Raw genomic sequence first — 57,671 nt, 5'->3', positions numbered from 1 at the left:
GGAAATTAAAGGATAAACAGATCGGTGAATCTTGGTGTGGATATAGTCGCCATAGATCGTCTCGCAGGCGCTCTTACCAACAGCGGTGATGCATTTATTTCTCGCGTACTCACGACACAGGAAAGAATATATCTGGAACCAGTACGGGATAATACTGAGCGATTTGCCGGTTTTTGGGCAGCGAAAGAAGCGGCCGTTAAAGCACTGGGGCTAGGATTTCGCAATGGCATCTCCTTTCACGATATAGAAATCGTTCATGATGAACACGGATGTCCCCGCTATCAATTCAGTGGGGAATTTTTGAGGCTGGCGAGTGAAAAAAAAATTCAGTCGGCAACCTTAAGTATTTCGCACTGTTCCACCTATGCGGTGGCTGTAGCTGCACTAAGCTAAGCGCTGGAGAATATTAATGATTTGTTATCCCGATCTTGCTGATAAAAATGTTGTCGTTACCGGCGCCAGTGGCGACATCGGCATCGCTATTTGCCGACATTTTCTACGTCAGGAGTGTAATGTCTACGCCGTTTATAAAAATAACCCGGAGCTGCTGCAGGATCTCAAAAATACCCATCCGCAGGCTGCGCGTCTGGAACTCTGCCGCTGTGATATTACCCAACGCGACGAAGTCGGGCAGCTTGCTAACGCTATCGGCGAAAAGATCGAAGCGCTGCATATTCTGGTGAATAACGCAGGCCTGTGCAGGGATACGCTCTTTTCAGAAATGAACTGGCAAATGTTCGACGACGTTATGCAGACAAATCTCTACGGCACTTTCAATATCTGTAAGGCGATGATTCGGTTACTGAGTCTGGCTGACGCGGCCACCATCGTTAATATCGCCTCCGTAGCCGGTATTACCGCCAGCTTTGGACAGACCAACTACAGCGCGGCAAAAGCGGGCGTGATTGGCTTTACGCGCACGCTGGCCGCTGAGTTTGCCACCCGTGGGATCCGGGTGAACGCCATTGCCCCTGGCGTGATTGATTCCCGTATGGTGAAAAAAGTCCCTCGTCAGATCATGCGCTCAATAATGACGGCTATCCCCCTTCGCCGTCAGGGGAGCGTTGATGAGATCGCCAGCGTTACGACGTTTTTAAGCTCCTCCGAGGCCAGCTACATCGTCGGTCAGACGCTGATCGTCGACGGCGGTCTGATTATGCGATAGCGAATAAAGGATTACACGAGTGAAAAACAGTAAAAGCCTTGTCTCACCGCAGCTGCTTCTGAAGATGGGCGCGTGGCGCTCACCGATATTTATGGTAGATCGCATCACTGATTTCAGGCCTGGAGAAAATGGCACGATCACCGTAATGAAACATGTCTCTTTTAACGATCCCTATATCAATGGGCATTTCCCGGATAACCCGGTAATGCCCGGCGTGATGATTGCAGAGATATTTGGTCAGGCAAGTGAGTATCTCAGCCTGCTAAATGATTACTGTCTGGCGCATTATAAGGTTTGCGGCAGCGAACTAAAAAAATTCGATGATATTTCCCAGTCGCTCCATACGCAGGAAGGGAAAGAACGGGTACTGGCTGAGAGACACCGTATTGTCGGCTTTCTGGCCGCACAGGATCTTAAATTCAAACATGTCGTTGTACCTGGTGACACCATTGAAGTGACCAGCCAGCTCAGTATGTCAGACAGCCACGGATTTTATCATTATAACGTTAATGCACGGGTAGGCAGGCATATCGCCAGCCAGGGAAAAATTATCAATTTTCGGGTCGAGCGCGCCCGGGCTGAAAACCGTGGTGCAGTGATTAATTAATAAAATGGAGAGGTCGACCTCATGGACAGAACAGAACTTGAAGCAGCCATCACGGAACGCAAAGAAACACTGCTCAACGTAAAACGCGGGCTTATTGAACGCCTGAACCTTTATCATACGCCAGAACAAATTGATGATGATACGCCTCTGTTCGGCAGCGGATTAAAACTGGACTCCGTTGACGCAACTGAACTCCTGGTGTTGCTGGACAAGAAATTTGGCATCCGCGTAGGAGAAGGGGACGACCCGTCTTATATGCGCAGTGTGAATACGCTAACCTCTTTTATTATTGAGAAAAAGCACAGCGAAGCCTTAGAAAATAGCAACGATCTTGTCCCGAGCGGGGAGCAATAAAAATGAGTAATCTTTTATTTGAACTGCACCAGCATAATCATGTCGTTATGACGGAACGCAACGGGATTAAGATACCGGCTCACTATCACACACCGGAAAAAGAGCATCGTGCCGTCCGCCAGAATATTTTACTGTGTGACTATTCCCATTTCGGTAAGGCAAAAATCAGCGGAGAGAGTGCCTGGGAGCTCCTTAATGTCCTGGTAAGCGGTGACGTTTCTTCTATTCGTGATGAGCAGGCAATGTATACGCTAATGCTGGATGACCAGGGCCAGATTATTACCGACCTGTATATCCTCTGCAACGAAGAGTCTTATCTGCTTTTTTCAGAGTGGATGACCGGTGAGGCGCTGTGTGAAAGGATCACGGCGCTGATGGCTGAGCGCGGCGGCGAATTCGACGACATTGAACAGATTATACCGCTGAATGAACAGGGGCTACTGCATATCGAAGGCCCCTACAGCTGGGAGCTGCTGGTTGAACTTTATGGCATGGACATCGCGGGCCTTCCCTTTCAGGAACATATGCATGTTTGTGATGAGCTGATCCTTTTGAGAGCCGGTAAGCACGGTGAGTTTTCTTATAAACTTTTTGGTGACTATGCCTCGCTGGCCGATGCCTGGCAGCAGCTGGTTGAGGCGGGTGAAAAATTCGATCTCTGCCAGGGCGGCCTGGACTATCAGCAGCAGGTGCGGCTGGAAAACCCGTGCTTTATCCCCACGCCATTGCTGTCCCTTAGCCGCTGCCCGATAGAGCTACAGCTACAGTGGATGGTGCGCTATGACAAAGATGAATTCATCGGCATGGAAGCCCTCAAAGGGCGGCTCGACGCCGGGCCGCATCGCCGCGCGATCGGGATGAGCATTGATGGTCAACCAGCCGTGACGCTCGCCTTTGGCGATGAGGTGTTCCTTGATGAAGAAGTGGTCGGCGTGGTCATTGAATGTGGCTACTCTGCGGATATTGATAAAACCATCGGCCGCCTTTTTGTCGACAGCGAATTCGCCTGGGCCGATCTCTCTCATCTTACGGCCCGCAGCAGCAACGGCGATACGATCGCGCTGCGCACGGCTGCCGTTCCTTTCGCCCGCAACTATAGCTTCCTTATTAACCCCGCCGAACACAGCTATATCGACAAACGCCGTCCTCGCGATCTCCTGCAGCAGTTTGAGTGGCAGAAAGAGCGTGAAGAACAGGAAAAAGCTGCTACGCCTGCCGCCCCGGCGGAAATGAGTATTCAGGGAATGAAATAATGCTAACACAGCGCAAGCGGGTCGTGATCACCGGCATGGGGCAGCTTTCATCTATCGCCAGCAACGTGCCGGAGTTCAAACAGGCACTGTTGAATAAAACCTGTGGCATTCGGCCCAGCGAGAAATATCATCGCTGGTTCAACGATGCCAATGCTTCAGAGGTACTGCAACCGATCGAACTGCCCGGCCTGAGCCCAGAGCAAATTGCCTCGCTGGATAATGCGGCTCTGTGGGCTTACAAAGTAGGCCTTGAAGCGCTGGAGGCGGCACGTTTGCAGGAGGCAGAACAGCGTGCGAAGACCGCGCTGATTATCGGCGTCTCCTCCGCCGGCACGGAAGCCTTTATCCCACTTTTTGAAAACCAGCCCGATGATTTCTCACTGAAAAAGGCGATTGTTTGTGGCTGTTTTTCATCCTGTAGCGCGATTGTATCCTCCCTGCTGGGCCTGAAGGGCGGCTTTGAACTACTGGCTACAGCCTGTACGGCCAGTACCAACGCGATGGGCATTGCGTTTGACCTGATCCAGAATAATAAAAACAGTACCGCGCTGGTGATTGGTACCGAGCCTATCTATTTGCCCACCTTCGCCGGTTTTTATGCGCTTCAGGCCATGAAAACCACGCCCACCAGCCCCTTTTCAGGTACGCCAGGCATGTCGATAGGGGAAGGGGCCGGTGCGCTGCTGCTGGAAGAGTACGAGCATGCCCTGGCCCGCAGCGCCACCATCTATGGCGAAATGGTGTCGTATGCCACGTCCGGGGACGCCTATCACGATACGGCTCCCGATCCGCGAGCGGAGGGTGCCGTTCAGGTGATGAACGATGCACTGGCAAACGGCCAGCTGGCGCCGGAGGACATTGACTATATCAATGCCCACGGAACCGGCACCGAAGCCAACGATCGCTGTGAAACGCTGGCGATGAAAAAAGTGTTCCCACAGATTGCCTCTCTGCCGGTCAGTTCAACGAAATCCTATATTGGGCACAATATCGGTGCCGCTGGCATCATTGAGATGATCGCCTGCTTCCTTACGCTGCCAGACGCGCTGATTTTGCCGACGCTGAACTTCGGCACACCGCGTATCAACTGCGATCTCAACTACGTGCCAAACGACTTTCAGCAGGGCCACGTTGGCCTGTTTATGAAAAACAATTACGCCTTTGGCGGTAACAACTGCTGCGTTATCGCCACGCCTCACGCGGGAAGCGCACCAGAGACAGCATACAGGTCGCGTCGGGTGGCGATCACCGGGCGAGGGATGGTGACGTCACAGGGACACGACGTCCGATCCGTGCTGGATCGTATCTGGCAGGAAACCTCACCGCAAAACCTCACTGAGTTAACGCTGGACGATGAAACGCAGCAGCTGTTTGAAGCCATGATCGCCAATCTTCGGGGACAGAGTGAGGTTGAGGCCTTTCTTTTTGAGCGCTACGGCGATGGTGACGCATGGCGCAAAAAGCTCAAGGGAAAAACCTGGCAGCATCAGGTGACGGAGATGGAACCGCGCAAGTACCTGCGTCGCTTTGATGCCCGCAAAGCCGATGATGTCAGCACCTTTGCCTTGCTGGCGCTGACCCAGTCGATGAAGGAAGCGGGCCGAAAAATCAGACGTGACGGCCATCGGCTTGGCTTAATTTTAGGCATGTCGCGGGGGCCTCAAAGACGGGTCGAGCGCTATCTCAACAGCCTCTATCCTGATCCGAACAACGTGCGCACCTCTGAATTCCCAGGTTCGCTGATGAATGCCATCTCAACCTTTTGCTCAATTTCGGAAGGAATAAAAGGCTATAACACGACGCTTGCCACCGGGATCAACGCCGGCCTGGGCGCCCTGACCTATGGCTATGAACTGGTTCGCCAGGGTTTGCAGCCGGAAACCATCGTCGGCGGTGCCGATGAGTTAATGAATCCTTTTTCCGTTTATCTTCAGTCTCTGCATCGCAACCTGCTAATTACCGATACGCCGCAGGCGTATCAAATTTATAGCGATCGCTTTAACGGTTTTTTGACCGGCGAAGGATCGGGGATGCTGTTTCTGGAAGATCTGGAGCGGGCGGCGAAACGGGGTGCACCCGTCCTCGCAGAAATCATCGGCTATGGCAAAGCCAACGATACCGGCTATTTCAGCGTTGAAAATACCGCGGGCAACGCCGAGGCCATGGCCACGGCCATCCGTCAGGCGCTGGAAGAGGCTCAGTTGAGTATTGATGACGTTTCCCTGATTTGTGGCTCAAGCATCGGCACCACCAGCAGCGATCGCGCAGAAGTTGATGCCGTGCGCCAGGTCTTTGCCGATCGGGCCGCCACGATCCCTTTTGTGAACTACAACGCCTGGTTCGGTGCGGTTGAGTCCTGTATGGGAATTCTGAATCTGATTGTGGTGACGGAAATTATGCAGCGCGGAGAGATCCCACCGCTGCCCTATACCCAATCCTTCTGCGTGGATGATATTGACTTTGTTACTGAGCGCCGTCAGCAGCAGGTGGATACTGCCTTAATACTGGGTTCAACCGAAGGGGGCAATCATTATGCGATCGTGCTGAGGAAATGCTCATGACGCCCTCCCAGCCGGTAGCCGTGATCGGCAGTGGTACCTTTAGCGCCTTTGCCAGCGACGTCCCCTCGCTGATAGCAGCCCTGGCCGGGGGTCACTATACGCCTTCGCGCCCCTGGTTCAGCTCCGCGCGAGCGCAGACGGCAATGAAGATGGCGATCAACCCCCGCCACTCGCCGTTTCCGGCGCAGAAGCATCACTGCGCCCTGACCTTCCGTCAGGTGCTGCAGGTGCTGAAAAACGTCATCGATCAGGCATTACAGGAGGCTGGACAGACGAAAGTGCTGCTGGCGGGGGAGCGCGTGCGGGTGTACCTCGTCGGCAACGGCTTGCGCACCGATATTTCTGAGGTAGTAGCCTACCAGGATCGCAACGATCCGGAAGATCTGCTTTATTACCCTGCGATCAAAAGGCTGCATGCGGGCTCCTATGCTCAGGACAGGCTAAGTGAAGCGCTGGCAGATTATTATCAACTTACCCGCCCCCCTGCCACCCTTTACAGCGCCAGCGCCTCCTCGATGTCTGCGGTGCATCTTGCACGCGCCGCTGTGCACAGCGGGCTGGCAGACGTGGCCCTGGTAGTAGGATGGGTCGATATTCTCACCCAGGATATGCTTTTTCTGGCGGCACAAAATATGCTCGGTGAGAGTGCGGCAAGTCCCTTCAATGGCCATGCCAGCAGCGTCCTGATGTGTAACGGCGCCGCTGCCCTGCTGATGTGTAGCGAAAGTATCGCTCGTCACGCCGGGCTTGAACCTGAATGCTATCTGGACAGCTGCGTCAGCTATCAGCACAGCGGTATGCGTGATAACGCCGCGATAAGCGATTTTCGCACCATCATCCACTCTATTGAGCAAGCGATGGCACAGGCCGGTATCAGTGCCGCAGACGTCGGCTGCCTGTTCCCCCACGGCAACGGCATCCCCATCAGCGACAATACCGAAACCATGGCTATCCGGAAAATCTGGGGCGAGGACGGTGTGCCCGTTGTCAGCTATAAAGCGCAAATCGGCTATCTTTCAACCTGTAGTGCGCTGGTGGATTTGATTGTGGCCTGTGATGCGCTTAAGCAGCGACGCCTGCTGCCTTTTCACACTCAGCTACCGTCAACCGCGCCCCCCCGACTCCGGCTACATACCAATAAGGGTTCCTGTCAGCTTCCTGGCCGCCATATCGTTAAAACCGCCATGGGGATGGAGGGCTCCATCGTCAGTGCCGTACTCTCAGGCCAGGACAGAACGGTATGATTGCCACATCAGCCATGCCGATGAGTCTGGTATCAATGCAGATGCAGGAACCTACCAGCCAGCCCGTGCTTTTCAGGCCTGGCTGGCACAATGTCTGGGAAGCCTCGCTCTGTAAAAAAGCCAGCCGCCATCTTCGTACCCACAACTGGATGTTCCAGCGTTTCGGCGGTGATGCACCGCTTACGCCACGTAAAACGCATCTGCGCGATGCGCTGCACGCCTTTAACGATACCTGCCATCTGGCATTAAACACCCCTGAAGCGCAGCGGCATCTTCGGCGACGCAACGCGCAGAATGCGATGATCTTTTTTGATTCCTGGGGTGAAAGCAGTCTGTTTGAGGCGATTGATAACTGGCGGGACTCACTCTTCTGCGATATTTTGCCGAAAAAAATCGCCTGGACGTACAAGATCCAGGCTTTCAGCAGCAAATTACGCGGCGAACGTAACGGCTTTTTGCTGGCGCTGGAGATGGCTCAGGACTGTCTGCATAGCGGCGTGGCGGATAATGTAGTGATCTGCGGTCAGCACCGGCATTACCCGGTAATGACCCTGTCAGAAACCCTCAGCTGGCCAGCGGGGAAAGCCCGTCATCATGGCGGCGGCAATACTCTGTTCGCGGTGGAACGCAATGTCTGCCTGCTGGTAAGCCGGCTGACGGACAGTCTGCCGACGCTTTCAGTCAGCCCGCGACGGATCCTGCCGCAACGGACCAGCGCCGCCGTGGCCCAGCTGACCGCATGCTGGCAGGAAGCGGACTGCGCACAAATCTACAGTACTGCACCGCCCACGCCTGCACTGCTAAGCATAAACCAGCGTGCTGCCGCGCCTTTTTCCTCACATCTTCCCCTTTATACACATTACGGAGACAGCGGATGTCTGAATCCAGCACTCGGCCTTCACCTCTGGCATAACGCTGGTGCGCCTGCAGGGTCAGGTCTGATAAGTAGCCTGCACGCGGGTCACCGCCTGTGGCTGGTGCGCTGTCAGCCTGCTACGGCATCCTGTGGGGAGAGTGATATCGGGCAGTTTGTTCATGAAGAGAGACGTAACAGGGAGAAAACGTTATGAGTGTTGCTCATCCCATCCGGGCTCTGCCGCTGGCGATACTGCAAAACGCCAGTAAAAGCTATGGCAGTGCGGCTAATCCAATTCACGCCCTGCATGCTATCACTACCGAGATCCATGACGGTGAGTTTATCGCGCTCTGTGGCCCTTCAGGCAGTGGTAAAAGCACCCTGCTCAATCTGGTCGCGGGCATTGATGAGCCAACGGGGGGAAAGGTGTTTTTGCTGGGACAGGACCTTGCCCTGCTGAATGACAGACAGATGGCTGCCCTGCGGGCCGACGCCATAGGCTTTGTCTTTCAGTTTTTTAATCTGCTGCCGGTGCTCAGCGTTTTCGACAACGTCTATTACCCGCTGATGCTTAATGGGTTCCGGCGAAGTGAAGCCCGCGAATACGTTATGCATATCATTGAAAAAGTCGGCCTTATCGATCACTACCGTCGTCCGCCAGGCGAATTATCCGGTGGTCAGCAGCAGCGCGTTGCGATTGCCCGTGCACTGGTAAAAAAACCGCGTCTGGTGGTGGCCGATGAACCGACGGGCAATCTGGATACCCATACGGGTGAAGAGATTATCGATCTGCTCCTGACGATGAATCATGAACTGAAAACGACCTTCATAATTTCTACCCACTCGCCCCTGCTGCGCGATCGGGCCAGGCGCGTGGTGCAAATTGAGGATGGCAGAATTAAGGATGATTTCGTTAATGCTAACTAATCCCCCCCTGATGCGACAGAGTCGCCTGATTGTGCTGTTGCTGGCCCTGACGGGCACCGTCTGTGCTGCGCAAGAGGATCTGGACACCTGGCTGGCACCACTTGCCGAGAAAAATGTCACGGCCAGGGCGCTGCTGCTGATGAAGGATAAGCGGGACACCGGCCAGCTTAACCGCGCCGTCTCCCTGTTACAGCAGCATCTCATCGCCTCGCCTGAAGACCGCACGGCAAAAATGTTCTATGGCTATGGACAGCTCTTTCTGGCGGGTGATTATATGTTGAAAAAGAACTACATGCGGGCGGCCGAACTGTCGAAACAGGGCTATTATGCCATCGACGAAGCCGCTGAGCAGGAACCGGAAAACACACTGCTGTTCTACCTGCGGGCGCGAATGAATGCATTTGTTCCCGCTGAGAGTGGTCGATGTGTGGTAGCCAATAAGGATTTAAACGCCCTGCGAAGCCCGCCCCTGCCCACCTCGCTCACCCCAATGCTTACGCTCATGCGGGCACGCGCGGCGATGAGCTGTAACCAGTCTGAAAAAGCCGCGCAGGCATGGAATGCGCTACGCGCCATGGGTGCAGCAGGAGAACCGCTCTACCGCATTCAGTCCGGTACGCCCCCCGACTGGACGCCCGGGGAGAGACTCGGTGTACTGATGCCGCTTCTGGAGGCGCAGCCATGAGCAATATTCTTTTTTGGGTTGCCAATATTCTAATTGTCTGGTCACTCTGTATTGTATTCATCACGCTGGTGCGGAAGCCGACGGATATTCGCTACACTTTTTTAAACTTATTCCGCCATCGTCGCCGTTCCGCCGTTACGCTAATAGCGATCACCTTAGGGGGTGTAGCCGTTTTTATTTTTGGCGGTTTTGTTGATTACTCTTTTTACGCTCTTCGCGAACAGACTATTCGCACCAACCTGGGCCATATACAGATTTACCAGCAGGGCTACATGGCTAACGGTAACAGTCGATCGCTTCAGTTCACCATCAAGGATTATGCCCCTGTTAAGGCGACATTACTGGCAGATCCCTTTATTGCTGAGCAGACGAAAACCATCACGGGCCAGCTTGAATTCTCAGGCATTATTTCTCAGTACGATAAAGGCGTCTCGACTTTCTTTGCTGGCGTGGGCATTGAACCGCAAACGTCCCTGCTGCTTGGCGCGCTGGACAGTATTATTTCCGGTAGCGATCTCTCGGCGGTTAAACCGCTAAATATCACGCTGGGCAGCGGCGTTTCCAGCATGCTTTCGGCGGGATACGACGACTGGACCGATCTCCTGGTCGTCAATCCTGAAGGGGGCCAGAATGCTATGTCGGCTCAGGTTCGCGGCGTCTTCCGCTCAGGCATTAAGGATTATGACGACACGGCGGTGAAAATTCCCCTTGCGACCGCGCAGCACCTGCTGCAAACGCAGGACGTCAGTAAGATAATTATGCTGCTGCAGGATACCAGTCAGACCCAGGCCGTTCTGGAACGGGTCAGAGCGCTGATTAAAGAAAATAATCTGCCGCTGGAGGCCCACTCATGGGATGAGCTGGCCATTTTCTATCATCAGGTCGTTAATCTGTTTGAAGGGATATTCCTGTTTATTAAAACTATCGTCAGCATCATCGTAGTATTTATGATTGGTAATACCCTGATGATGAACGTTATTGAACGTACGCGAGAAATAGCCACCCTGCGCGCGCTGGGTTTGAGTAAGGCCTATATCGGCCGTCTGTTCATTCTCGAGGGAATTATTATCGGCATTATTGGTGCCATTCTCAGCGTAGGGTTAGGCCTTATCGTTGCCATGATTATCAATATTAACGGCGTACCGATGCCGCCCTCCCCGGGATATACCAGGGGGTATCTGGCTTTTGTCATGTGGGATCAGGATATGCATCTGTTCTGGTTCTCCTGTGCCCTGCCACTGGTTACTGCGTTAATTGCCTCAATTATTCCTTCGCGACGAGCGGCCAATCTGGTTATCGCCGAAGCATTTCGTTTTGTCTGAATCAGGGTTATCAGTTTGTAATGGAGTAGGGATATGTCTAAAAAAGGAAAAACGGTATTTATTACCGGTGCAGGACGCGGGGTCGGTATGGCGATAGCACAGTGTTTAGCCACGCAGGGTTACGACCTGATTTTGAACTATCGTAAGGACCAGGGAAAAAGCGCGGCGGGATTGCAGCAATTCCTGACTTCTTCTGCCGCAAGTCGCGTATCGGTCAGGCTGGCCAGGGCCGATATCAGTGAGCCTCGTGAAATCACGGACATGATTAAGCGGCTAAAACAGGATGGCGTAGAGCATATCGACCATCTCATCCTCAATGCGGCCAGTGCACCGTTCAAGCCCTTCAGCGAAATGACGCGCAGCGACTGGAAGCTGCTGCTGAACAGCAACATCATTGGTAACAACAGCTGCGTCAACGACATTACCCCAATGATGCCCGCCGGCGGCTCAATATGTGTGATATCCAGCATGGGCAGCCGTCGCGTATTGCCGAACTATCCGCTGGGCATTATCAAATCCGCTCTTGAGTCTCTGGTGGGGTATCTCGAGGTGGAACTCCATAGCAGAGATATCCGCGTCAACGGTTTGTGCGCGGGCATGGTGAACACCGACATGGCGCCCTATCTGCAAAAACTCTGGCCGGATCTGTACGCACGCTATCAGGCCTCTCCGCGTCGCTGGCTGATAGAGCCGCAGGAGGTTGCCAATATTGTCGCTTTTCTGATCTCTGACCAGTCTGCGGCTATTCGTGGAACGACGCTGGTTGCCGATCTCGGCATATCGCTGACGGCCTGAGGAGCAGACATGTTCAGATTCATTATTCTGCTGGTCATGCTGCCCGTCAGTGCCTGCGCATTGGCGCAGACGCCGCCCCAGGTCCTGTCGCTGGATCGCGATCAGCTCTCTCAGCTGACCCAGGAAGACGGCAAAGCCCGGGATATTATTCGTCGTGCAGACCGGGTGCGCGCCCCCGGGCAGCCATTCCGCTATACCCTGACGCTAACCGAACACAAAAACGGTCGCGACCTGTTGGATAAACGGCAGGTACTGGATATCTCAATGCGCTTTTACAAACCCGATGAGCAGCGGGAAAGGGGCGAGGCGCGCGCGCTGGTTCGCTTCGTTGCCCCAGCCAGGGATAAAGGCAAAGTCCTGCTCTCCGATCTCGACAAAATGTGGTACTACGCGCCGGAGCTGCGTCGACCTATTCCCATCTCCCGTCAGCAGCGTCTGGTGGGCCAGGTTTCCAATGGGGATGTCGTGGCGGCAGATTTCGACTACTCCTACATTTCAACGCTGCTCGGGACTGAAGCGTGCGGTGACAGTCAGTGCTACAAGCTGTCACTCACCCGCCGCTGGGCGTCGGTCCCCTACCCTGCCATTCTCTACTGGGTGGAAGTCGGCAGCTGGCATCCGCAGCGCATTGATTTCCTCTCAACCGAAGGGCGGCTGATCAAGCGCTCTCGCTATCGTGATTATCAGCAGGTCCAGGGGATAATGCGTCCGGCAACGATCGTTATTGAAGATGCGTTACGCAAGGATAGCTGGACCACCATGGCCTACAGCGAGATGGTCATGGAGTCACTACCTGAGAGCTATTTCCAGAAAGATTATTTGATCAGAGGTAGCCAATGAAACGCCTCTGCTTTCTGATTACCGCCCTGCTTATCCTGCCGCTGAGCACTGGGGCAGACACGGGCTGCACATTTCCCCGCGGCTTTGCCGGGGGCGAAGGCGTGTTGCTCCATACCGGCAGCACGCAATGGAATAGTTTAGACAGTGCCTTTCGTCAAAATCAGCTGGCCAACGTTTATGGGTCAGTCTCACTGAACTGCTGGATGGGCCAGGACATAACGTTCAAAAGTGAAATCAACGGTGAATACCTCCTGCACCGCCGTCAGCCGGGTTCGCTCCAGGACGGTCGCCGCGAGGGTAAAATATTTTTTAACCAGGCCACGCTAAGCTGGGCCGCACGGGACGATCTCTTTATTGATACCGGGAAAATTCGTCGGCGCTATGGTTATCTGTATGCGGTTTCGCCGCTGGATTTACTGCGTAACCCGCATGGGGCGTTTCGCAGCGTTCACGTCAATGCTGCAGGCGATAGCTGGCCCGCTTTTTACGACGAGGGCTCCTGGGGTTTATCTGCCAGCGCTTTTACTTCTTCCGGCAGTTGGGACGCGGTGGTGCTACCACGGTTGACCCGTGAAAATAACACCCTGAAAACGACGGGCCGCGATGCCTCACTGGAGCGAACCAACTCGCAGGCGCGCTACCTGCTTAGCTATTCGACGACCGGCCTGAACGACACCACAACGACGATATCCCTGCTTGCCGGGACGCAAAAGCGCCTTGCTGCAGGCGGCAACTATGTTGTCGACGATAGCTGGGCCTTCAATCTCGAAGCCGGGCTGATAAAAGGCCAGAGCTGGCGTCATCTTACTCCCCAGGCCAGCAAAGGGCTGTACAGCTGGGATACCAATGCTTCATCAGCCCCCTTCGTCCGCAGTTCTCAAGGCATAAACGGCGAAATCAGCGCTGGCGTTCGCTACTCCAGCAGCCAGCAGATTGAATCTGGCCTGGAGTACTACGGTCAGAGTCAGGGCTATTCCCGCAGCGCCTGGCAGCAGTTATCCCGTGATGTAGCCTATGCCACCGACGGTTTTAGTCATCCGGCAAACTGGATAACCTCGCTCCCCCAGGTACGCGACGCCTTTCGTTACTATTCCCATATTATGGCGGCTGAAATCGACAGGACAGGGCGACTGGGGGCGCTACAGGGCAAGCACTACCTGACGCTATTCAGCAGCCGCAACCGCAGTGAAACGGGGGTGATGAACTGGCGCACCTCCCTGACAGTAAACCTCATTGATTTTAGCAGCCTGGCCAGCGTTCAGCTCAGCAGCCCGGTCAGAGAAAATCTTGAGATGTACGCCGGTGCAAATTATGCCCTGGGCAATACAACCGGTGAATTTAGCTTATTCGGTGAAAAGGATGTTCACTATGCAGGAATACGATACTACTGGTAATGAGGGTTGCGGCTGGATGGTGCTGTTTGCTGGCCAGGGCACCGCGCAGGTGGGTATGGGGGCAAATATCCTCGATCGTTCCGCAGCCACCAAAGCGGTGTACGAATGCGCCAGCGACATTTCTGGCCTTGATGTGCGTAAACTCTGCCTCAAAGGCCCCATGGCCCGGCTGACACAAACGTATTATCAGCAAATTGCCGTGACGACAATAAACGTTGCCTCTGTTGTGGCGATCCGCGAGCAGCATACGCTTAATGCGACGGCATGTGCGGGTCATAGCGCAGGAGAATATTCAGCCCTGTGGCTGGCCGGGGTTTTCACGCTTGAGGCGCTGTTTAAGGCGATTGTCACCCGTGCGTCGATAATGCAACGACTTGCAAAAATCACACAGGGGGCCATGTATAATGTGCAGGGGGTGAGCAGGGCTGAACTTGAACAGCTGATCAGGGATCAAAACCTCACGGACAGGCTCAGCATCGCCTGTGATAATGCCCCGGACCGGCAGGTTATTTCCGGTGAAGCCACAGCGTTAAAAAACCTTGTGCACCAGCTGTCAGCGGGGGGAAATATTCCAGCAAAATTAGGCGTGAATGGCGCATGGCACTCTCCGCTGATGGCTGAAGGCCTTGCGGAGATGCACGATTTTTTCTCGCTGCTAACCCTGCAACCGCCTGAAATTCCGATTTATATGAATCGAAGCGCCCGCGCGGAAACCGCCACGGCGAATATCGTTGATAACCTTGTCAGACATCTTGTTGAACCCGTCCGCTGGCGGGAAAGCATGCTGAACTGTCAGCAGCAGGGTCAGCGGAGTTTTTTCGAGATTAGCCCAAAAATATATTTACTCTCATTTATTGAAGAAAACAAAACGCCCTTAAGAAAAATGCACTGTTGCACATTATTGTCCCAGATAAAAGAGCCGTGCTAATTATGATCCCCTCTTATTATGAATTTACCCAACGCCATCTCCTGTTTTTTTTGATTGGATGCTTTATTACCACCTTAATCTTAACCACCTCACTGGCACGGAACGCCCCTGATGCTGGTCTAACAGACATGTTCTTTGGCCTGTCTGCCATTGGCGGCTCCTTTGCCTGGATGATGGCCAGTGAGGGGCGTGCTTACTGGATCTATACGCTTTGTTCACTGCGTATGCACGAAGACATTGCGGCACTAAAGTCATTATTTGACCAGCCAGAAATAAAATTCGAATACTACCTGACAAAGCCCTGGTGCAGCCTGCTGGCAACGCTTGCCGTTGTGGCAGCAATGTGTCTTATTGGCATATTACTGTCGCCTGCTGTTATTAATGACTGGCTGGCATTTTGTGGAATAATCGTTTTACCTTTTTGGCTGTACCTCTGCCACAGCTATGCATTACGAAATAATATTCGCCAGTCGCTGTATCATCTCAGCAGGCTCAAACCTTACCCCGTAACAAAGCATGGAATAAAACGTTATCTTTTTGAAGATACTGTCGTCATGCTGGTGGTAAACCTTGCACTGGTATTACCTGTTGCCAGGAAACCTGCCTTTACACTCGATAATGGCAGCCAGACGCCAGCGTTTATTATCGCAATGATAATTTTGATGGAAATCGTTATGGTTTTAATGCTTATGCTAGGAAAGAAGAGTAAACGCTATCTTTTCTGCGGGGAATTAATGCTTGAAGAGCTGGAAGCGCCAACCTGTAAGTCTCCTTTTATCACTAAAGGTAACACGTTCAGCCGGGCACTTTTCTGGTGTTTATTGGTTTGTATCTGGACCATTTTCGTCTGTCTTATTTCGTCATTCGCAGCCGTTTTTTCTTTTACTCTGATCTATCTTTGTGCTCTCACGTTACCTCTGGGAATATTTCTGCTGGAACGTTTCCATACCCTGGAACTTGATTATCATCAGGCAGTAAATATTATCAATGAATACAGAAAGTTAACACCCTACACGCATGAAAACTGGGATGATCCACGCCTGGTTAAGTGAAATAAAAAAACCACGTCGGAAGACGTGGTTTGAAAGGGGTAACCTGCTAACCTGCCGCTTCCGGTCGTTATGCCCAAAAGGTCAGAAGACCTACCACTTTAAAGAAGCTGCTGGTCATAAAGGTCAGCGTCTGTGCGCTAAGCTTCACAACGCTGCTAATCGTATTAGGTATAATATTTAGAGCTGAATGGACGGGGCCATCTATAAAACCGCTTACCATACCGGAAGCGATATTCATAATATCACTCACACACCCACCGCTAACATACTGAATTTCACTATCCATTAACTCACGCATTCTTACTCCTTGTTGTCTGCTAAAACCACAGTAGGATAAAATTACCCTACCTCTGAATAAAGTTTATAGCATTCAATAAATAATAACAGTAGATATTATTCCAAAATAATCTCGCAACAGTAGAGTTCCGTCCGTGCGAGTTACTCTCACCTCTATTTTTACTCACAGGACTACATTCCAACACTAAATAATATTTTTACTATATTAACTCAGGATTTAACTGGCATTATATTGATTCACTCATCCGTATTTGACTTATCCGTTGTGATCAGGCTGAACTGAAAAGCATAACCAGAAAATATTTACCACCAAAGGAATGATTATGTTTAAAATAAAAAAAAGCAAGAGCCTTTTTTTAAATAACAGCGCACTGTTATCCGTCTTCTTTACACCCTTTTATATGCCACTTAGCTACGCGGTAGTTATTTCCCATCCTAATCAGGCCAGTCAACCGCACATCACAACCACGCAGAACGGCCAACAAGTCATTGATATAAATGCGCCTTCTTCCTCTGGACTGTCCCACAATATTTACAGTGATTTCAATGTCGATAAACAGGGCGTCGTCCTCAACAATGGATTACAAGCCAGTCAGAGTCAGCTGGCGGGCTTAATCGAGGCAAATGGAAACCTGTCTGGCAAAGCAGCAACGATCATTCTCAATGAGGTACACTCTGTTAAGAAAAGTGAACTTAAAGGCATGATCGAAGTGGCCGGAGAGCGGGCACAAGTGATTATCGCCAATCCGGCGGGTATCACCTGCAGTGGCTGTGGATTTATCAATACTGAACGAGCAACGCTCACTACTGGTACACCACAGGTTAATAATGGCGTGCTAAGTCATTTTGCCGTGAATGGCGGAAAAGTACTCATCAATGGCAACGGCCTTAAGAATGATAGCGCTTCTTATACCGATATTATCGCCAATATGGTCAATGTCAGTGCCAGCCTTAAGGCCAAAAAACTGCGTGTCATAACCGGGAAAAATAGCGTTGACAATAATACCCTGACCGTCACTAAAACGGGCCAGGATAATAGCTGGTTAAGTTCAAAAGTAGCAGTAGATATCACTTCGCTGGGCGGAATTCAGGCGGAAAGTATTATGATAATGGCGACGGAAGAGGGTTTTGGCGTTAAAAATGCGGGTTCCATTGCCACCACGCTCAACGATTTAACGCTGACGGCCGGAGGATATCTGACCAACACCGGTATTATCTCTACCGCCGGTGGTCTCTCAATTGATACCAACGGCAACCTGGACAATCGCGGCATACTCAAAAGTGGTGCCACGCTGAGGATCGCAACTCAGGGTAAAGCGGTCGAAAACACAGGCGAAATTTCGTCAAAAGCGCAGATGACGGTTAACAGCGGGCGGCTGGAGAATCGGGCTTCTATCGAAAGTTCAGGTGATATCTCCTTTAATACCGGAAAAGAAATTTTTTCAAATGGTGTCAATATCTTTCCTGCTAAAATTAGCAGTAAAGGGAAAATCACCATTGCTGCCGGTAACCTTGATAATATTAACAATGCGCTTATCTCATCTGAAAAGGGGTTGGAAATAACTACCGGTAACATAAACAATCAAAGAGGAAGAATCCTTACTGATGGAGATATGCAGGTTGAAGCAAAGAGCCTGTATAATTTTATGGGCGGGCTGTTTTCAAAAAATAATATGTCGCTGAGTTTTGATGAAATGACACTCAACTCCAGCGGGATTACCGTCGGGAATGACCTGTTTCTACATGCCCGTAAGGTAGACAGCAGAATGGGTGCCATTCAGGTAGGCGGTAAGGCAACTATAGTAGCTACCCACTCCTATATAAATAGCTCAGGCGCTATATCAGTAGGCGCCCTGGACATGACTACCGATAAACTGGCGAACTATGCGGGACTTATTGCTTCCAGTGGCGATGTAACAATCGCTGCAAAAGAAATTGATAACCGATATATGTCTCTGTATAGCCCTACTTTAGGTATATGGATAGATAACATCGGTGTGAACGGGGGGATTGTTAGTGAAGGATCGCTCAAGCTGACTACGCAAATGCTGAATAATCAGCAAGGCCGACTCCTCAGCAAAGGCGGGATCTTCTTAAACACGCAGCATATAGATAATACTCAGGGGTCCGTCTTTGCCCAGAAAGATATCGTTATGAACGTACATAACCTGAATAATGAAAGGGGTAGCGTAAAGTCTGACAGTACAATATTTATTACTGCTGATAAAATTACCGGTACGGCGGGCTCATTTCAGGCCTTTGACGATCTGGAGCTGACCGTCAATAAATCCTTTTCTAACTACCATACTTTGACTGCTGGCAATAATATGTCATTGGACATTAATGGCGCATTTAATAACTGGAAGAAAATTATAGCGGGCCAAAACATTAATATCTATGCCGATCAGATGGGGAATTATCTGAGTTCAATTTACGCGGGTCGTGATATCAATCTCAATATTGAAGGTATTGACCTCAATCTGGGCTGGATTAGCGCGGGGAATAAAAAATATAAGAACGGCTACGAAATGGGTTACTTCTAACCCTATGACACACTTATACGCCCCCAGTGGGCGTATTTCAGCAATATCAAACGTATAGCTATGTAAATCAGCCCCTATACCCTCCCCACATCGCTTCATTTTTCGCCGCTATTCCCCTATTCTATGGGTTTACCTTTGGGCTCAGGACAGAACATGATGAAACGGACTAAAAAAATTAATTATGCCTCCTTCCGCAAAAGCTGGAGCGCACGACATTTAACGCCGGTGGCCTTTGCGGTCACGGCAGTATTTATGCTGGCCGGTTGTGAAAAGACCGATGAAACGGTTTCGCTGTATCAGAACGCGGATGACTGCTCCAGCGCAAACCCTGGCAAAAGCGAACAGTGCAAAACGGCCTATAACGACGCGAAGAAAGAAGCGGAAAAAACAGCGCCAAAATATACCAGCCGTGAAGCCTGCGTAGCTGAATTTGGTGAAGGCCAGTGTCAGCAGGCACCTGCTCAGGCGGGCGTCGGCACAACTAACGCCGAATCTCAGCAGAGCGGCAGCTTCTGGATGCCGCTGATGGCAGGTTATATGATGGGCCGGATGATGGGCGGCGGCGCAGGCTTTGCGAAACAGCCGCTGTTTACCTCGCGCGCGCCAAACAGCCCGGCAAACGGCAAGTTTGTAGATGCCAGCGGCAAAAGCTTCGGCGCGGCGACGCCAGGCCGTACCATGACCGTGCCGAAAAGCGCGCTGGCACCTAAACCTGCGACCACCAGCACGGTGACCCGCGGTGGGTTTGGCGAGAGCGTGGCTAAACAGTCCTCCATGCAGCGCAGCAGCGCGGCTTCCGGCTCCAGCCGGTCTTTTGGAGGCTGATACCTTGAAGCGTCTTTCTATTCCTGAACGTTCCGGCTGGCGTGAGAAAGCGACCGAATACGGTTTCCGTTTTCACACCATGCACGGTGAACCCTACTGGTGCGAGGACGCGTACTACCAGTTTACCCTGCAGCAAATTGAAACGCTGGAGGATGTTACCAGCGAGCTGCATCAGATGTGTTTGCAGGTCGTGGATAAGGTGGTAAACAGCGAAGAACTGCTGACCAAATTCCGTATTCCTAAGCATACCTGGGACTTTGTCCGTTCGTCATGGAAAAACAGTCAGCCGTCGCTCTATTCACGACTGGATCTGGCCTGGGACGGCACCACCGATGCCAAACTGTTGGAAAACAATGCGGACACGCCGACTTCGCTTTACGAAGCCGCTTTTTTCCAGTGGATCTGGCTTGAAGAACAGCTGGCCAGCGGCGTACTGCCTGCCGGCAGCGATCAGTTCAACAGCCTTCAGGAACAGCTGATTGAACGCTTTGCGACCCTGCATCAGCAGCACGGATTCAGCTGGATACATTTCGCCTGCTGTCGTGATAGCGATGAAGATCGTGGAACCGTTCAGTATCTCCAGGACTGCGCCACGGAGGCGGGTCTGCCGAGCGAGTTTCTGTTTATGGATGAAATCGGACTGGGCGAAAAAGGGCAGTTTACCGATATCAACGATCAGGTTATCGGCAACCTGTTCAAGCTTTACCCCTGGGAATTTATGCTGCGCGAAGTATTTTCTACCAAGCTGAATGACGCTGGCGTGCGCTGGCTGGAGCCAGCATGGAAAAGCATCCTGTCCAATAAAGCGCTGCTGCCGATGCTGTGGAAAATGTTCCCTAACCACCCTAATCTCCTGCCCGCTTATTTTTCCGAAGACAAGGTTCCGGCCATGGACAAATACGTGGTCAAACCGCTGTTTTCTCGCGAGGGGGCCAACATTCGCATCATTGAAAACGGACAGGAAATTGCCCGCGTAGACGGGCCATACGGTGAGGAAGGCACCATTGTTCAGCAGTTCCATCCGCTGCCGAAGTTTGGCGACAGCTATACACTAATCGGCAGCTGGCTGGTGAACGATCGCCCGGCCGGTATTGGCCTGCGAGAGGATCGGGCGCTGATCACCCAGGATCTCTCCCGCTTTTATCCTCATGCGTTTATCGACTAACCGCAGAGAATTAACTCGTCAGAAGCAGGTGGTTTAGCCACCCACCTGCACTGAAAGCATACTGAGCGATCCCATTACCACACCTTCAACCGGAATCGACACGGCCTCGTTTGGCGTGCGCGATCCCAGCACATACAGCAGCGGCAGATAGTGCTCCGGTGTGGGATTCGACAGCGCTGCCCCTTCATGCTGCATAAAGTTAATCAGCGGATGCGCTGCTGCTGCCCCTTCCCACGCCAAATTTTCGCGCACATACGCATCAAATGAGGTCGCCCAGGGATATGCCTCGGCCTCACCCTGCCAGCGCGCCATTCGCAGATTGTGCACCACGTTACCGCTGGCGACAATCATTACCCCCTGCTCGCGCAGGGCAGCAAGCTTGCGGCCCTGCTCGAAATGAAAGGCTGGCGGCTGGGTACCATCAACGCTCAGCTGTACGACCGGTATATCGGCATTGGGGTACATTTTGATCAGCACTCCCCAGGCGCCATGATCTAACCCCCACTCCCGGTCCATCTGCACGTTAACCGGTGAAAGCGCATCTGCAATTTGCTGTGCCAGCTGCGGCGAACCGGGTGCCGGATAGCGTGTATCAAACAGCGCCTGCGGGAAGCCGCCAAAATCATGAATGGTACGTGGTCTTTCCATCGCCGTGACGGCCGTGCCGCGCGTGTACCAGTGTGCTGAGACAGCAATGATCGCCCGCGGTCGCGGCAGCGTTTCGCCCAGTCTGTGCCAGGTTTCGGTATAGATATTCTCTTCCAGCACATTCATCGGGCTACCGTGGCCAAGGAAAATTGCGGGCATACGTGACTGACTCATGATAAATCCCCTAAACGTGTCGGCTTAATGACGCTTACATTACGCCCATTCTCGCGGGGAATAACGCGGATAAGGATGATGAAGTTAGTCAGGAAATTTGAAGATAGTGCGGCGGGACGAATAAAGCGTATTGAAGGGCCAAAGAATCCCGTGGCAAAAGGGACGCTGAGATACCCACTCAGCGGGCAGAATACCCGATGGGTTTGAAATAATCGCCGGACAGGAGCTTTACGCCCCCACCCGGCAATGGGTGTCAGCTTGCCTGCAGCGTTTCGTGGCTGCGGCGCCAGGCCACCAGATCTTCGATGGTGACGACAGGCATATCATGCTGCCTGGCGAATACCACCACTTCCGGCGCATGAGCCATAGTGCCGTCGTCATTCGTCAGCTCACACAGCACGCCCGCAGATTTAAAACCGGCCAGTGTAACCAGATCCAGCGTGGCCTCGGTATGACCGCCTCGGGTCAGCACCCCGCCGTCGCGGGCGCGAAGCGGGAAAACGTGACCAGGCCGATTTAAATCGCTCGGCCGGGCATCGTCAGCAATCGCGGCACGAATAGTGGTGATACGGTCTTTGGCGGAAACGCCGGTGGTAACGCCTTCAGCGGCTTCAATCGTCACGGTGAAACCCGTACCGTAGGCGCTGGTGTTGTTGTCCACCATCATCGGCAGTTCAAGCTGGCGCAGGCGCTCTTCGTTCAGGCAGAGGCAAACAATACCGCTTCCGTGACGAATGGTCAGTGCCATTTGCTCAACGGTCATCGTTTCGGCAGCGAAAACCATATCGCCCTCGTTTTCACGATCTTCGTCGTCCAGCACCATTACACCACGGCCGTCCTTGAGAGCGGCAATGGCGCGTTGTACACGCTGTTCAGGCGTGCCAAATTCAGAAAGTAGCGTCTGATTCATGGTAATAAAACCTTATAAAATGTATCGGTTACCAGAACCAGGGCATGCTTAGGAGTGTCATGCAGTGACAAAAAATAACGGCAGAACGGGCGCAGGCCCGACAGCATACGTTACTCTCTCCCATCCGGACTTTAACCGTCGGCTCCGGGATTACACCGGATCTGCTGACCTTCAAACCGGCTGGTCTGAAGCGCTCGCGGGCTTTCGGCCTCAGCCGATTTACCGCCGGTGGGGAATTTCACCCCGCCCTGAGAATAAGCATATAGTATTTACATCGCAGACTAATATAACGCCGAAGAAACCACAGGGCAATGAACAAAACTGGCAATAAGTTATCCATTTTGTGGCTTTACTGTTTTCAGGTTTATCCTTTCTGGTTATAGCATTACACTTATAGAAACTTTGCCGCTATCAGGAAGCCGCCATGATTGACCCAAAAAAAATTGAACAACTCGCCCGTCAGGTTCATGAATCCATGCCGAAAGGGATCCGCGAGTTTGGCGACGACGTGGAAAAGCGCATCCGCCAGACCTTGCAGTCACAGCTGACGCGGCTGGATTTAGTCAATCGCGAAGAGTTTGACGTTCAGACGCAGGTGCTGTTGCGCACCCGCGAAAAGCTGAGTGCGCTGGAGCAGCGCATCGCCGAGCTGGAAAGCCGGGGTACCACAACGGCTCCGGTTACCACTTCAGCCAATACTCCGGTTACCGCTCCAACCACTGCTCCGGCTACCGCCCCAGCTGCTGCTCCGGTTACCGCTCCAGTTACCGCCCCAGAGAGTACTAAGACAAAAGATCTCTAGCCGGAACTGCGACATTGACAGCAGGACCCGCTATAAACAAAAAGGCCGATCGCAGGATCGGCCTTTTTGTTTTCTGGATCGTTCCAGCCCCAGCCCCAGCCCCAGCCCCAGCCCCGGCCCCAGCCCCGGCTTATTCACCTTCGGTGCTGAGCCAGTCGCTGGTCTGGGTTTTTTGCCGGACCGACGGCCAACGCCTGGAGGCGCTTATTTTTTAGCCTGGATGGCCCTGATGATATTGCTGGTTGAAATGCCGTCTTCAAAGTTCAGCACGCGAACGTCGCCGCCGTTTGCCCAAACTTCCTTGCTGCCCGCGATCTCTTCAGGCTTGTAATCCCCGCCCTTCACCAACAGATCCGGCAGGATGCTGGCAATCAGCCGCTGCGGCGTATCCTCTTCAAAAGCCACTACCCAGTCGACGGCCTCCAGCGCACCCAGTACGATCATGCGGTTAACCAGTGGATTCACCGGGCGGCTTTCGCCCTTAAGCCGCTTCGTCGATGCATCGCTGTTTACTGCCACAATCAGCCTGTCGCCAAGCTTGCGCGCATTGGCCAGGTAGGAGACGTGCCCGGCGTGGAGAATATCAAAGCAGCCGTTGGTCATAACCACTTTTTCACCGCGACGACGCGCCAGCGCAACGGCTTCCTTAAGCTGCTCTTCACTCATCACGCCAAAACCTGATTCCGGCCTGGCGCGGATAGCATTCTCCAGCTCAACCGGTGAAACGGTCGAGGTGCCCAGTTTGCCTACCACCACGCCAGCTGCCGCATTCGCCAGGAAGCAGCTCTCTTCCAGGGTGTTTCCTGCCGCCAGCGCCGCGGCCAGCACGCCGATTACCGTGTCGCCCGCGCCCGTCACGTCGTAGACTTCCTGCGCCTGCGTCGGCAGGTGGAACGGCGTTTTACCCGGCTGTAGCAGCGTCATGCCATTTTCTGAACGCGTGACCAGCAGCGCGGAGAGTTCGAATTTCTCCATCAGTGCCATACCGCGCGAAACGATCTCCGCCTCATCTTTACATTTGCCGACGACGGCCTCGAACTCGGAGAGGTTGGGCGTCAGGATGGTCGCGCCGCGATAGCGCTCAAAGTCCGTACCTTTTGGATCCACCAGCACTGGCACTTTCGCCTCACGGGCGAGGCTGATGATGGTTTCGACGGTAGCAAGCGCGCCCTTATCATAGTCCGATAACACCAGTGCACCGGTGCCAGGCAGCGCCTGCCTGACGCGCTGGTGCAGTGGCTCGGGATCGATACCGTCAAAGCCCTCTTCGAAATCGAGGCGGATCAGCTGCTGGTTACGCGAAAGCACACGCAGCTTGGTGATGGTCGGGTGGGTTGAGACGGGAACAAAATCACACTGCACATTTACGCCGCTCAGGGCGGCGTTCAGCGCCCGTGCGGCATCGTCGATGCCGGTTAACCCCACCAGCCGCGATGCCGCCCCCAGCGATGCAATATTCATTGCCACGTTGGCCGCGCCGCCGGGACGCTCTTCGATATTATCGACCTTGACCACCGGAACCGGAGCCTCAGGGGAGATGCGGCTGGTAGGGCCATACCAGTAGCGATCCAGCATGACGTCGCCAACCACCAGAACGCCCGCACGGTTGAACTCGGGCAGTGTAATTTTCATTCCAGACACTCCTGGCATAAGTCAAAAATAGTGCGCGCGATGATAGCACAAGCTGGTTATCCCGCACATTGACCCTTTATCTTTCAGGGCCAACCTCTGTTGTGCGACTCACTCACCGAACCAGCGTTGCCAGCTGGCTTGCACGACCGCTTTCTCATGGCTGAACGTCTCGGGGAGCACATGGCCAGGCATTGCCTCCAGCGCCAGGTGATGAAGTGCATCGCGCAGAGTGATATAGGCGCTGGTCAATGCCCGGGCCTCATCCTCCTCCATCAGCCCATGGCTGGCCATAAGCTCGAGTATCCGCACGTTATCAGACCAGCGGGTCAGCGCGGGCACCGCAGCCGCATGGCGCAAAACCAGATACTGCGTAATAAACTCAATATCCGTTATGCCGCCTCTGTCAGCTTTGATATCCCAGCGATCTTTGCTCTTACCGGCGAGGTGCGAATACATCTTTTCACGCATGTCGCGCACCTCTTTTTGCAGCGCCGCAGGCTCCCGTGGCAGGCACAAAATACCGCGACGGATAGCGTTAAAGCGCTGGCTCAGGGCCGGATCGCCGAAGACGATGCGCGCGCGCACCAGCGCCTGATGCTCCCAGGTCCAGGCCTCCTGACGCTGATAGTCATCAAAGGCATCGAGCGTGCTGACCAGCATGCCCGCCGCGCCAGAAGGTCGCAGTCGGGCATCCACCTCATAGAGAATACCGGAGGAGGTGCGGGTGCTGAACAGATGCATTATGCGCTGCGCCAGGCGAAGATAAAACTGTCGGCCATCTATGCTGCGCTCCCCCAACGTCACCGCCTCGACCGGGCAGTCATGCAGAAAAACCAGATCCAGATCGGAGCTGTAGCCCAGCTCCCAGCCGCCCAGTTTGCCGTAACCTGTGACGGCAAATCCACGCGCCCCATCGTCCTGAAGATGTGAGGGCCGGCCATAGCGCTGCGTCATCATCTGCCATGCCTGCATGACGACCTGCTCAATGATCGCCTCCGCCAGCCATGTCAGGTGGTCACTGACCTTCATCACCGGCAGCGTTTCGGCGATATCCGCCGCCGCAATGCGCAAAAGCTGAGCCTGCTTAAACTGCCGCAGCGCCTCCAGCTGCTGCTCCTCATCCTCTTCTGGAATACGCAGCAGATATTGCCGGAGCTCATCACGGTAGGCATCCGTAGCCGTTGGCTGGTAGAGCGTAGCCGGATCCAACAGCTCATCCAGCAGCAGCGGATAGCGGGCAAGCTGGCTGGCCACCATGGGCGAGGCGGCGCACAGCCGAATCAGATGCTTCAGTGCCCCGGGGTATTCCGTCAGCAGCTCCAGGTAGGTCGAGCGGGTGACCACGCCCAGCAGCAGCGGCGTGAGGCGTTCAAGAGTCGCTGCCGCATCTGCCCGCGGGCAAACCTCCGCCAGCAGGCGCGGCATCAGCTGATCGAGGGCCTGGCGGCCGCGTGGGCCAATGGTACGTTTATCCGTATCCTGCCGAAACGCGTTGATGGCCTTGAGTAACGCCGCCGTCGCACCCGCGGGCAGATGCGGAACCAGCGGGGCCAGTTCGGTCTCCTCCAGCCGATCCTGCCAGAGCACGCCGTACTCCCCGACCTCTTTGCTGCTGTCTGCCTCAGGCGCATCGTCGCCAATCAGCTCGTCAAAAATCGCCCGTACCGCAGACATGTGCTGTTCCAGCTGCTGCTGGAGAACGGACCAGTCGGGTACGCCCATCGCCCATGCCAGCCGCGCCTGGTTAAGTGGGTCCACAGGCAGGGTCTGGGTCTGTTCATCGTTGATGCTTTGAAGCAGGTTTTCCAGCCGCCGCAGAAACTGCCATGCCTGATGTAGCTGCTCAACCTGTCCGGCAGGAAGCAGCCCCAGTTCACCCAGCGTTTGCAGGGTAGGCAATAGCGCGCGGCGCTGGAGCGCCCGTTCGCGTCCACCGCGGATCAGCTGGAATACCTGAACGATAAATTCAATTTCCCTGATACCGCCCGCGCCCAGCTTAATATTGTCTTTCAGACCGCGACGCCGCACCTCACGGGCAATCATACTTTTCATATTACGCAGGGACTGAATGACGCTGAAGTCGATATAGCGGCGGTAAACGAAGGGACGCAGCGTCTGCTGTAGCTCCTGGCTCCAGCGGTCATCCCGATCGCCCATCACCCGTACTTTGACCATCGCATAGCGTTCCCAGTCGCGTCCCTGCTCCTGGTAGTAGTCCTCCAGCGCGGCAAAGCTCAGCACCAGAGGCCCACTGTCGCCAAAGGGTCGCAGACGCATATCCACGCGATACACAAAGCCCTCTACCGTGGGCTGGTCCAGCACCTTAATCAGCCGCTGACCCAGCCGGGTGAAAAACTGGGCGTTGTCCAGCTCGCGTCGACCGCCCTGTGTCGTCCCGTTTTCGGGCCAGGTAAAGATCAGATCAATGTCAGAGGAGAAGTTTAGCTCGCCGCCGCCCAGCTTGCCCATACCGAGGATCAGCAGCGGCTGCGGTTCACCCTGCGCATTCACCGGCGTGCCGAATTCGCGGCAGCAGGCCTGCCACAGCCAGTCCCTGGCTGCGACAATCAGCAGCTCAGCCAGAACGCTCAGCTGTTTCAGAGAATCCTCCGTGCTGCTGGTCGCCAGCGCCTGCATCCAGGCAATACGGGTCAGCATATGGCGACGAAAAAGCCGCAGTTCGCGCATCAGGGTGGGTTCATCCGCTACCTCTGCCAGCTTTACCGCCAGCCACGCCTGATAATGCTGCCATTCATCTGCCTGCGGAGGCTGCTCCCTCAGCCTCTGCCACCACGCCGGATGGCGACTCAGGTTTTCGCAGATAAAATCACTGAAAGCCAGCACGCTCTGCTCAGCAAGCGTCAGCTCACCCAGAGAGGCGGGTAAACGTCCTGCCTGCGCTGCCATTAAAGAAGGCAGAGACGTGTGGGGCAATGGCAGCATAAACACTCCCTAATGTGACAAATGATCGGTGCACGTATGCCAGGCCGCGCTGAGCCGGGCAGTCAGACGCTACCGTTTTTCCAGAATGCCGGTTGTTTAAGGGCCTGACGGCAGTATGCATCAAGGTTTGCGGTCTGATTAGACTCAATGCCCTGCGCCAGCTGCTGCCAGTCTCCCAGCCACGCAGCGACCGCTTCAGATGGGTAAGCCCCGGCCAGCAGGCGCGCGGCCAGCAGCTGGCGGTTCAGGCGGGTCAGTTTGTCCTGATACTCGTTGAACTGGCGGATGCGGTGAAAGGTCTCTTTGAGATCGGCGGAGAGGCGGCCCAGCATAATATCGCAGAAGCGCTTAAAGGATCCCTGTAGCCTGGCCTCAGACTTGCTATCAATAAAGCCGCGCCAGCGCTCGGTAGCTATCCAGTTAGTGAGTGCTAACTGGGTCTGTAATGAGGGGAGACTAAAGCAGAGAACCTCCGGCTGGAGGTCTTTTTCCAGCAGCGCGTCCTCAAGACCGGTAAGCGACTGACGCAGCGCGCTACTCGCCTTACGCGGCACCAGCGAGCCGAACAGAGAGAAGACCTGACGCAGGCTTTCCAGCGCCTGACGAATTTCATGCAGCGCCGCCGTTTCGCCGCACAGCCAAAGCTCTTCGTGGTACTGCCACTGGGTGAGCGCCAGCGTAAAGGCTGCCCGCATCCCCTCTTCTACCGTTGCTTTCGGTTTAACCTTCAGCACTGGCATAGGGCGCGGTTCAGACTGAGTTTTACCCTGTGCCAGCGCATAGCCGCGCGCTGCTTTACTTTTGCTGCCGAGACGCAACCCACCAATGGTTGACAGCGCTTCAGCGAACGCCAGCAGATCCTCACGCTGACCAGATTTAAGCTCAAGCTCAATTTCACTCAGCGTTTCGCTCTCGTCACCCGCACTGACTTCTCCGAGGTCGAAAGCAACCTCAATCTCGCTTTGCAGATAAGTGACCACCCACTTTTCGCGCACGAAATGGGTGCTGAACAGCGGCTTTAGCTGCTGCTGGAGCGTGGCCAGATCGCTCCCTGCGGGCCAGACCTCCGTCGGTAACAGGGCGATGTCCAGTTCTGGCTTCTCCAGAGCGACATTGTATTCCGGACGCTGGTGGAGGCCGCCAAGGGTCTGCCCCGCTGTTTTCAGCGTCATTTCATAGCTGTCGCCGAAGCCGCGAATGCGCAGTCCCATATCCCAGCGGCGCAGCTGGCTGCTTTCAGTTTCGAAATAGATATTGGTCAGCTTTTGTGGCGCACTGTGCTGATGCGGCCAGGCGGCAAGCCGGCCAGGCAGATTTTCAGCAGCAGCAGGTGTGGCGATGAACTTTAACTCGATTTCGATGGTCATATTTTCTTAATCAAATGATTACCGGCATGGTAAATGGATGTGCGCCTGATGATGCCTCGCCGTTGTTATGGACGCTGCGCGTAAAAATACGGCAGCCAGCGAGGTTTTTCTCAGTCAGTCATAACGTGAAGAGTAATGCAGAATTGCCGTGGCTGTCTCGGCTTTCTTATGCTTTTACGACCCGGCTCGCCATGCCCTGAGACCAGGAAAGTTCTCATTCAGCTTTATGCGAGGCGCCTCCAGACTGTGCCATTACTTTTTTCCCGGATTCACGTAAAAAAGATATCGAATGAAAAAAATTAACTTAATTGGCCTTACTTTACTGACATTTAGCGTTGCCGCTACCGTTCACGCCGAAGAGAAACGCTATATTTCTGATGAACTCTCCACCTGGGTTCGCAGTGGCCCCAGCAATGATTATCGCCTGGTCGGTACGCTGAACGCGGGCGAAGAAGTGGAGCTGCTGCAAACCAATGACGCCACCAAATACGCGCAAATTCGCGACTCAACGGGCCGTACCACCTGGATCCCCGTTGCGCAGCTTAGCGAACAGCCCAGCCTTCGCACACGCGTCCCGCAGCTGGAACAGCAGGTTAAACAGCTGACTGACAAACTGGCCAATATCGATGGAAGCTGGAATCAGCGGACCGCCGAAATGCAGAAGAAGGTTGCCGGCAGCGACGGTGCCATTAATAACCTGAAAAATGAGAATCAGAAGCTCAAAAATGAGCTGGTGGTGGCACAAAAGAAAGTGAGCGCGGCCAACGTTCAGCTCGATGACAAGCAGCGTACCATTATCATGCAGTGGTTTATGTATGGCGGCGGCGTGGCCGGCGTCGGCCTGCTGCTTGGCCTGCTGCTGCCGCATATGATCCCCAGCCGTAAGAAAAAAGACCGCTGGATGAACTAGGCTTAGCGAACGCCGGGACGAAAAGGACATCCATTGATGTCCTTTTCGTCGTGGGCCAATACCGCGTAAGCCTGCCCGCCTGTAGTGGGAGAACGTCGGGCGTTCACGTATGATGCCTGAAACGACACAACGAGGAGCGCAGTAGTGGAGACTTACCTTGTCGGCGGCGCGGTGCGCGATGCCCTGCTTGAATTACCGGTTACTGATAAAGACTGGGTGGTAGTGGGCGGCTCGCCGGAAGAGATGATCAATAACGGCTATCAGCAGGTCGGTCGCGACTTCCCGGTTTTTTTACATCCTGACTCGCATGAAGAGTATGCGCTGGCCAGAACTGAGCGAAAAAGCGGTGCGGGCTATACCGGTTTTAGCTGCTATTTCGCCCCCGATGTGACGCTGGAGCAGGATTTACAGCGGCGCGATCTGACCATTAATGCCATTGCCCGCGATCAAAACGGGTTGTTGTACGATCCCTGGGGCGGACAGCAGGATATTGTCCAGCGCCAGCTTCGTCATGTCTCTGCCGCCTTTAACGAAGACCCTCTGCGCGTGCTGCGGGTTGCGCGCTTTGCTGCGCGCTTTGCCCATCTGGGTTTTACCGTCGCGCCAGAAACGCTCGGGCTGATGCGCAGCATGGCCGCCAGCGGTGAGCTGGATACGCTGACGCCGGAACGCGTTTGGAAAGAGACGGAGAAGGCTCTCGAAACGCCCTCCCCTCAGGTCTATTTTCAGGTGCTGCGTGACTGTGGCGCGCTGGCGGTGCTCTTCCCCGAGCTGGACAACCTTTATGGCGTCCCGGCCCCTAAAAAGTGGCATCCCGAAATTGATACCGGCGTGCATACGCTGATGACGCTGGCCATTGCCGCACAGCTCAGCAACGAGGTCGATGTCCGCTTTGCCACGCTGTTTCACGACGTGGGTAAGGCGCTGACGCCCCCCGAATTGTGGCCCAGCCACCATGGACACGGTGCCGCTGGCGTCCCTTTGGTTAGCGCACTCTGTCAGCGTTTACGGGTGCCAAACCACCTGCGCGACCTGGCGCTGCTGGTTACGGAGTTTCATGATGTGGTGCATACCATTGAGCGGCAGCCGGCAGAGGCGTTAGTGGCGCTGTTTGACCGGATTGATGCCTGGCGCAAGCCACAGCGTATTGACCAGATAGCGTTGACCAGCGAAGCGGACGCCCGTGGGCGCACCGGTTTTGAACAGAATGCGTATCCGCAGGGATGCTATCTGCGCGAGGCGTTTAACGTCGCGCTGGCCGTGTCCACAAAAGAGGTCGTTGCGGCGGGGTTTAAAGGAAGTGAAATTCGGGAAGCGCTGACGAAGCGCAGGATTGTCGCGCTTGAGCGCTGGAAAGCGGAGAATGACGCTTAGGAAAACCGGGCCATTAGGCCCGGCTTCATCGCCTCTTCGGGCTATCAGACGAAGATCATATATACCGCAGCCGCAATAATAAAACGGTAGATTGCGAACGGGACGAAGGAGATATTCTGAATCAGCTTCAGGAAGACTTTGATCGCAATCAGCGCCACCACAAAAGCGGTAAGAAAACCGACGGCAAACATCGGCATGTCACCCATCGTCAGGAAGCCCACGCTTTTATAGAGATCCAGTACCGTGGCGCCCATCATCATCGGCACGGCCAGAATGAACGAGAACTCGGAAGCAGCATAGCGGCTTACCCCCATTAACATCCCGCCAGAGATGGTCGCGCCTGAACGTGAGAAACCCGGCCAGAGCGCCAGGCACTGAAAGCAGCCAATGACGAAAGCCTGACGGTAGGTGACGTCATCCAGGCCCACTGCCCTGGGCTGTTTAGGCTTAAGGTATTCCGCCGCGAGCAATAGCACGCCGCCAACCACCAGGGCATACATCACATTGACCGGGTTAAACAACGTCTTGATGGCGTCGTGTAAGAGCAGGCCTACCACCACGGCAGGTGCCATTCCCAGAAGTATATGAATCAGCGTAAGATGCCCTTTTCCCGTGCCCTCATGCGGCACATTGCCGAAATGGATGCCGATAAGGCCAAACAGACGACGCCAGAACATGACAACAACCGCTAAAATTGAGCCGAGCTGGATGACGACCTCAAAGGTGTCTGCTTTATCCCCTTCAAAACCCAACAGATGACCGACAATGATCATGTGCCCGGTGGAAGAGACGGGAAGAAACTCCGTCAGGCCCTCAACAATGCCAAGTATTGCTGCCACCCATAGCTGATGAATATCTGCCATCAATTACTACCCCTGTCCGTATCAAAATCATTAAAAAGGCGGCTGCCCGAGGCTGCCGCCAAATTGTACCCGTGCAAAATCGGGCCAACGTCAAAACAGACCATAATGTGGGGGGGTTTCATCATGATGGCAATCATATTGCACTTATTTAGGATTAGTCCCGCGCTCAATCACCACGCCCACCTGTGCGGCCTGTGCCACCGCGCCGGGCTTGCTCAGTTTTATCCGCACCCAGGGAGAACTGAAACGCGTCAGCAGCAGTAAGGCGACCTCTTCTGCTACGCGCTCAACCAGCGCAAATTTGCCAGCGGACACATGGTCAATAATGGCCGCAGAGATATCCGCATAGCTCAGGCAGTCATCGACATCATCGCTGGCCGCCGCCCGGCGGTTATCCCATGCCATTTCAACGTCGAAAACCAGCTTCTGCTGAATAGTTTGTTCCCAGTCATAGACACCAATAGTGGTGATAACCGACAGTTGGTCTATAAATACAATATCCATAATAACCCTCTCTGTTTTTGTGGATGCCGGATACCACTTCCGGCTATTTATGCGTATTATCCACGGATGATGAGAACAAAACGACCCCTGGAGGGCGGAACGGTATGTTGAATACATTCGCACTGGGTATGATACTTTTTGCCTATCTGTGCGGCTCTGTTTCCAGTGCGATTCTGGTGTGCCGACTGTTCAGATTGCCCGATCCCCGCCAGAATGGTTCCGGCAATCCCGGCGCAACTAACGTGCTGCGGCTTGGCGGTAAAGTCCCGGCTGCGGCCGTGCTGATTTTTGATATTCTTAAAGGTATGCTGCCCGTCTGGCTTGCCTGGCATTATGGCGTCACGCCTTTATATCTGGGCCTTACCGCTATCGCCGCCTGCCTTGGGCACATTTACCCCATTTTTTTTCGCTTCAAGGGCGGAAAAGGCGTGGCGACCGCTTTCGGTGCGATCGCCCCCATCGGCTGGGATTTAACGGGTCTGATGACCGGCACCTGGCTGCTTACCGTACTGCTTAGCGGTTATTCATCGCTCGGCGCTATCGTCAGCGCGCTAATCGCCCCCTTCTACGTCTGGTGGTTTAAACCCCAGTTTACCTTTCCCGTTGCGATGCTGTCGTGCCTGGTGCTGCTGCGGCATCATGACAATATCCAGCGACTCTGGCGCGGACAGGAAACTAAAATCTGGCGGAGAAAACGCAAATAGCATCAGTGCCGGGGTTTATTAAGACGCTCTGTAAATCATTTTATTACTATTCTCTCCGTTAACGTCTCACTGTAACGTACCTTATCAGTAACACGTCGTTACTACCTTCAGGGAGTGAAAATAATGAGAGAGTTAGAGCTGAATGATATCAACGCTGTGAGCGGCGCAGGCATTATTAAAAATATCAGTGCATCGGTGGGTGGCCTGGTAGGTAACGGGATTTATCAGCTGGCTGGCAGCGTCACCATTTCAGTACCGCTGCTGGGTGAGATGAGCATCAAAAAGATCTTCCCCGAGCTGGGTACCTCCATTGGCGCCAGTATCGGCGGTAATATTGGTGGCACCGTTGAATCGGTCCTGGGTGGGATCCCCTTCGTAGGTGGAATTTTCAACGCTATTTTAGGTAATTAATCCCGCCTTACTCTTCGGCGCAGCGACCCACCCGTTTCAGGTCAATCAATCGCCTCGCGTCATCTAATACACAGCTCTCCGCATCGCGGCAAAGCTGTGTATTATCCTGCTGCTCAGTCCGGCTCAGCAACTACACCCAGCTCGGACAGCGGCCAACGTGGGCGAACCGTGACGCCCAGTTCCGCCTCCGTACCGCTGCGCAGCCTGACCATACCGGCGTAGGCTATCATCGCCCCATTGTCGGTACAGAATTCAGGGCGGGCATAGAAGACCTCCCCGCCCCGGGCTTTCATCACTTCGGCCATTTTCGCCCGCAGCGTGCGGTTCGCACTGACGCCCCCGGCGATAACCAGCCGTTTGAACCCGGTCTGCTCCAGCGCGCGCTTACATTTGATCGCCAGCGTATCGACAACCGCATCTTCAAAGGCGCGGGCGATATCAGCGCGCGTCTGATCGTCGTCGCTGTTACCGCGAATGGTATTCGCCGCGAACGTTTTCAGGCCAGAAAAGCTGAAATCCAGACCTGGCCTATCGGTCATCGGACGGGGGAAGACAAAGCGCTTCTCAATACCCTGCTGGGCCATTTTCGACAGCATCGGGCCACCGGGATAATCCAGACCCAGCAGCTTGGCGGTTTTATCAAATGCCTCTCCGGCCGCATCATCAACCGATTCCCCAAGCAGCGTATACTCACCGATGGCGGTAACGCTGATAAGCTGTGTATGCCCCCCGGAGACCAGCAGCGCAACAAAAGGAAAGGCGGGAGGGTTATCTTCCAGCATCGGGGCCAGCAGGTGCCCTTCCATGTGGTGAACAGGAATAGCCGGAACACCCCAGGCGAAGGCCAGCGCACGACCTACTGTGGCCCCCACCAGCAGCGCGCCTACCAGGCCAGGTCCGGCCGTCCAGGCTACCGCATCAATATCTGACGCCTGTAATCCGGCTTCCTTAAGCGCCGCCTGGATAAGCGGCACGGTTTTTCGCACGTGGTCGCGCGAAGCCAGCTCAGGTACGACACCGCCGTAATCGGCATGCAGTTTGACCTGACTGTAAAGTTGATTGGCGAGAAGTCCGGCCCGATCGTCGTAAATCGCGATACCGGTTTCATCGCAGGATGTTTCAATTCCAAGTACACGCATGACTTTTTTACCTCATTCTTGCGGCGCGCAGTGTAGCATGAAGGCCTGGCCGTTCGCGGTAATTTTCCGCCCGGCTTCGCCTTGTCACTGATGCATAAGGCGAAAATTTTTTCGCCGCGCCACGTGGAATCCTGTATACTCATTCGCCTGAAAATACCGGCAGTGGCACAGGCGCATCTGTTGGTGAGTTAATGCTATGGTGCTTTACAATGCTGCCTGTGTTGGAGTAAAATTCCGCACCATTTTGAAATGAGCTGGCTTACAGCCCAGCAGCAAACCGAATTTATCGAGGTGAGAGTTACATGCCGGTAATTAAAGTACGTGAAAACGAGCCCTTCGACGTAGCACTGCGTCGCTTCAAGCGTTCATGCGAGAAAGCAGGCGTTCTGGCTGAAGTTCGTCGTCGTGAGTTTTATGAAAAACCAACGACCGAACGTAAGCGCGCTAAAGCGTCTGCCGTTAAACGCCACGCGAAGAAACTGGCTCGCGAAAACGCACGCCGCACTCGTCTGTACTAATTTTTGAGGGTTTACGCCCTCACGCCCCACAGACAAGTAAGTAGTTATGAAGGCCGTGCTTTCCGAAAGGAATGCGCGGCTTGTTCTCGTTTAAGGGCCAGAAGCAATGGAAGCTGAAAGGTGAAGGGGATTTATGGCTGGACGCATTCCACGCGTATTCATTAATGACCTGCTGGCGCGCACGGACATCGTGGATCTTATTGATGCCCGCGTAAAGCTGAAAAAGCAGGGTAAGAACTATCACGCGTGCTGTCCCTTCCATAATGAGAAAACCCCTTCTTTTACCGTAAACGGCGAGAAACAGTTTTACCACTGCTTCGGCTGTGGCGCGCACGGCAACGCCGTCGACTTTCTGATGAACTATGACCGCCTTGAGTTCGTGGAGAGCATCGAGGAGCTGGCGACGCTTTACGGACTTGAAATTCCGTATGAAAGCGGAAGTGGCCCGAGCCAGCTGGAGCGCCATCAGCGCCAGAGCCTGTATCAGTTGATGACCGGGCTGAATGAGTTCTACCGGCAGTCGCTGACCCAGAGTCACGCCGCGGGTGCGCGTGACTACCTGGCAGGCCGCGGTCTGAGCGATGAGGTGATCGGGCACTTCTCTATTGGCTTTGCGCCCGCTGGATGGGACAACGCGCTGAAGCGATTCGGTCGCAATGAGGACGACCGGCAGTCGCTTACCGACGCCGGGATGCTGGTGACTAACGATCAGGGCCGCAGCTACGATCGCTTCCGCGAACGGATCATGTTTCCCATCCATGATAAGCGAGGCCGGGTTATCGGTTTTGGTGGCCGCGTCGTTGGCGATGCGTTGCCAAAATATCTGAACTCCCCGGAGACCGATATTTTCCATAAGGGCCGACAGCTGTATGGCCTGTATGAAGCCCACAAAAATCATCCGGAACCGGCGAAGCTATTAGTGGTCGAAGGCTATATGGATGTGGTGGCCCTGGCGCAGTTCGGCATTGATTATGCCGTGGCATCGCTGGGAACGTCGACGACGCCTGAGCATATTCAGCTGCTATTCCGCTCGACCGATAATGTCATCTGCTGCTATGACGGCGACAGAGCAGGACGTGAAGCGGCCTGGCGGGCGCTGGAAACCGCCCTTCCCTACATGAATGATGGCCGTCAGCTACGCTTTATGTTTCTGCCGGACGGTGAAGATCCGGATACGCTGGTCCGTAAAGAGGGAAAAGAGGCATTTGAAGCGCGAATGGAGCAGGCAACGCCGCTCTCCGCTTTCTTATTTGACACTCTGCTCCCTCAGGTAGATTTACGATCGCCGGATGGTCGCGCCCAGCTGAGTACCCTTGCCCTGCCGCTAATTAGCCAGGTGCCGGGTGAAACCCTGCGCATTTACCTGCGTCAGGAGCTGGGAAACAAACTGGGCATTCTGGATGACAGTCAGCTGGAAAAGTTGATGCCCAGAGTGGGCGAGAAGTCGAAACTCCCACCGCAGCCTCAGCTAAAACGCACAACCATGCGTATACTGATTGGATTGCTGATTCAGAATCCGCAGCTGGCAGCAGCCGTGCCTTCCCTGGAAGGGCTGGAATCTTCTGAACTGCCGGGGTTTTCCCTTTTTGTCGAGTTAGTGAGCACTTGCGTCGCTCATCCTGGCCTGACGACGGGACAGCTACTAGAGTTATACCGTGGCACAAAATTTAGCCAGAGCCTTGAAACTCTGGCCACATGGAACCACATGATCGTGGACGATGAAGTGGAAACCATGTTTAACGATTCGCTGGCCAGCATGTATGACGCAGCGCTGGAGCGACGCTTAGAGTATTTAATTGCTCGCGAGCGCACTCACGGGCTGGATGCCAGCGAGCGGCGCGAATACTGGCTGCTCAATCAGGAATTTGCTAAAAAAACGAATTCCTGAGCGTGACGATCCTGTCACCCGACATAACATTGAGAGGCGTTATCGCCACCGTCAGTTTTTGTGCGCCCAGCGCCTGAACCACAGCGTACCCCGGTACGACCGGTTTTTGCCGCTGCGCGAACCAAAAATGGCAGGTGATAGCGCATCGAACCAAATATCCAGCGGCTTAAGTGCCGATTATCCGCCAGGTCGACCCTGGCAGCCGCCGAGATGGGCAGCGGCAATAAACCAACGCCCTCACTGTTATTGTTGGCTGCTTAGCCGACCGACACCAATCTAATTTAACAGAAGTGTGGATACCGTCTTATGGAGCAAAACCCGCAGTCACAGCTTAAGCTACTTGTCACCCGTGGTAAGGAGCAGGGCTATCTGACCTATGCCGAGGTCAATGACCATCTGCCGGAAGATATCGTCGACTCCGATCAGATCGAAGACATCATTCAGATGATCAACGACATGGGCATACAGGTTGTTGAAGAAGCACCTGATGCCGACGATCTGATGCTGAACGAAAACAGCTCCGATACCGATGAAGATGCTGCCGAGGCGGCCGCACAGGTCCTGTCCAGCGTTGAGTCAGAAATCGGCCGGACGACAGACCCGGTGCGCATGTATATGCGCGAAATGGGTACCGTTGAATTGCTGACGCGCGAAGGCGAAATCGACATCGCGAAGCGCATCGAAGACGGTATCAACCAGGTCCAGTGTTCCGTTGCTGAATACCCGGAAGCCATTACCTACCTGCTGGAACAGTATGACCGCGTCGAGGCGGGCGAAGCGCGCCTGTCGGATATGATTACCGGCTTTGTTGATCCCAACGCTGAAGCAGATATCGCGCCTACCGCCACGCACGTTGGCTCGGAACTCTCTGAAGCAGAGCGTGACGATGATGAAGACGAAGATGAAGAGTCCGATGACGACAGCGCCGACGACGACAACAGCATCGACCCGGAACTGGCGCGCGAGAAGTTTAACGATCTGCGCGTTCAGTACGAAAAAGCCCGTACGGTAATCAAGGCTAAAGGCCGCAGCCACGCCGATGCCGTTGCTGAAATTCAGAATCTGTCAGACGTTTTCAAACAGTTCCGCCTGGTGCCGAAGCAGTTCGATTTCCTGGTGAACAGCATGCGTACCATGATGGACCGCGTTCGTACGCAGGAACGTCTGATCATGAAGCTCTGTGTTGAAATCTGTAAGATGCCGAAGAAAAACTTCATCACCCTGTTTACCGGCAATGAAACCAGCGAAACCTGGTTCAAAGCGGCCCTGGCGATGAACAAACCCTGGTCAGAGAAGCTGAAAGACGTCTCTGAAGACGTGCATCGCGGCCTGCAAAAGCTGTCGCAGATTGAAGAAGAGACCGGCCTGACCATTGAGCAGGTGAAGGACATCAACCGTCGCATGTCTATCGGCGAAGCGAAAGCGCGTCGTGCGAAGAAAGAGATGGTTGAGGCTAACCTGCGTCTGGTTATCTCTATCGCCAAGAAGTACACCAACCGTGGCCTGCAGTTCCTGGATCTGATCCAGGAGGGGAATATCGGTCTGATGAAAGCCGTGGATAAGTTTGAATATCGCCGTGGTTATAAATTCTCGACCTATGCGACCTGGTGGATCCGTCAGGCTATCACCCGCTCCATCGCTGACCAGGCGCGTACCATCCGTATTCCGGTGCATATGATTGAGACGATTAACAAGCTCAACCGTATTTCTCGCCAGATGCTGCAGGAGATGGGTCGTGAGCCGACGCCGGAAGAGCTGGCCGAGCGGATGCTGATGCCGGAAGATAAAATCCGTAAGGTGCTGAAAATCGCCAAAGAGCCAATCTCCATGGAGACGCCGATTGGTGATGATGAAGACTCACATCTGGGTGACTTTATCGAGGATACCACGCTGGAGCTGCCGCTGGACTCCGCGACGTCCGAGAGCCTGCGTTCTGCCACGCACGACGTGCTGGCAGGGCTGACAGCGCGCGAGGCGAAGGTGCTGCGTATGCGTTTTGGTATTGATATGAATACCGACCACACGCTGGAAGAGGTAGGTAAACAGTTTGACGTTACGCGCGAACGTATTCGTCAGATCGAAGCCAAAGCGCTGCGCAAGCTGCGCCATCCAAGCCGCTCCGAAGTGCTACGCAGCTTCCTCGACGATTAATTTGTCATTAAGCTCGCTAAAAAGCCTCTGCCTCCCGGCAGGGGCTTTTTTTATGTCTTTGATTAGGCCGTTTGACGCTCGTTTCATGCATCATGCGCTAACAGGTTGCCGTCTAAGTAGTGAAGTTTGGATGTTGAAAATGATCGGTGAAACCCACGGTATCAATATAATGCCCTGCTTGCCTGGCGCAAGCTCTCGAAAAATTGCGCAGTCAGATAACTGAAAAGTTCACCCTTTATCAGATGTATCTATTCCACCCTATTGAGCCTTACAAAGTGCAATAACTGACGATGGAAATAGCAGCTTCATGGCAGACATTCTTCACTGCCCATCCGGCTTCGACCGCGTTGAGAGCGGCAATGATCTGGTGTTTTGCTACGCGGGTTTAATGCATAGATATCTCCTCAGGAGACAATAGTAGGTTGTCGTAAGATCTCTAAAAGTAAATGGCCGTTTACATGGATACTTACGAGATAGCCTTTATGTCACGCTTACAGCCATGGTAGCTCAAGCTAATAAATTTTAATTATTAATTATCGTGATCTTCTAATCTTTTATTTGAATAATGAGTTGGAACTAGTGTGTTAATTTAACATTATATGGAGAATTCGTAATATGGATGATAAAAAAGCGATCAATAATGTTTTTACGCTCTCATTTTCTGGAACAGCCTGTACGAGAGATGAAGGAGAAGTGTCCCGCTTAAAAAGTGACAAGAGAATTTACTCAGAAAGATCTGGTTATATTCCCGTGCGCGTATTTAGAGAGATCAACGGGGTATTAACCGAAAGTGATAATGCGGTCAGCGTTAGAGGTTCAGGAGAAAATGACTGGGCTATCCCTTGTGATAAAAGTGAGGATTTATTGGTGAGTGGTCCATTAAAAATCCCGGACTCACTAAGTAATTATGTAAAAAAATATGCATCTGGAAACCAATTTTCTGAAGCTGAACAAGCGGAAGGAAAAGACATTTCAGCACTTGCATTACATGGTGCAAATAAGGCTGTAGCCAGTGGCGCTAAGGTGGTCAATATGATCGGTCACAGTCGAGGTGCAGTTGCTGCACTTATGGCTGCATGGTTTATTTACAGTTATGGCAATAAGGATATTCAGGTGAACATTTTTGCAATAGAACCTGTCCCTGGCCCTGGTAATTGGTGGAGCACATTTACGACATTGTCTCCAAATGTTAAACATTATGCAGCGATATACGCCTGGGATGAATCAATTGAACTGTCATCTGATTATCTCTTCACGCCAGTTGTACCCTATCCAAATGAAAAAATGATGGAAAAAAAATCCTGTAAAGCTTCAAATTCATTATGGCCATTTAGTAATGAATGGAAGAATTTAGGGGACAAGGTAGTAACACCCGATCCTTTGGGTCGAAGTACTTCACCTCAGCCTATCCATTATGATTTATATGTGTGCCGGGGAAGGCATAGTACGGTATCAGGAAACATCACAACAGATAGTAAATATGACCCTTCGAAAAATTCATCAAAAGTTGCTAATGTTGGTGATTTAATTTATTTGATGGCCAGAACTTATTTATCTCACTGGGGTACCATTTTCTCAGAACCCTGCGCGGTAACTAATACAGCTAAAGAGTTACGAAGGGCGATAGTAAAATACCATGACTTATTTGATGTAATGGGAGGAGGAATCTATCGAACAAGTCGAATATCATTTAGACCTTATGTTAGACGTATTGCATCTAGTAGTGGCATTTTATTCTGGAATAAATTGTACATGGAAGATGTGGTTGGTGATCCTCCCTATGAGCAATATTACCCTGTAACCCAGGAGCGTTCTGGTTGTAGTTGGGTTAATTGGTATTTTCTATAATATATTCATTAAGTTAAGGGAATTAACATGAGCTTTATTGAAGACGTAAAGGTAAAGTTGAACGCGCTTGGTCTGTTTAATAACGAGACTACGCTTCCTAACTATATCAGATTGATAGATACCCCTCATATTTTTGGACTTCCATTTAATCAACAAATAATGGATCAATCGATTAAAAGAAAAGATGATTTTGAACGTTCAATTGAGGAAATCATTCAAAAAGCAGTTTATCGCTGTGATGTCACTTCGTTGCACAGCCCTGATCCTGAATGGGGTAAAATAATTTTACGTTCAATGGATGTCTGTTTGTCACAAAAAAAGGGGAGAACACACCCAGTACAATTCCGCTTTTTATTCGGAAACACACCTTACGACCTTCTATTCCCAGCTGATGACTTGATTGATTTCCAGGCATCATTGCTTCGTTTAGTTCGGGATCGTTCTCAAGACTGGGAAGTTGCCCCAGAAATTTATATTGGTATTTTCTCCCGTATTGGCGCTGGAATTATCAGCGCATTAACGAGTAAATTAATTTCAGATGAAATATTAGATTCTGAAGACAATACCAAAATGACCTGGAACCATGTAAAAGTAATTGCTATTGATGGATCTGAGACACTGGCAGGCGGTCACAATTTGAAAATGGATTTGTTTACTAGCTATCCTCCTGTACATGACATTTCAGCTGTCATTCATGGTCAAGCCGCATTAGGTTCTCAACTATACCTTAATGAACTTTGGCGCTGTGGGAGGGATTTACTCTCTAAAAATTTCCTGGATACACATAAATTAACCTGGAGAGATGTAACCTCATCACAGATAGCCGATCCATTAGCACAAGGCACTAAAGGTTATCATACATTGCACCAACGCTGGGATTACCTTATCAAATTACATCAAAACTTTACTGTGCATGATAATCTGACAGGTGATGTTAGTTATCGCAAAGATGCAAATGTAGATGACTTTAAAGCGCCCTTATTTGAACTTCCTCAGCCTTACAGTACTTATGCAAATATTAATGAGTATAGATTAGCTGACAGGGTGCTTTGTTTAGGTAAATACTGGACTGGTCCTAATAATGATGATGATTTTAAAATTGGAGCAGAAGTTATGAAAGAAACCCTTATTAAAGGGGCTAAAAAAATCATTAGAATGTCTCAACAGGATCTAATCAGTGCATGGAAAAATAATTGGAAAGAGCACCACGTTTGTATTTGGTTAATTGAAGCTCTGTTAGCTAATCCTGAGTTAGAAGTGCAGGTTATAGTATCACCACTTGATGCATCAGCTGGATCTTCAGGAGACCAGTACTCTTTTGGATCGGGTTCGCAAAGAACTATGGATTTATTTCGTTATTATATGACTCATGATGTTGAAACAGATGAACTGATTCCGGATCCTGATGCAAAAATAGCAAGCGCGCTTACCCGAATAAAGATAGCGCCATTATATTTCACAGATAAAGTTGATAAAAACCACCAATTAGAAGGTGTTAATTATAAATGGCCCGATGCACCTGAAAATTCGTATACGGCTACACTTAAAAGCCCCCCCCTAACTGTGCAACCACCATCAAAAGGGAATATTGGTAGTTCCGCTATGGCCCTTATCCATGCTTCAGGTTTTTTCTATCCTAAAGTTACTCCAGCGCCAGGGAACCATGCAAAAATAACGATTATAGATGATGAACTTTATCTCATAGGTTCCGATAATATGTATCCCGGCTATCTTTCTGAAATTGATTTTATGATCGAGGGGAAACAAGCTGTTGATGAGTTGCTTGAGTCATATTGGCATCCAATCTGGAAATATTCCAGCCAACATGCAGCAAAATAAATACTCCTGATAGATTAATTATCAATAACGCCTACTCCGATAAAAATTCTACTGACTATAGATTAAATGTTATTTTTATAGATTATTTTCAGGGGAGTTAACATGGCGTTCAGCGTTACTCTTCTTAAATTTAGCGGGGGCGTAGCCTCCCCCCTGCTAACATTAGTCCTTGTTAGTGCAGGAGGTACGAATATGCTGTTGTTAAATAAATTCATTTACATAAAAAACACTAATAATTTACATGTTGTCACTTCCTTTTTTAAAAACACGCATGGGATCAAATTTAATGTAAAACAAGAATCTTAGAAATAATTTTTAATAAAATATAACACTTTAGGTGTGGAAGTAAAATTTTAACTCGATAAAAATGTCACCTGTTGATATATGACTTACGAACTAAGCAAAGCTTAACCGGAGAAGATACTTCCTCCTCAAAATTTAAATTTGACGCGTGGATGCGTGAAATTTTTTCTTCTTTATCATGTCATATGATACAAAATAACAGGGAGATGTTATGTTTGAGATAAAATTAGAAAATAAATCATTTATTTGTAAATATGGATTATCCACCGATCTAACAAATAAAGAAATGGCATTACTGCTGATTTTCATTGACAATAAATCCAAATGCTTGACACATGAATCAATCACTTCCACCCTGTGGGATAAAAAGTGTAATCTTGAGGATAATTTGTTCCAATTGATTTTTAGCTTAAGGAAGAAGCTAAAAAAAATAGGTGTATTTGATTTAATATCAAATATCAGGGGGGTGGGTTATATCTTTGATAGATATAATTTATTTTCAATAATAAAAAAATCACCACGCGATATAACAATAATTTATAATAAAGACCTCGCTGAGAGCGTAGACAATACAAAAATTGGTTTTTTTTATTTGAATAAGCTTTTTGACATATTATGCCGTTTGGTTCTAATAAATAAAGCTGAGAACAACATTTATAAGAAATGTGGATCCCCTGATATTCAGCTAAAAATAATTGAACTTTGTGAAAAGCTTGGCTTTTAATCCTTTATGAAGTTTTCATAGCCAGAAGGCCGAGCCGCTGTTTTAAGCATCATGTCCATTGATATCGGTTTCCCCAGGTGGCGATGGATTTAGGGTAAGCCGTGTTAACCTGTTCGGACAACAGGGGTTTCGCATACAATTCCCGAAAAAGTATCACCCCCACTCAAAAAACATTTATGCCGGATTTGGGTCGTGAACCAACGTATTCACGGCGCGTGAGGGCAAAAGTGCTGCGCAGCTTCCCCGACGATTAATTGTCGTTAAGCCGCTAAAAAAGCCTCTGCCTCCCGGCAGGGGCTATTTTATGGCTGCATTTGCTCACAGGCCCCGTTCAGCCAGTGAACGCTCCAGCTCGCGGTAGGCGGCCGACAGCTCATCCTGTGAGGCGCGATTCAAGCCGCTGGGATTGGGCAGCACCCAGACCTCCGTCACGCCCATACGGTGCGGCTGTCGGCCCCACGCGACCTTACTGACGCCAGACGCCTGTTGCCAGGCCTGCTTACCCAGCACGGCCAGCGCGTCCGGCTGGAAGTGAGCGATTTTCTCCTGCAGCGCAAGGCCCCCGTCACGCAGCTCCAGGCGGGATAGCTCCGTGGCTTCCCGGGTGGGTCGCTCAACCAGCATGGTAATGCCACAGCGGCTCTCCAGCAGCTTATGCTCCTCCTCCGGTTTCAGCTGCACCGGAGTAAACCCAGCCTGCCAGATCGTTTTCCAGAAGCGATTTCCGCCGTGGGCAAAATGGAAGCCTTTATGCGCCGACGACTTGCCGGGATTGATACCGCAGAAGACTACCCTCAAGCCGGAAGCCAGAATATCGGTGATGTCGTGCTCCGTGATGTCGCTCATTCTCTCTCTCAGTCAGGTAAACGAAAATAGCTGAGCACTTCACACCCCTTCCCTACTGACGGAGTGGCGATCACCTTCAGGCTGGCGATATCTATCACGCTCAGCGTACCGTCATCCTCGTTAGCAATCAGCAGCATGCGGTTATCCGGGCTGAAGCAGCCATCCATCGGCTTATGCCCCACCGCGACCTGCCCCAGCGGATTAAATTTGCCATCAAACAGGCTGATTACCGGCTCCTGATCGCCAATGACCACCAGCAGCGAACCATCCTCGCTAAAGCGCACCAGCTGGCTGGCCTTCTGATGGCCGGTAAGGGTCAGCGTCTGCAATAGACGGTGGCTTTGTGCGTCCAGTACGTGCAGCAGGGGGCAATCGCCATCCGTTGCCACGATATAAGGCGATACCGGCGAAGCGGCAATACCGTTGACGGAGCCGGGCATGGCGATATTTTCAATCACCTTCCCCTGTCCCTCTGCCAGCTCAACCACGGTGATAGTCCCATCCTCTTCGTTATCGGTAAACAGCTTCTGGCCGGAAGGGAGGATCGTTAAGCGATGAGCATTGTGCGACGGTACCGCGATCCTGTTGATAATGGTATCGCTCTCAGGATCGATGACCAGAATCGCTGCGCTGTTTTCACAGCACTGATAGACATAGCCATCCTGTCCCAGGCGCGCCGTGTGCGGTGATTCCTGTGGACTAACGTCGATAAAACCCGTCAGCTCGCGTTGACGCAGATCGATTACCGCGATCTTGTGGCCCGGATGAGGATTATCGCCGTGAATACCGTCACCGAAGATCGGGACATAGGCCTTATGCTGTTTCGGCAGGATTAACAGCTCGTGTGGACGGGGCGGGAAGGCGTTAAGCTCACGCTCGACGGCAAAGGTTTCAGGGTTGAGAAACAGGACATTGCTGCCCTGCTTATCAACGGCAATCAGACCATAACGGGTGTCAGACTTCACAAATGGCTCCTTAAATGTCGGTTTTACATCATTAAAAGGTAGCGCATCAGCCGGGTCTGTCGCCTTTAAACAGGTTACAAAATTTGCTCAATACCCCACAGCGCCAGTGCGTGATCCTCATGCGCGGGCAGTCCGCTGACGGTAACGGCCCCGATAATGCCGCCGCCAACCAGGAGTAAAGGCACGCTGCCGCCGTGATCGGTGTAGCGCTGCTGATCGATAAACGTCATCTCATCCATCCGCTTACCAGCGGCCTCATTAAGCAGACCGGTATAGAGTGAGGCGCGGCCATTGCGCAGGGTGGTATTGCGCTTGCGGGCGACCCATTCCATGTTTTCTATGCTCGACCCGGATAAGGCAGCGCTGAACAGCACCTGGCCAAAGGCATACACCTCAATGGCAACCGGCATATTTTCACTGGCGGCCCGGTTGCGGATGGCCAGTCCGAGTGTCCAGGCACTACCAAAACCAAAATGATTCAGACGTACACGCTTTTCCTGCTCCTGCAGGATCTCCAGACTGGGAACGGCAGACATAATTTCTCCGGTTAGGAACAAATGATGGGTGCGATCATAATGGATATTTATTTTTCATAAAACAGGAAAATGAAACTAGCGTTTTCTTTTGCGAATGCGATCGCCTTTGGGTTCTGCAAAGGCCACCCGAAGCCAGTGGGTAAAACTGCTGGTACTGTATGTTTTACTTATAAGCTGGTAGAGGAGGCGGTAAAGGAACGCCTCTTTCGTCCCGTTGAATTAGTGCGTTTCTCACTTCAACATCCTTCGCAGCCTTCGCAGCCTCAGCGGCCTTTTGTCGCGCTTCACTCTGGCGTTTTTCCTCTTCCTCCTTAAGCCTCCTGGCCAGTCTTACCTCTTCTTTAGCGTCTCTAGCTTTACGTAGATCCGCGTCACGGGCATATGACAATATACCTTCAGCAAGTTCTTTTTTCCATTCAGGAAGTGGCTGATCGGTTGTGGTCATCAGTAGCGGGGCAGTCGTGTTTTTATCCGTAATGTTAGCTTCGTCGGCTCGCCTTAGCAGTAGTTTGTTTTTGAGTTCATCAATCAATTGCTTCTGAACGAAATTATCTGCTGGCCCAGTTGGGTTACTTTTACCCGGCACACGGGCATTGATTGAAGTGGGTGATTTCTGCGGCAACTTATCCACAGGAGGTGGCGGCGGTGGAGGCAGTGGAATGCCCTTCGCGTCAAGTTTCAGGGGAACTCGTACTCTGCTCGCCGCAGCCGCAGCCGCAGCCGCAGCCTCGGCTTCAATCGCCTTTTGTTTCGCTTGAGCCTCCAGCTCAGCAGCTACTCTTGCCTCTTCTTTGTCGTCAGCGATTTTCCTTACACTCTCTAATTGATTATATTTTATTCTTGATACATAAATCTCTCTTTGCACTTCCGTCATGTCCCGATAATTCGGACGCTTCAACTCTGGACCACCGTTTTTCTTCATTCTTTCCAGGGTGGTAGTAAGCTCAGCGTTTAAGGCAGCTGTAACGTCATTAGCCTGTTTTTCGGGATTTTTTGGTGTTTTTGACAGGTTACAAACAGAATTTTTTACCTGTATCGGACCCAACACTTCTTTACTGGTTTCCCTCCCTCTCTTTTCCCCGAAGTTTTCCGGACTCCTATTTTGTATAACTGCATTTTTTTCCAGAGCACCTGCAATATTCATTATTACCTTTCTGTAAGCATTGGGTTTTTAGTGTTAAATATGATGTATCACCCTCATTCGGATGATCGCCATAAAAATGAATCGTTAATATTACCTGCTATCTCCAGGAGATATTTTAATAAATAGGTCATTTCTTTCAAAATGCAGCATCCTTGCATATTTTATATGGCCAGCCAGGAAAATATGTCATACTTTATTAATAGCATTATTATTTCACCGTAACCATTTACAGCTCGATTTTCCAGCAAGAGCCTTCGCCCACCTTCAAAGTTTATATTTTATAATATAAATATATTTCGATAGGGGAAGTGTCCATATCAAACCCATTAATGATAACATTAATTTTGTTTCACAACCCGCTGGTAACCTCCCTCCAAATTGCCCACGCAATATTTAATGATATCGTATCTCTTAAGAAAAAACTCATCATATGATTTTCGTTGGAAATAATTTGGCTTAGCGCTTTTTATTTTCTATCTTTCATGTAAGACCTTAAGGGTAAAATTGCTGTGACATTAGTAATAAATACAAACGATTATCTATGTTTTGTGAACACCATATTTCGGTATAAATGCCCCTGTGTTTACCGGTATCCACATGAGCGTATTTTCAGTAGCAGGATGTAGAGTGCTTTAAACAAGGTACTCACTGTGCGATACCCACGCTAAAGCCCGGAATGCCACTCCTGTTGTCATGCCGGAGGCTGGCTTATGACTACTCACCTTTCAAAGAACAGTTTTGTTCATGAATAACGTTCTAAATTAGCGTTTTTATTGCTATTGTTCATCGGAGAAAATAATCTTTTTAACAATCGCGTTTTTTACCGGCCGGAACGGCCCTAAATACGGGCTTGATGACTAACCGACAATCCTACTTTTTAACGCTGCTAAGGGGAATTTATGCCTTTACTTCAATTTGATGTGATTCAGGGTCGCTCCGAATCTGAGATGAAAACGCTGCTGGATGCGGCCCACCGCGCCGTATTAACCGCCTTTCAGGTCCCCGCGCGCGATCGCTACCAGATTGTTCACGAGAACAAAGCTTACCAGATGGTTTTTGAGGATACGGGCCTTGGCCTGACGCGCACCGACAATCTGGTGATGGTCAGAGTCTTTACCAGCCCACGCAGCGACGAACAGAAGCAGTTTTTTATGAAGGAGCTGTATCGCGAATTGCAGGAGAGCTGCGGTATTGCCGGAAGCGACGTGATGATCAGCTTTATCACCAATGCCAAAGGGGACTGGAGCTTCGGCAACGGCAACGCGCAGTACGTCACCGGCGAGCTGTGATCCCGCCAGCAGCGAGGTAGCCTGAGGTTTTGGTTGTGATGGCTGGCATAAATGTCCTCCAGGGCGGGCCGGAGGACGTAAAAAGCGCTTAGAAGTCGTAGCGCAGGCGTACCAGGTTCATATCACCCAGGTTGTCGGTGCTGGAGGTGAATACGTGTTCGTAGTCAACACGGAAGCCGTAATCCAGCTGGAAGGTGACGCCAACGCCGTTGTCGATGCGTAGATAGTCGCGATCGTTAACGTACTCCAGGCGGTCGCCCATCACGTAAGGCATAAAGGTCTTCAGACCATACTGGCCCACCGGAATGGTATAACCCGCCATGTATTCAATACCCCACGCGTCACCGGCGAAGTAGTTGTTCACATCCTTTTTATGGGTGGTCAGGAAGTTCTGGTAGTAACCGCCGCCAAACGAGAAGGTCCAGCTATCCGGCTTCCAGCTGATGGAGGTGCCGTAAATATTCTGGTTATAGGATTTTGACCCGTTGTTCGCTGGGTTACGCATTTCGGCATCGGTATAGTTCCATGCCGCGCCCCAGGTCACATCTTTCGTCAGGTGATAATCCACGCCCAGCGAGCCGCCGCCCTGACGCTTATAGCGCAGGCCGTTGCCCGGCAGATACTCGTTATCGGCGAACAGATAAGAGGCATAGACATCCGCTGCGCCATAGGTATTTTTATATTTCAGCATCTTACGTGAGCGGTACGAACCATCGTAGTCGCCGTTAATACCGTTGCCAGGTGCCTGAGCGAGCATATCGTAATCCCAGACGTCGGTTTTAGAACCTACTACGTCGTAATAGACGCTGTTCTGCTGGCCGAAAGTCAGTTTACCCCAGGTTTTGCTCTGGAAACCGGTATAAAGCATACGACGGCTGGTATCGTGTGCGCCGTCGGCATGGTGGTTATCCCAGTCAAATACCGCCGGAATATTCACACCCAGTTCGTAATAGCCTACCCAGCTGATATCATCAAACAGATAGTAATCGGCCAGGAAGCGAAAACGTGTGCCGCCGTCAAAGCCGTTACGCTTGTAAGCGTTTTTACCGTCGTCACCGGTCAGGTTGTTGAACTGTGGACGGATACTGCCGCCAACGGTAAAGTTCAGACGGCTGAGTGGGTCACCCGCCTTCGGATCCTGCTTAATAAGGGTTATTTCTGCGTGTGCCGCAAAAGATGCACTGCCAACTGCCAGCCCCAGCGCAATGGCTCGGGTTAAAACGCGCATGTTTATTAACATTATGTAGCCCTGTGAAATATTACCAAACCAATCCGCCGAAGATAGTAGCGTGAGAAGTGTTACAGCTAATGGACATAAACGACCTGTCAGGCGATTTAATTAGCTTAAAATGTTAAGTAAATGTGTCAACAGAATCATTTGCACATACCTCTGAACATTTTGTGTCAAAAACGCAAGGTTTTGTCATCGCCTCCTAAGGATGTGAAGTAAATCTGATTTTTGGCATCTTCTTTGCTTTTATGTCGGTAGAATATTTCATAATATTTCTTTAACTTATCCAGACTACCCTATTTGTGGAAAGGTATTAGTTAATTGATTTTAATACTATTTTATGCGCGAAACTCTCCTTTTCTGATGCCTTAATGTTAAGCCCGCCCGCCCGACAAACCCGCTAAGTTAAACGAAGCCTAAACAATAAACCATCAGCCGGGGTATCTGACGCTTTTCCCCCCGCAGAGGGCGTATTGCCAGGGATATTTCGCTGCGCTAAATTACGCCAGGACCTGCCACTTACCCACTTTCCACAGCATCAGGCGTCGATCGCGCCAGTTAAGGATACCCACCGCCCATGAGTTCAGAAATGGTTTCACTGATACTCTTTATTGCTTCTGTCGCGCTCTATGCGTGGAAAGGCGGCAGAAACAGAATCTGGCTGTCGGTGATTGCCTTGTTGCTGGGCATCTATATCATTCTTAATGCCTCACTGGTGGCAAGTAACTACTTTACGGGTGAAGGCATTAATGATGCGGTGATCTACACCATTACCAGCAGCCTGAGCGGGGCGGGCATCAGCAAATACGTTCTGCCCGCCGTCGGGCTGATTGCGGGCCTGGCAGGCCTGTTTCTCGTTTTATTATGGGTACTACGCCTGCGAAAGGGGCATCGCCACAGCCTGCTGTACAGCCTGCTGGCCGTTATCCTGGCGCTGGCTTCAATTCAAACCACCCCGGCGTATCAGCAGGTTTCCAGCCTGATCAAGTCACAGGCGGGCAAAAGCAGCGCCGATTTTTACGCCTGGTATAAAGTTCCGCATACGCGCATCAGCGGCAGCAAACCCAATCTGGTCTACATCTATGCCGAGAGCCTGGAGCGCACCTACCTGGATGAAAAGGCGTTTCCCGGGCTGGCCCCGGAGCTGAGCCGCATAAAAAACAGCGCCGTTGATTTCAGTAACACCGCGCAGCTTCCCGGCACCGAATACACCATTGCTGGTATGGTGGCCTCGCAGTGTGGCATTCCGCTGTTTGCCCCCTTTGACGGCAACGCCTCCAGCGCGCTCTCAACCTTTTATCCGCAAAACGTCTGCCTGGGCGATATTCTCAAAGCCTCCGGCTACCAGAACTATTTCTACCAGGGTGCCAGCCTGAGCTTTGCCGGTAAGGATCTGTTCCTCTCCTCCCACGGCTTCGATCATCTTTATGGCTTTGACGAACTGAAAAGCGTGGTCAGCGATGCCCGCTACCGCAACGACTGGGGCTGGTATGACGACACGCTGATGGATGTGGTGTTCGACAAGTACCTGGCGCTGGCGAAGCAAAACCAGCCCTTTTCGCTGTTTGCTCTGACGGTGGACACGCACCATCCTGACGGCTTTATTTCCCGTAGCTGCCAGCGTAAGAGCTACCCGTGGGAGGGAAAAGCCAACAGGTCCTTCGCCGCCGTGGCCTGTAGTCAGGAACATATTGCCCGGTTAATCGCCCGCATCCAGGCGACCCCTTATTTCAAAAATACAATTATTGTGGTCAGCTCGGATCACCTGGCAATGAACAATACCGCCTTTAAATACCTCAACCAGCATCCCCGTAGCGATCTGTTCTTTATGCTGCGCGGCAGCGAGACCACCGGCAAAACCATAACGGTGAAGCGCAGCACGCTGGATAATGGTGCCACCGTGCTGGATGCGATGGGCGGTGATAACTATATAGGCCTGGGGCGCAGCAGCCTCTCGTCAACGTCCCTCTCAGCCGTTTATCTGAACGTGAAGGAAAAAATAAATCAGTGGAAACCGGACGTCATTAAGCTGTGGAATTTCCCGCGGGCTATCTCGGATTACAGAATTGATACCGATAAAAATACCTTTAGCTTCTCCGGCGTACACTTCAAGCTGCCGCTGCTGCTCTCGGTAAAAGCCGATAAAATTGAGCCAAAATTTGACGTTTACCTGGCCACGCCGCTTAAACAGCAACTTGCCGCATTCGCCCCGGATGAGAAATTTGTCTGGGTAGACCGCTGCTACAAAATGGGAGACGTCTGGGACGAGAAGCTGGAGCTGAATACCCGTCTGTGCGTGGCGGACGGCACCTTAAGTTCGCCCCCTGAGATAGCCCAAATCGCCTCCGGCTCAACGCTGGGCAAGGTCGCTTTCCGCGGCGTGGGCAACAGCAGTGACGCGCGCTATCAGCAGGCGGTGACCCGCCTGCGCATCGCTGATGATGCGCTGAAATATACCTCAGACCGCATCCTGTTTGCTCTGCCGGGGCTGCCAAAGCAGGTGCTGAAGGTCACGGGGCTCTCCTATATCGAACCCTGGGGCGGACGCTGGTCCGATGCTAACCTCATGCCCGCAGTCAGCATTGAGTATCTGACTCCCTTGCCTGCTGAGTTCACGCTGACGCTGACCGCGCGGGCTTTTGGTGCCAATGCCCGTCAGCCCTTTACCCTCCGGGTCGGCGGGGTATCGCAGCAGGTGACGCTGGGCACCCGCGACACCCGCATACAGCTGCATTTCAGTAATCCCTCCCAGGCCCGCACCCTTGAGATCCTGGCTCCTACGCCCGAAGAGACAACGGAAGGCGCGGTGGATGGTTTTGCAGCCCGCAAGCTGGGCATCGGCCTGGTCAGCCTGCAGATTGAACCCAGTCCCCAGACCTGACGACCTCCGCCAGGACGAGATTATGGTGAAGTTTTCTGATGTTATGCCGATGTAGAAGGCCTGGGCGTGAGAAGAATGATAATCCCTGCATCACTTGCTGATGATCGCGCCCTGCCGAACCCAACCTTTTGGTATTGATAACCTTTTAGTTTCGATAGGGAACAACGTCATGGCACTATTCAGCAATATGAAAGTCGGAGCTCGCCTCGGCGGAGCCTTTAGTCTTATTGTGATGCTTTTAATAATTGTGAGCGTTACTGCTACGGTAAAAATTGGCAATATTAATAAAGCGGTCGAAAGTATTGTTAACGATCGCTATATCAAAGTCCGACTGGCGTTTGACGTGCGCGATGGGGTCAACGAACAGATTAAATATCTGCGCGGTATGGTGATTGATACCACCCGGCCACAGTTCAACGTAAAACGCTTTACCCAGCTTGATAATGCCACCCGGAGAACCAACGAAGCGATCGAAGGCCTGGTTAAAATTCAGGTCACGCCGGGAGGAAAGAAAAAAATCCAGGCGGTACAGGAAGCCGCCGCCACGTTTGAACAGTCTAAAGCCGCGCTGATTACGCTAATAAAGAGTGGCAATCAGGATGCAGCGGCAGAGTATGTGCTGTTAAAAATCACCTCGGTACAGAATACCTATCTGGAACTGGCGCAAAAATTTGCCCAGTCCCAGTCGCAGCAGCTACAGGGTGAAGGCACCATTGCCCTCTCCGAAGGTTCAATGGCAATTACCATTACCCTGATTTTCTCCTGCATCGCGGTTATTGCGGCGATGATCCTCGGTTATGTCCTGACCCGTTCTATCGTGCTGCCGCTGCGTGATGCGGTAAAGGTGGCGGAAAATGTTGCAGCTGGCGATCTGCGTACGGTGTTCAAGGCCGCCTCACGCGATGAAACCGGTCAGCTGATGATGGCGCTGAAAAACATGAACGATAATCTGCTGCGCATCGTGACGGAAGTGCGCAACGGCACGGACCTGATTGCTACCGCCTCCAGCGAGATCTCCAACGGTAATATGGATCTCTCCTCCCGCACCGAGCAGCAGGCCAGCTCGCTGGAAGAGACGGCCTCGGCGATGGAGCAGATGACTTCAACCGTTAAGCAGAACGCGGACAACGCCCGCCAGGCGAATGAGCTGGCGGCTCAGGCCTCACGCGTAGCGGTGCAAAGCGGCGCAGCGGTTAATCAGGTGGTCACCACCATGGATATGATTAATGGCTCATCGCGGAAAATCGTCGATATCATCAGCGTCATTGATGGCATTGCTTTCCAGACCAATATCCTGGCGCTCAATGCGGCGGTGGAAGCGGCCCGCGCGGGCGAACAGGGTCGCGGTTTTGCCGTGGTAGCGGCAGAGGTGCGCAGCCTGGCACAGCGGTCGGCGTCGGCAGCAAAAGAGATCGCCCAGCTGATTGAGGACTCGGTTTCAAAAGTAGATGAAGGCGGCAAGCAGGTTGCCAAAGCGGGCTCAACCATGCAGGAAGTGCTGGCCAGCGTGAAAAGCGTGACGGAAATCATGGGTGAAATCTCGATTGCCAGCAATGAACAGAGCACCGGCATTGATGAGATCAATATGGCCATCACCCAAATGGATCAGGTGACCCAGCAGAACGCCTCGCTGGTGCAGGAGTCTGCTTCGGCGGCCCATTCACTACAGGAACAGGCCGTACAGCTCTCCCAGGCTATCAGTATCTTCAAACTGGCCGATACGCATTACACCGCCAGGGCGTAAACCGCAGGTGTTTTAATCGTCATAGCGGGCGGAAGCATTGGCACTTCCCCCGCGTTTAACATTCATTAATATCGGTACTCATTTTGCTAAAAAAGAGGCCATATATCTTTTTATGCCGATGCAAAACAGATTAGACTATGAGCCCTCACAGGCTGATTCTGATGGATGTACGCACGTTGAAATATCTGATTCACCGACTGCTGGCGCTTGCCGCTACCGCACTTCCTCTTTACAGCCTGGCGGCAGGCCCCGCGCCCGATCCGCTGCTGGCCTCCCGCATTGTAGACCGCTACGCTGATAATATTTTCTATAATACCAAAGCCACCGGCATGGCGATGGTGGCGATTGATGCCAATCAGCGGGTGTTTGCCAGTAAGGGGGCCATTCGGCCCGGCAGCAGCGTGCGCCCGCAAAAAGATTCGGTTATTCGCATCGCTTCGCTGACCAAGCTGATGACCAGTGAACTGCTGGTAAAGCTTTCCGAACAGGGAGTGGTACGGCTTAACGATCCGCTCAGTAAATACGCGCCCGCCGGCAGCCATGTGCCCTTTGGTGCCGGACAAACTATCCATCTGATTAACCTTGCCACCCATACCAGCGGTCTGCCGCGCGAACAGCCAGGCGGTAAGGCCAATCGTCCGGTGTTTGTCTGGCCCACCTACAGCCAGCGCTGGCACTGGCTCAACAGCGCACAGTTAAAAGCGGCTCCCGGCACGCAGGCATCCTACTCCAACCTGGGGTTTGATCTACTGGGCGATGCTCTCTCCCGGGCAGCGGGCGTTCCCTACCCGACCCTGCTTCAGCGCGAGATCACCCGTCCGCTGGGGATGAAAGACACCACCTTTACGCCCTCCCCGGAACAGTGCCGCAGGCTGATGGTGGCAGAAAAAGGCGCCAGCCCCTGTATCAATACCCTGGCGGCCATCGGCAGCGGCGGTATTTACTCTACCCCGGACGATATGGGCCGCTGGATGCAGCAGTTCCTCTCTTCCGATCTCAGCCCGCGCACCGCACAGGCGGATCGCATCCAGACCATGATTTATCAGCGCAGCCAGCTGGCGAAAGTCGAGGGTATGGACGTACCGGGTAAAGCCACTGCGCTCGGCATGGGCTGGGTCTATATGGCTCCTGAAGATGGCAGGCCGGGCATTATCCAGAAAACCGGCGGCGGCGGCGGCTTTATTACCTATATAGCCATGGTGCCGCAGTACAGCGTCGGGGTATTTATTGTTATCACGCGCTCGCCGCATACCCACTTCACCGCCATGAGCGACGGGGTGAATAATTTGCTGACCGAACTGATTGGCAATACCCCCAGCAGCGCCCAGCTGGCCGCCAGCATTATGGCGGAATAATAGATATGCATTCGGCTGGCCGTACTTAAACAGGTTCGGCATCGTCCCGTCGCCAGCTAAACTGATAGCGATAACCGCTCTCCTTAAGCAGAAACGCCGGGGCTACGCTGGGGCTCCAGGAGTCATCCCCGCCGACGCCCATATGAAAACCATCAATATTCAGCCAGTACCCCTCCTCGGGTGTGAGCAGATGCCGGTGCGTGGTGATATCCAGCTGCCGGGGGCTGAAGCGGCCAATATTGAAGTGGAAATGGCCGCTCAGCCGATGCGCCCCAAAGCGCAGCATCCGGGTGTCGCAGCGCAGGCCGTTTTCACAGGGGCGAACATACGGCGTATGCATGTTATCCAGCGGCTGCCGCCACAGGCCCCAGTCGGCAGCGAGCTGGCGATCGGGATAGTTTTCATGCGGGCCTCTGCCCAGCCACTCCACCTGCCCTCCCGGCTCCATCCAATCTTCCTGCTTTTCCTGCTCTCCATGCCGCGCAAGCTGGCAGCTTAGGCCAATGCGCGGTGGATAAGGCACGCCGAAGGTCACCTCTACGTCCACGGCGATATGCAGCTCGCCGAGGCGGTCGATACGCCAGCATTTGCGGCTGACAAACAGCGTGTTTTCCCGGTGTTTCCACGCGTGTTCAGTGCGGACAATCACCTCGTCCTGAAGCCTGTCGGCGCTACAGCTCAGCAGCGCCGCCTGCATCTCCCAATACCCGGCGGCCTTCCAGCGTTCGGACCACGCCCCAGGATCGATACGATCGACCTCGCTGATGCCGATATCATTATCGATCGCGGCCCGGATAAAGTTATCGCGCAGCGGGGTAATAAAGGCCGGGCGATCCGCTTTCCACCACTGGGTAAGCTCACCGCGCAGGCGGTCGAACTCCCAGCGCTGATCCTGATAAGTCACCACAATGCACGCATCGGTGAGCGACAGCACCGGCCCTTCCACGCCCCGTCTATCCGGCAGACGAGCGACAGAGTGGGCCACGGGCAGCCGCCACTGCTCACGCGCTACGCTGTGCCCTGCCTCTGACCAGGGCGTCGCCCGGGGCTGTAGCACCTCAACGTTAAGCCAGACCTGCCCCTTCCTCGGCCCGCCTGGTGGCACAGGGAGGCGAAGCGTCTCCGGGTTCAGCGTTAGCTGACATTTTCCCCGTGGCAGAAGTGCCAGCGCCTGCTCCCCCTGCTCCAGCACCACACCCTCAGCGCAAACCTGCC

General features: G+C 52.6%; 49 protein-coding genes and 1 riboswitch (1 of these 50 only partly in view). Of the genes, 34 read left to right on the top strand and 15 right to left on the bottom strand.

All coding sequences use genetic code 11. The annotated features are described in order from the left end of the window. The first annotated feature begins 24 nt into the window (after nt 1-24). The 16 genes from acpS (at nt 25) to AC4PCC_RS02835 (ending at nt 15,983) form a co-directional block, all read left to right on the top strand. Nucleotides 25-393, top strand: coding sequence for a holo-ACP synthase (gene acpS / locus AC4PCC_RS02910; RefSeq protein WP_492126342.1), 369 nt, complete (start codon nt 25-27; stop codon nt 391-393). A gap of 16 nt (nt 394-409) precedes the next feature. After that, nucleotides 410-1,165: a 3-oxoacyl-ACP reductase FabG gene (gene fabG / locus AC4PCC_RS02905; RefSeq protein WP_492126341.1), complete on the top strand. Its 756-nt coding sequence runs from the start codon at nt 410-412 to the stop codon at nt 1,163-1,165. Between the two features lie 64 nt (nt 1,166-1,229). Next, nucleotides 1,230-1,772 (top strand): 3-hydroxyacyl-ACP dehydratase FabZ family protein, encoded by a 543-nt coding sequence (locus tag AC4PCC_RS02900; protein WP_067706352.1) that lies wholly within the window; start codon nt 1,230-1,232, stop codon nt 1,770-1,772. Nucleotides 1,773-1,793: 21 nt separating this feature from the next. Beyond that, a complete protein-coding gene (locus tag AC4PCC_RS02895; RefSeq protein ID WP_492126340.1) occupies nt 1,794-2,126 on the top strand; it encodes a phosphopantetheine-binding protein in 333 nt (110 codons plus the stop codon). Between the two features lie 2 nt (nt 2,127-2,128). Continuing rightward, the gene (locus AC4PCC_RS02890; protein WP_492126339.1) at nt 2,129-3,379 is read left to right on the top strand and encodes an aminomethyl transferase family protein; all 1,251 of its coding nucleotides are present in this window, start codon (nt 2,129-2,131) and stop codon (nt 3,377-3,379) included. Continuing rightward, nucleotides 3,379-5,940, top strand: coding sequence for a beta-ketoacyl synthase N-terminal-like domain-containing protein (locus tag AC4PCC_RS02885; protein WP_492126338.1), 2,562 nt, complete (start codon nt 3,379-3,381; stop codon nt 5,938-5,940). Before AC4PCC_RS02890 ends, AC4PCC_RS02885 begins: the two co-directional genes overlap by 1 nt. Beyond that, a complete protein-coding gene (locus tag AC4PCC_RS02880; protein WP_492126337.1) occupies nt 5,937-7,184 on the top strand; it encodes a beta-ketoacyl synthase N-terminal-like domain-containing protein in 1,248 nt (415 codons plus the stop codon). The genes AC4PCC_RS02885 and AC4PCC_RS02880 overlap by 4 nt, the downstream gene beginning before the upstream one ends. After that, nucleotides 7,181-8,254, top strand: a complete 1,074-nt coding sequence (locus AC4PCC_RS02875; protein WP_492126336.1) for a hypothetical protein — start codon at nt 7,181-7,183, stop codon at nt 8,252-8,254. The genes AC4PCC_RS02880 and AC4PCC_RS02875 overlap by 4 nt, the downstream gene beginning before the upstream one ends. Next, on the top strand, nt 8,251-8,967 hold the full coding sequence (locus AC4PCC_RS02870) for an ABC transporter ATP-binding protein (RefSeq protein ID WP_492126335.1): 717 nt from the start codon (nt 8,251-8,253) through the stop codon (nt 8,965-8,967). The genes AC4PCC_RS02875 and AC4PCC_RS02870 overlap by 4 nt, the downstream gene beginning before the upstream one ends. Then, nucleotides 8,957-9,652, top strand: coding sequence for a hypothetical protein (locus tag AC4PCC_RS02865; RefSeq protein ID WP_492126334.1), 696 nt, complete (start codon nt 8,957-8,959; stop codon nt 9,650-9,652). Before AC4PCC_RS02870 ends, AC4PCC_RS02865 begins: the two co-directional genes overlap by 11 nt. After that, nucleotides 9,649-10,974, top strand: a complete 1,326-nt coding sequence (locus AC4PCC_RS02860) for an ABC transporter permease (RefSeq protein WP_492126333.1) — start codon at nt 9,649-9,651, stop codon at nt 10,972-10,974. The genes AC4PCC_RS02865 and AC4PCC_RS02860 overlap by 4 nt, the downstream gene beginning before the upstream one ends. Nucleotides 10,975-11,007: 33 nt before the next feature. Continuing rightward, nucleotides 11,008-11,769, top strand: coding sequence for an SDR family oxidoreductase (locus AC4PCC_RS02855; RefSeq protein ID WP_492126332.1), 762 nt, complete (start codon nt 11,008-11,010; stop codon nt 11,767-11,769). Nucleotides 11,770-11,778: 9 nt separating this feature from the next. Further along, the gene (locus AC4PCC_RS02850; RefSeq protein WP_492126331.1) at nt 11,779-12,609 is read left to right on the top strand and encodes an outer membrane lipoprotein-sorting protein; all 831 of its coding nucleotides are present in this window, start codon (nt 11,779-11,781) and stop codon (nt 12,607-12,609) included. Continuing rightward, a complete protein-coding gene (locus tag AC4PCC_RS02845) occupies nt 12,606-14,003 on the top strand; it encodes a hypothetical protein (RefSeq protein ID WP_492126330.1) in 1,398 nt (465 codons plus the stop codon). The genes AC4PCC_RS02850 and AC4PCC_RS02845 overlap by 4 nt, the downstream gene beginning before the upstream one ends. Continuing rightward, nucleotides 13,978-14,931, top strand: coding sequence for an ACP S-malonyltransferase (locus AC4PCC_RS02840; protein WP_492126329.1), 954 nt, complete (start codon nt 13,978-13,980; stop codon nt 14,929-14,931). Before AC4PCC_RS02845 ends, AC4PCC_RS02840 begins: the two co-directional genes overlap by 26 nt. Further along, the gene (locus AC4PCC_RS02835; RefSeq protein WP_492126328.1) at nt 14,895-15,983 is read left to right on the top strand and encodes a YcdU family protein; all 1,089 of its coding nucleotides are present in this window, start codon (nt 14,895-14,897) and stop codon (nt 15,981-15,983) included. The genes AC4PCC_RS02840 and AC4PCC_RS02835 overlap by 37 nt, the downstream gene beginning before the upstream one ends. Nucleotides 15,984-16,050: 67 nt before the next feature. On the opposite strand, the gene AC4PCC_RS02830 is transcribed toward AC4PCC_RS02835, so the two are convergent. After that, on the bottom strand, nt 16,051-16,281 hold the full coding sequence (locus tag AC4PCC_RS02830; protein ID WP_492126327.1) for a hypothetical protein: 231 nt from the start codon (nt 16,279-16,281) through the stop codon (nt 16,051-16,053). Between the two features lie 322 nt (nt 16,282-16,603). Here AC4PCC_RS02830 and AC4PCC_RS02825 point away from each other — a divergent pair, with 322 nt between their 5' ends. From AC4PCC_RS02825 to AC4PCC_RS02815, 3 genes are all read left to right on the top strand, one after another. Continuing rightward, nucleotides 16,604-18,823 (top strand): two-partner secretion domain-containing protein, encoded by a 2,220-nt coding sequence (locus AC4PCC_RS02825; RefSeq protein ID WP_492126326.1) that lies wholly within the window; start codon nt 16,604-16,606, stop codon nt 18,821-18,823. Between the two features lie 156 nt (nt 18,824-18,979). Beyond that, nucleotides 18,980-19,648 (top strand): DUF1190 family protein, encoded by a 669-nt coding sequence (locus AC4PCC_RS02820; protein ID WP_492127444.1) that lies wholly within the window; start codon nt 18,980-18,982, stop codon nt 19,646-19,648. Nucleotides 19,649-19,652: 4 nt separating this feature from the next. Continuing rightward, on the top strand, nt 19,653-20,813 hold the full coding sequence (locus AC4PCC_RS02815) for a glutathionylspermidine synthase family protein (protein ID WP_492126325.1): 1,161 nt from the start codon (nt 19,653-19,655) through the stop codon (nt 20,811-20,813). A 33-nt stretch (nt 20,814-20,846) separates the two neighbouring features. On the opposite strand, the gene ygiD is transcribed toward AC4PCC_RS02815, so the two are convergent. Both ygiD and ribB read right to left on the bottom strand, forming a co-directional pair. Next, nucleotides 20,847-21,635 carry a 4,5-DOPA-extradiol-dioxygenase gene (gene ygiD / locus AC4PCC_RS02810; protein ID WP_492126324.1) on the bottom strand — a complete coding sequence of 263 codons (789 nt, stop codon included), beginning with the start codon at nt 21,633-21,635 and terminating at the stop codon, nt 20,847-20,849. 253 nt (nt 21,636-21,888) lie between these two features. Beyond that, nucleotides 21,889-22,545 carry a 3,4-dihydroxy-2-butanone-4-phosphate synthase gene (ribB, locus tag AC4PCC_RS02805; RefSeq protein WP_492126323.1) on the bottom strand — a complete coding sequence of 219 codons (657 nt, stop codon included), beginning with the start codon at nt 22,543-22,545 and terminating at the stop codon, nt 21,889-21,891. Nucleotides 22,546-22,653: 108 nt separating this feature from the next. Continuing rightward, nucleotides 22,654-22,805: riboswitch (FMN riboswitch) on the bottom strand. A 164-nt stretch (nt 22,806-22,969) separates the two neighbouring features. Here ribB and ubiK point away from each other — a divergent pair. Beyond that, nucleotides 22,970-23,347 (top strand): ubiquinone biosynthesis accessory factor UbiK, encoded by a 378-nt coding sequence (ubiK, locus tag AC4PCC_RS02800; protein WP_492126322.1) that lies wholly within the window; start codon nt 22,970-22,972, stop codon nt 23,345-23,347. A 204-nt stretch (nt 23,348-23,551) separates the two neighbouring features. On the opposite strand, the gene hldE is transcribed toward ubiK, so the two are convergent. From hldE to AC4PCC_RS02785, 3 genes are all read right to left on the bottom strand, one after another. Next, nucleotides 23,552-24,979, bottom strand: a complete 1,428-nt coding sequence (gene hldE, locus AC4PCC_RS02795; RefSeq protein ID WP_492126321.1) for a bifunctional D-glycero-beta-D-manno-heptose-7-phosphate kinase/D-glycero-beta-D-manno-heptose 1-phosphate adenylyltransferase HldE — start codon at nt 24,977-24,979, stop codon at nt 23,552-23,554. Nucleotides 24,980-25,087: 108 nt separating this feature from the next. Further along, complete coding sequence (glnE, locus tag AC4PCC_RS02790) at nt 25,088-27,922, bottom strand: bifunctional [glutamate--ammonia ligase]-adenylyl-L-tyrosine phosphorylase/[glutamate--ammonia-ligase] adenylyltransferase (protein WP_492126320.1); 2,835 nt, start codon at nt 27,920-27,922, stop codon at nt 25,088-25,090. A 62-nt stretch (nt 27,923-27,984) separates the two neighbouring features. Next, nucleotides 27,985-29,289: a CYTH domain-containing protein gene (locus AC4PCC_RS02785; RefSeq protein ID WP_492126319.1), complete on the bottom strand. Its 1,305-nt coding sequence runs from the start codon at nt 29,287-29,289 to the stop codon at nt 27,985-27,987. Nucleotides 29,290-29,578: 289 nt separating this feature from the next. Here AC4PCC_RS02785 and AC4PCC_RS02780 point away from each other — a divergent pair, with 289 nt between their 5' ends. Both AC4PCC_RS02780 and AC4PCC_RS02775 read left to right on the top strand, forming a co-directional pair. After that, the gene (locus AC4PCC_RS02780; RefSeq protein ID WP_492126318.1) at nt 29,579-30,199 is read left to right on the top strand and encodes a TIGR04211 family SH3 domain-containing protein; all 621 of its coding nucleotides are present in this window, start codon (nt 29,579-29,581) and stop codon (nt 30,197-30,199) included. A gap of 144 nt (nt 30,200-30,343) precedes the next feature. Then, nucleotides 30,344-31,573, top strand: a complete 1,230-nt coding sequence (locus AC4PCC_RS02775) for a multifunctional CCA addition/repair protein (protein ID WP_492126317.1) — start codon at nt 30,344-30,346, stop codon at nt 31,571-31,573. Nucleotides 31,574-31,617: 44 nt separating this feature from the next. On the opposite strand, the gene bacA is transcribed toward AC4PCC_RS02775, so the two are convergent. After that, nucleotides 31,618-32,436 carry an undecaprenyl-diphosphate phosphatase gene (gene bacA / locus AC4PCC_RS02770; RefSeq protein WP_492126316.1) on the bottom strand — a complete coding sequence of 273 codons (819 nt, stop codon included), beginning with the start codon at nt 32,434-32,436 and terminating at the stop codon, nt 31,618-31,620. Between the two features lie 144 nt (nt 32,437-32,580). Then, nucleotides 32,581-32,940 carry a bifunctional dihydroneopterin aldolase/7,8-dihydroneopterin epimerase gene (folB, locus tag AC4PCC_RS02765; protein WP_492126315.1) on the bottom strand — a complete coding sequence of 120 codons (360 nt, stop codon included), beginning with the start codon at nt 32,938-32,940 and terminating at the stop codon, nt 32,581-32,583. 107 nt (nt 32,941-33,047) lie between these two features. Here folB and plsY point away from each other — a divergent pair, with 107 nt between their 5' ends. Next, on the top strand, nt 33,048-33,644 hold the full coding sequence (plsY, locus tag AC4PCC_RS02760; protein ID WP_492127443.1) for a glycerol-3-phosphate 1-O-acyltransferase PlsY: 597 nt from the start codon (nt 33,048-33,050) through the stop codon (nt 33,642-33,644). A gap of 123 nt (nt 33,645-33,767) precedes the next feature. Further along, on the top strand, nt 33,768-34,055 hold the full coding sequence (locus tag AC4PCC_RS02755; RefSeq protein ID WP_492126314.1) for a hypothetical protein: 288 nt from the start codon (nt 33,768-33,770) through the stop codon (nt 34,053-34,055). A 113-nt stretch (nt 34,056-34,168) separates the two neighbouring features. Here AC4PCC_RS02755 and tsaD read toward each other — a convergent pair whose 3' ends face one another. Further along, nucleotides 34,169-35,194, bottom strand: a complete 1,026-nt coding sequence (tsaD, locus tag AC4PCC_RS02750) for a tRNA (adenosine(37)-N6)-threonylcarbamoyltransferase complex transferase subunit TsaD (RefSeq protein WP_492126313.1) — start codon at nt 35,192-35,194, stop codon at nt 34,169-34,171. A 302-nt stretch (nt 35,195-35,496) separates the two neighbouring features. Between tsaD and rpsU the strand changes: the two genes are divergently transcribed. The 6 genes from rpsU (at nt 35,497) to AC4PCC_RS02720 (ending at nt 44,465) form a co-directional block, all read left to right on the top strand. Further along, on the top strand, nt 35,497-35,712 hold the full coding sequence (gene rpsU, locus AC4PCC_RS02745) for a 30S ribosomal protein S21 (protein ID WP_001144069.1): 216 nt from the start codon (nt 35,497-35,499) through the stop codon (nt 35,710-35,712). Between the two features lie 133 nt (nt 35,713-35,845). Beyond that, complete coding sequence (gene dnaG / locus AC4PCC_RS02740) at nt 35,846-37,600, top strand: DNA primase (RefSeq protein WP_492126312.1); 1,755 nt, start codon at nt 35,846-35,848, stop codon at nt 37,598-37,600. A gap of 306 nt (nt 37,601-37,906) precedes the next feature. After that, entirely contained in the window at nt 37,907-39,751 is a 1,845-nt protein-coding gene (gene rpoD, locus AC4PCC_RS02735) for an RNA polymerase sigma factor RpoD (protein ID WP_067706158.1), read from the top strand. Nucleotides 39,752-40,366: 615 nt separating this feature from the next. Continuing rightward, nucleotides 40,367-41,599: a hypothetical protein gene (locus tag AC4PCC_RS02730; RefSeq protein WP_492126311.1), complete on the top strand. Its 1,233-nt coding sequence runs from the start codon at nt 40,367-40,369 to the stop codon at nt 41,597-41,599. Between the two features lie 27 nt (nt 41,600-41,626). Next, a complete protein-coding gene (locus tag AC4PCC_RS02725) occupies nt 41,627-43,438 on the top strand; it encodes a phospholipase D-like domain-containing protein (RefSeq protein ID WP_492126310.1) in 1,812 nt (603 codons plus the stop codon). 514 nt (nt 43,439-43,952) lie between these two features. Then, nucleotides 43,953-44,465, top strand: a complete 513-nt coding sequence (locus AC4PCC_RS02720; protein ID WP_492126309.1) for a helix-turn-helix domain-containing protein — start codon at nt 43,953-43,955, stop codon at nt 44,463-44,465. Between the two features lie 318 nt (nt 44,466-44,783). Here the strand turns inward: AC4PCC_RS02720 and mug are convergent, their stop codons facing one another. The 4 genes from mug to AC4PCC_RS02700 all read right to left on the bottom strand — a co-directional run bounded on the left by mug (nt 44,784) and on the right by AC4PCC_RS02700 (nt 47,956). Beyond that, the gene (gene mug, locus AC4PCC_RS02715; RefSeq protein WP_492126308.1) at nt 44,784-45,311 is read right to left on the bottom strand and encodes a G/U mismatch-specific DNA glycosylase; all 528 of its coding nucleotides are present in this window, start codon (nt 45,309-45,311) and stop codon (nt 44,784-44,786) included. An 8-nt stretch (nt 45,312-45,319) separates the two neighbouring features. Beyond that, nucleotides 45,320-46,276, bottom strand: coding sequence for a beta-propeller fold lactonase family protein (locus AC4PCC_RS02710; protein ID WP_492126307.1), 957 nt, complete (start codon nt 46,274-46,276; stop codon nt 45,320-45,322). A gap of 74 nt (nt 46,277-46,350) precedes the next feature. Continuing rightward, nucleotides 46,351-46,812 (bottom strand): heme-degrading domain-containing protein, encoded by a 462-nt coding sequence (locus AC4PCC_RS02705; protein WP_492126306.1) that lies wholly within the window; start codon nt 46,810-46,812, stop codon nt 46,351-46,353. A 163-nt stretch (nt 46,813-46,975) separates the two neighbouring features. Continuing rightward, nucleotides 46,976-47,956, bottom strand: coding sequence for a hypothetical protein (locus AC4PCC_RS02700; RefSeq protein WP_492126305.1), 981 nt, complete (start codon nt 47,954-47,956; stop codon nt 46,976-46,978). An 899-nt stretch (nt 47,957-48,855) separates the two neighbouring features. Here AC4PCC_RS02700 and AC4PCC_RS02695 point away from each other — a divergent pair. Next, a complete protein-coding gene (locus AC4PCC_RS02695; RefSeq protein ID WP_492126304.1) occupies nt 48,856-49,245 on the top strand; it encodes a tautomerase family protein in 390 nt (129 codons plus the stop codon). A gap of 88 nt (nt 49,246-49,333) precedes the next feature. On the opposite strand, the gene AC4PCC_RS02690 is transcribed toward AC4PCC_RS02695, so the two are convergent. Then, nucleotides 49,334-50,485 carry a porin gene (locus tag AC4PCC_RS02690; protein ID WP_492126303.1) on the bottom strand — a complete coding sequence of 384 codons (1,152 nt, stop codon included), beginning with the start codon at nt 50,483-50,485 and terminating at the stop codon, nt 49,334-49,336. A 568-nt stretch (nt 50,486-51,053) separates the two neighbouring features. Between AC4PCC_RS02690 and opgB the strand changes: the two genes are divergently transcribed. The 3 genes from opgB to ampH all read left to right on the top strand — a co-directional run bounded on the left by opgB (nt 51,054) and on the right by ampH (nt 56,456). Continuing rightward, entirely contained in the window at nt 51,054-53,357 is a 2,304-nt protein-coding gene (gene opgB, locus AC4PCC_RS02685) for a phosphatidylglycerol--membrane-oligosaccharide glycerophosphotransferase (RefSeq protein WP_492126302.1), read from the top strand. Nucleotides 53,358-53,526: 169 nt separating this feature from the next. Next, a complete protein-coding gene (locus AC4PCC_RS02680) occupies nt 53,527-55,101 on the top strand; it encodes a methyl-accepting chemotaxis protein (RefSeq protein WP_492126301.1) in 1,575 nt (524 codons plus the stop codon). Between the two features lie 161 nt (nt 55,102-55,262). Then, on the top strand, nt 55,263-56,456 hold the full coding sequence (gene ampH, locus AC4PCC_RS02675) for a D-alanyl-D-alanine-carboxypeptidase/endopeptidase AmpH (RefSeq protein WP_492127442.1): 1,194 nt from the start codon (nt 55,263-55,265) through the stop codon (nt 56,454-56,456). 25 nt (nt 56,457-56,481) lie between these two features. Here ampH and AC4PCC_RS02670 read toward each other — a convergent pair whose 3' ends face one another. Then, nucleotides 56,482-57,671 carry the 3' portion of a beta-galactosidase gene (locus AC4PCC_RS02670; protein WP_492126300.1) on the bottom strand. Its footprint extends 1,987 nt past the window's final position, so 1,190 of the gene's 3,177 nt are visible here — the last part of the coding sequence; its start codon lies off the right edge, out of view; its stop codon occupies nt 56,482-56,484.

Source organism: Erwinia sp. L03-1, assembly GCF_058686115.1.
This window is presented reverse-complemented; position numbering and strand designations above follow the sequence as displayed.

Coding starts and splice junctions, on each gene's coding strand:
- fabG (WP_492126341.1), top strand. CDS start 410: ATGATTTGTTATCCCGATCTTGCTGATAAAAATGTTGTCGTTACCGGC.
- AC4PCC_RS02900 (WP_067706352.1), top strand. CDS start 1,230: ATGGGCGCGTGGCGCTCACCGATATTTATGGTAGATCGCATCACTGAT.
- AC4PCC_RS02895 (WP_492126340.1), top strand. CDS start 1,794: ATGGACAGAACAGAACTTGAAGCAGCCATCACGGAACGCAAAGAAACA.
- AC4PCC_RS02890 (WP_492126339.1), top strand. CDS start 2,129: ATGAGTAATCTTTTATTTGAACTGCACCAGCATAATCATGTCGTTATG.
- AC4PCC_RS02885 (WP_492126338.1), top strand. CDS start 3,379: ATGCTAACACAGCGCAAGCGGGTCGTGATCACCGGCATGGGGCAGCTT.
- AC4PCC_RS02880 (WP_492126337.1), top strand. CDS start 5,937: ATGACGCCCTCCCAGCCGGTAGCCGTGATCGGCAGTGGTACCTTTAGC.
- AC4PCC_RS02875 (WP_492126336.1), top strand. CDS start 7,181: ATGATTGCCACATCAGCCATGCCGATGAGTCTGGTATCAATGCAGATG.
- AC4PCC_RS02870 (WP_492126335.1), top strand. CDS start 8,251: ATGAGTGTTGCTCATCCCATCCGGGCTCTGCCGCTGGCGATACTGCAA.
- AC4PCC_RS02865 (WP_492126334.1), top strand. CDS start 8,957: ATGCTAACTAATCCCCCCCTGATGCGACAGAGTCGCCTGATTGTGCTG.
- AC4PCC_RS02860 (WP_492126333.1), top strand. CDS start 9,649: ATGAGCAATATTCTTTTTTGGGTTGCCAATATTCTAATTGTCTGGTCA.
- AC4PCC_RS02855 (WP_492126332.1), top strand. CDS start 11,008: ATGTCTAAAAAAGGAAAAACGGTATTTATTACCGGTGCAGGACGCGGG.
- AC4PCC_RS02850 (WP_492126331.1), top strand. CDS start 11,779: ATGTTCAGATTCATTATTCTGCTGGTCATGCTGCCCGTCAGTGCCTGC.
- AC4PCC_RS02845 (WP_492126330.1), top strand. CDS start 12,606: ATGAAACGCCTCTGCTTTCTGATTACCGCCCTGCTTATCCTGCCGCTG.
- AC4PCC_RS02840 (WP_492126329.1), top strand. CDS start 13,978: ATGCAGGAATACGATACTACTGGTAATGAGGGTTGCGGCTGGATGGTG.
- AC4PCC_RS02830 (WP_492126327.1), bottom strand. CDS start 16,281: ATGCGTGAGTTAATGGATAGTGAAATTCAGTATGTTAGCGGTGGGTGT.
- AC4PCC_RS02825 (WP_492126326.1), top strand. CDS start 16,604: ATGTTTAAAATAAAAAAAAGCAAGAGCCTTTTTTTAAATAACAGCGCA.
- AC4PCC_RS02820 (WP_492127444.1), top strand. CDS start 18,980: ATGAAACGGACTAAAAAAATTAATTATGCCTCCTTCCGCAAAAGCTGG.
- ygiD (WP_492126324.1), bottom strand. CDS start 21,635: ATGAGTCAGTCACGTATGCCCGCAATTTTCCTTGGCCACGGTAGCCCG.
- ribB (WP_492126323.1), bottom strand. CDS start 22,545: ATGAATCAGACGCTACTTTCTGAATTTGGCACGCCTGAACAGCGTGTA.
- ubiK (WP_492126322.1), top strand. CDS start 22,970: ATGATTGACCCAAAAAAAATTGAACAACTCGCCCGTCAGGTTCATGAA.
- hldE (WP_492126321.1), bottom strand. CDS start 24,979: ATGAAAATTACACTGCCCGAGTTCAACCGTGCGGGCGTTCTGGTGGTT.
- glnE (WP_492126320.1), bottom strand. CDS start 27,922: ATGCTGCCATTGCCCCACACGTCTCTGCCTTCTTTAATGGCAGCGCAG.
- AC4PCC_RS02785 (WP_492126319.1), bottom strand. CDS start 29,289: ATGACCATCGAAATCGAGTTAAAGTTCATCGCCACACCTGCTGCTGCT.
- AC4PCC_RS02780 (WP_492126318.1), top strand. CDS start 29,579: ATGAAAAAAATTAACTTAATTGGCCTTACTTTACTGACATTTAGCGTT.
- bacA (WP_492126316.1), bottom strand. CDS start 32,436: ATGGCAGATATTCATCAGCTATGGGTGGCAGCAATACTTGGCATTGTT.
- folB (WP_492126315.1), bottom strand. CDS start 32,940: ATGGATATTGTATTTATAGACCAACTGTCGGTTATCACCACTATTGGT.
- AC4PCC_RS02755 (WP_492126314.1), top strand. CDS start 33,768: ATGAGAGAGTTAGAGCTGAATGATATCAACGCTGTGAGCGGCGCAGGC.
- tsaD (WP_492126313.1), bottom strand. CDS start 35,194: ATGCGTGTACTTGGAATTGAAACATCCTGCGATGAAACCGGTATCGCG.
- rpsU (WP_001144069.1), top strand. CDS start 35,497: ATGCCGGTAATTAAAGTACGTGAAAACGAGCCCTTCGACGTAGCACTG.
- dnaG (WP_492126312.1), top strand. CDS start 35,846: ATGGCTGGACGCATTCCACGCGTATTCATTAATGACCTGCTGGCGCGC.
- rpoD (WP_067706158.1), top strand. CDS start 37,907: ATGGAGCAAAACCCGCAGTCACAGCTTAAGCTACTTGTCACCCGTGGT.
- AC4PCC_RS02730 (WP_492126311.1), top strand. CDS start 40,367: ATGGATGATAAAAAAGCGATCAATAATGTTTTTACGCTCTCATTTTCT.
- AC4PCC_RS02725 (WP_492126310.1), top strand. CDS start 41,627: ATGAGCTTTATTGAAGACGTAAAGGTAAAGTTGAACGCGCTTGGTCTG.
- AC4PCC_RS02720 (WP_492126309.1), top strand. CDS start 43,953: ATGTTTGAGATAAAATTAGAAAATAAATCATTTATTTGTAAATATGGA.
- mug (WP_492126308.1), bottom strand. CDS start 45,311: ATGAGCGACATCACGGAGCACGACATCACCGATATTCTGGCTTCCGGC.
- AC4PCC_RS02705 (WP_492126306.1), bottom strand. CDS start 46,812: ATGTCTGCCGTTCCCAGTCTGGAGATCCTGCAGGAGCAGGAAAAGCGT.
- AC4PCC_RS02700 (WP_492126305.1), bottom strand. CDS start 47,956: ATGAATATTGCAGGTGCTCTGGAAAAAAATGCAGTTATACAAAATAGG.
- AC4PCC_RS02695 (WP_492126304.1), top strand. CDS start 48,856: ATGCCTTTACTTCAATTTGATGTGATTCAGGGTCGCTCCGAATCTGAG.
- AC4PCC_RS02690 (WP_492126303.1), bottom strand. CDS start 50,485: ATGTTAATAAACATGCGCGTTTTAACCCGAGCCATTGCGCTGGGGCTG.
- opgB (WP_492126302.1), top strand. CDS start 51,054: ATGAGTTCAGAAATGGTTTCACTGATACTCTTTATTGCTTCTGTCGCG.
- AC4PCC_RS02680 (WP_492126301.1), top strand. CDS start 53,527: ATGGCACTATTCAGCAATATGAAAGTCGGAGCTCGCCTCGGCGGAGCC.
- ampH (WP_492127442.1), top strand. CDS start 55,263: ATGGATGTACGCACGTTGAAATATCTGATTCACCGACTGCTGGCGCTT.